Annotated in this window: 43 protein-coding genes; 12 read left to right on the plus strand and 31 right to left on the minus strand. The window is 73.4% G+C overall.

From position 1 onward, the window contains the following. Nucleotides 1-182: 182 nt before the first annotated feature. The gene (locus ACZ6O2_RS28165) at nucleotides 183-1,256 is read left to right on the plus strand and encodes a sugar phosphate isomerase/epimerase family protein (RefSeq protein WP_466024949.1); all 1,074 of its coding nucleotides are present in this window, start codon (nucleotides 183-185) and stop codon (nucleotides 1,254-1,256) included. A 108-nt stretch (nucleotides 1,257-1,364) separates the two neighbouring features. Next, on the plus strand, nucleotides 1,365-2,549 hold the full coding sequence (locus ACZ6O2_RS28170; protein WP_466024950.1) for an ROK family protein: 1,185 nt from the start codon (nucleotides 1,365-1,367) through the stop codon (nucleotides 2,547-2,549). Between the two features lie 172 nt (nucleotides 2,550-2,721). On the opposite strand, the gene ACZ6O2_RS28175 is transcribed toward ACZ6O2_RS28170, so the two are convergent. From ACZ6O2_RS28175 to ACZ6O2_RS28270, 20 genes are all read right to left on the minus strand, one after another. Then, nucleotides 2,722-3,729, minus strand: a complete 1,008-nt coding sequence (locus ACZ6O2_RS28175; RefSeq protein ID WP_350712241.1) for a sugar phosphate isomerase/epimerase family protein — start codon at nucleotides 3,727-3,729, stop codon at nucleotides 2,722-2,724. A gap of 318 nt (nucleotides 3,730-4,047) precedes the next feature. Then, nucleotides 4,048-6,156 (minus strand): ThuA domain-containing protein, encoded by a 2,109-nt coding sequence (locus ACZ6O2_RS28180; protein ID WP_466024951.1) that lies wholly within the window; start codon nucleotides 6,154-6,156, stop codon nucleotides 4,048-4,050. Nucleotides 6,157-6,230: 74 nt separating this feature from the next. Next, nucleotides 6,231-9,095, minus strand: coding sequence for an RICIN domain-containing protein (locus ACZ6O2_RS28185; RefSeq protein WP_466024952.1), 2,865 nt, complete (start codon nucleotides 9,093-9,095; stop codon nucleotides 6,231-6,233). A 307-nt stretch (nucleotides 9,096-9,402) separates the two neighbouring features. Then, nucleotides 9,403-10,470, minus strand: coding sequence for a polyprenyl synthetase family protein (locus ACZ6O2_RS28190; RefSeq protein ID WP_350712244.1), 1,068 nt, complete (start codon nucleotides 10,468-10,470; stop codon nucleotides 9,403-9,405). Continuing rightward, on the minus strand, nucleotides 10,467-11,903 hold the full coding sequence (locus ACZ6O2_RS28195) for an alkaline phosphatase family protein (RefSeq protein WP_466024953.1): 1,437 nt from the start codon (nucleotides 11,901-11,903) through the stop codon (nucleotides 10,467-10,469). Before ACZ6O2_RS28195 ends, ACZ6O2_RS28190 begins: the two co-directional genes overlap by 4 nt. A gap of 156 nt (nucleotides 11,904-12,059) precedes the next feature. Then, the gene (gene eboE, locus ACZ6O2_RS28200; protein WP_466024954.1) at nucleotides 12,060-13,262 is read right to left on the minus strand and encodes a metabolite traffic protein EboE; all 1,203 of its coding nucleotides are present in this window, start codon (nucleotides 13,260-13,262) and stop codon (nucleotides 12,060-12,062) included. Further along, the gene (locus ACZ6O2_RS28205) at nucleotides 13,262-14,128 is read right to left on the minus strand and encodes a TatD family hydrolase (protein ID WP_350712247.1); all 867 of its coding nucleotides are present in this window, start codon (nucleotides 14,126-14,128) and stop codon (nucleotides 13,262-13,264) included. Before ACZ6O2_RS28205 ends, eboE begins: the two co-directional genes overlap by 1 nt. Further along, nucleotides 14,128-14,751 (minus strand): EboA domain-containing protein, encoded by a 624-nt coding sequence (locus ACZ6O2_RS28210; protein WP_466024955.1) that lies wholly within the window; start codon nucleotides 14,749-14,751, stop codon nucleotides 14,128-14,130. Before ACZ6O2_RS28210 ends, ACZ6O2_RS28205 begins: the two co-directional genes overlap by 1 nt. 37 nt (nucleotides 14,752-14,788) lie before the next feature. Beyond that, complete coding sequence (locus ACZ6O2_RS28215; RefSeq protein ID WP_466024956.1) at nucleotides 14,789-15,709, minus strand: sugar phosphate isomerase/epimerase family protein; 921 nt, start codon at nucleotides 15,707-15,709, stop codon at nucleotides 14,789-14,791. Further along, nucleotides 15,706-16,608, minus strand: a complete 903-nt coding sequence (locus ACZ6O2_RS28220) for an SCO3242 family prenyltransferase (protein ID WP_350712250.1) — start codon at nucleotides 16,606-16,608, stop codon at nucleotides 15,706-15,708. Before ACZ6O2_RS28220 ends, ACZ6O2_RS28215 begins: the two co-directional genes overlap by 4 nt. Next, a complete protein-coding gene (locus tag ACZ6O2_RS28225) occupies nucleotides 16,592-17,752 on the minus strand; it encodes an inositol-3-phosphate synthase (RefSeq protein ID WP_350712251.1) in 1,161 nt (386 codons plus the stop codon). The genes ACZ6O2_RS28220 and ACZ6O2_RS28225 overlap by 17 nt, the downstream gene beginning before the upstream one ends. Before the next feature lie 474 nt (nucleotides 17,753-18,226). After that, complete coding sequence (locus ACZ6O2_RS28230; protein ID WP_466024974.1) at nucleotides 18,227-19,432, minus strand: Gfo/Idh/MocA family protein; 1,206 nt, start codon at nucleotides 19,430-19,432, stop codon at nucleotides 18,227-18,229. A 53-nt stretch (nucleotides 19,433-19,485) separates the two neighbouring features. Continuing rightward, a complete protein-coding gene (locus ACZ6O2_RS28235) occupies nucleotides 19,486-20,541 on the minus strand; it encodes a substrate-binding domain-containing protein (RefSeq protein WP_350712253.1) in 1,056 nt (351 codons plus the stop codon). 140 nt (nucleotides 20,542-20,681) lie between these two features. Continuing rightward, a complete protein-coding gene (locus ACZ6O2_RS28240; protein ID WP_466024957.1) occupies nucleotides 20,682-21,794 on the minus strand; it encodes an ABC transporter permease in 1,113 nt (370 codons plus the stop codon). Further along, entirely contained in the window at nucleotides 21,791-23,302 is a 1,512-nt protein-coding gene (locus tag ACZ6O2_RS28245) for a sugar ABC transporter ATP-binding protein (RefSeq protein ID WP_350712276.1), read from the minus strand. Before ACZ6O2_RS28245 ends, ACZ6O2_RS28240 begins: the two co-directional genes overlap by 4 nt. A gap of 119 nt (nucleotides 23,303-23,421) precedes the next feature. After that, nucleotides 23,422-24,600: an ROK family protein gene (locus ACZ6O2_RS28250; RefSeq protein WP_350712255.1), complete on the minus strand. Its 1,179-nt coding sequence runs from the start codon at nucleotides 24,598-24,600 to the stop codon at nucleotides 23,422-23,424. Between the two features lie 357 nt (nucleotides 24,601-24,957). Next, complete coding sequence (locus ACZ6O2_RS28255; protein ID WP_466024958.1) at nucleotides 24,958-26,073, minus strand: YihY/virulence factor BrkB family protein; 1,116 nt, start codon at nucleotides 26,071-26,073, stop codon at nucleotides 24,958-24,960. Nucleotides 26,074-26,137: 64 nt separating this feature from the next. Further along, nucleotides 26,138-26,947, minus strand: a complete 810-nt coding sequence (locus ACZ6O2_RS28260; RefSeq protein WP_393263255.1) for an ABC transporter permease — start codon at nucleotides 26,945-26,947, stop codon at nucleotides 26,138-26,140. A gap of 11 nt (nucleotides 26,948-26,958) precedes the next feature. Continuing rightward, nucleotides 26,959-27,759 carry an ABC transporter permease gene (locus tag ACZ6O2_RS28265; RefSeq protein ID WP_466024975.1) on the minus strand — a complete coding sequence of 267 codons (801 nt, stop codon included), beginning with the start codon at nucleotides 27,757-27,759 and terminating at the stop codon, nucleotides 26,959-26,961. Between the two features lie 186 nt (nucleotides 27,760-27,945). After that, nucleotides 27,946-28,917: a helix-turn-helix domain-containing protein gene (locus ACZ6O2_RS28270; protein WP_466024959.1), complete on the minus strand. Its 972-nt coding sequence runs from the start codon at nucleotides 28,915-28,917 to the stop codon at nucleotides 27,946-27,948. Between the two features lie 584 nt (nucleotides 28,918-29,501). On the opposite strand from ACZ6O2_RS28270, the gene ACZ6O2_RS28275 reads away from it, so the two are divergent. After that, nucleotides 29,502-33,785 (plus strand): S8 family serine peptidase, encoded by a 4,284-nt coding sequence (locus ACZ6O2_RS28275; protein ID WP_466024960.1) that lies wholly within the window; start codon nucleotides 29,502-29,504, stop codon nucleotides 33,783-33,785. 196 nt (nucleotides 33,786-33,981) lie between these two features. Here ACZ6O2_RS28275 and ACZ6O2_RS28280 read toward each other — a convergent pair whose 3' ends face one another. Both ACZ6O2_RS28280 and ACZ6O2_RS28285 read right to left on the minus strand, forming a co-directional pair. Further along, complete coding sequence (locus ACZ6O2_RS28280) at nucleotides 33,982-34,170, minus strand: DUF397 domain-containing protein (RefSeq protein WP_466024961.1); 189 nt, start codon at nucleotides 34,168-34,170, stop codon at nucleotides 33,982-33,984. Further along, nucleotides 34,161-34,964 (minus strand): helix-turn-helix domain-containing protein, encoded by an 804-nt coding sequence (locus ACZ6O2_RS28285; protein WP_466024962.1) that lies wholly within the window; start codon nucleotides 34,962-34,964, stop codon nucleotides 34,161-34,163. Before ACZ6O2_RS28285 ends, ACZ6O2_RS28280 begins: the two co-directional genes overlap by 10 nt. A gap of 214 nt (nucleotides 34,965-35,178) precedes the next feature. On the opposite strand from ACZ6O2_RS28285, the gene ACZ6O2_RS28290 reads away from it, so the two are divergent. After that, nucleotides 35,179-35,442, plus strand: coding sequence for a hypothetical protein (locus ACZ6O2_RS28290; protein ID WP_466024963.1), 264 nt, complete (start codon nucleotides 35,179-35,181; stop codon nucleotides 35,440-35,442). Next, entirely contained in the window at nucleotides 35,442-35,687 is a 246-nt protein-coding gene (locus ACZ6O2_RS28295) for a flavin reductase (protein ID WP_466024964.1), read from the plus strand. The genes ACZ6O2_RS28290 and ACZ6O2_RS28295 overlap by 1 nt, the downstream gene beginning before the upstream one ends. Nucleotides 35,688-35,743: 56 nt before the next feature. On the opposite strand, the gene ACZ6O2_RS28300 is transcribed toward ACZ6O2_RS28295, so the two are convergent. Both ACZ6O2_RS28300 and ACZ6O2_RS28305 read right to left on the minus strand, forming a co-directional pair. Further along, nucleotides 35,744-36,328 (minus strand): hypothetical protein, encoded by a 585-nt coding sequence (locus ACZ6O2_RS28300; RefSeq protein WP_466024965.1) that lies wholly within the window; start codon nucleotides 36,326-36,328, stop codon nucleotides 35,744-35,746. Between the two features lie 161 nt (nucleotides 36,329-36,489). Then, entirely contained in the window at nucleotides 36,490-37,422 is a 933-nt protein-coding gene (locus tag ACZ6O2_RS28305) for an ABC transporter ATP-binding protein (RefSeq protein ID WP_466024966.1), read from the minus strand. A 565-nt stretch (nucleotides 37,423-37,987) separates the two neighbouring features. Between ACZ6O2_RS28305 and ACZ6O2_RS28310 the strand changes: the two genes are divergently transcribed. The 5 genes from ACZ6O2_RS28310 to ACZ6O2_RS28330 all read left to right on the plus strand — a co-directional run bounded on the left by ACZ6O2_RS28310 (nucleotide 37,988) and on the right by ACZ6O2_RS28330 (nucleotide 44,973). Further along, nucleotides 37,988-40,123: a TRAP transporter permease gene (locus tag ACZ6O2_RS28310; RefSeq protein WP_466024967.1), complete on the plus strand. Its 2,136-nt coding sequence runs from the start codon at nucleotides 37,988-37,990 to the stop codon at nucleotides 40,121-40,123. Then, entirely contained in the window at nucleotides 40,120-41,139 is a 1,020-nt protein-coding gene (locus tag ACZ6O2_RS28315) for a TAXI family TRAP transporter solute-binding subunit (RefSeq protein ID WP_350712264.1), read from the plus strand. Before ACZ6O2_RS28310 ends, ACZ6O2_RS28315 begins: the two co-directional genes overlap by 4 nt. Nucleotides 41,140-41,210: 71 nt before the next feature. Then, nucleotides 41,211-43,619, plus strand: coding sequence for a sensor histidine kinase (locus ACZ6O2_RS28320; protein WP_466024968.1), 2,409 nt, complete (start codon nucleotides 41,211-41,213; stop codon nucleotides 43,617-43,619). Continuing rightward, entirely contained in the window at nucleotides 43,616-44,008 is a 393-nt protein-coding gene (locus tag ACZ6O2_RS28325) for a roadblock/LC7 domain-containing protein (RefSeq protein ID WP_393299209.1), read from the plus strand. The genes ACZ6O2_RS28320 and ACZ6O2_RS28325 overlap by 4 nt, the downstream gene beginning before the upstream one ends. Next, nucleotides 44,005-44,973 carry a TAXI family TRAP transporter solute-binding subunit gene (locus tag ACZ6O2_RS28330; protein WP_350712267.1) on the plus strand — a complete coding sequence of 323 codons (969 nt, stop codon included), beginning with the start codon at nucleotides 44,005-44,007 and terminating at the stop codon, nucleotides 44,971-44,973. Before ACZ6O2_RS28325 ends, ACZ6O2_RS28330 begins: the two co-directional genes overlap by 4 nt. Before the next feature lie 10 nt (nucleotides 44,974-44,983). Here ACZ6O2_RS28330 and ACZ6O2_RS28335 read toward each other — a convergent pair whose 3' ends face one another. From ACZ6O2_RS28335 to ACZ6O2_RS28360, 6 genes are all read right to left on the minus strand, one after another. Further along, nucleotides 44,984-45,520, minus strand: coding sequence for a hypothetical protein (locus ACZ6O2_RS28335; protein ID WP_466024969.1), 537 nt, complete (start codon nucleotides 45,518-45,520; stop codon nucleotides 44,984-44,986). Further along, entirely contained in the window at nucleotides 45,521-47,413 is a 1,893-nt protein-coding gene (dnaG, locus tag ACZ6O2_RS28340) for a DNA primase (protein WP_357701850.1), read from the minus strand. A 114-nt stretch (nucleotides 47,414-47,527) separates the two neighbouring features. Then, nucleotides 47,528-49,165: a BCCT family transporter gene (locus ACZ6O2_RS28345; protein WP_350712270.1), complete on the minus strand. Its 1,638-nt coding sequence runs from the start codon at nucleotides 49,163-49,165 to the stop codon at nucleotides 47,528-47,530. An 86-nt stretch (nucleotides 49,166-49,251) separates the two neighbouring features. Beyond that, the gene (locus ACZ6O2_RS28350; RefSeq protein ID WP_466024970.1) at nucleotides 49,252-50,088 is read right to left on the minus strand and encodes a siderophore-interacting protein; all 837 of its coding nucleotides are present in this window, start codon (nucleotides 50,086-50,088) and stop codon (nucleotides 49,252-49,254) included. Between the two features lie 10 nt (nucleotides 50,089-50,098). Then, on the minus strand, nucleotides 50,099-51,448 hold the full coding sequence (locus ACZ6O2_RS28355; RefSeq protein WP_466024971.1) for a deoxyguanosinetriphosphate triphosphohydrolase: 1,350 nt from the start codon (nucleotides 51,446-51,448) through the stop codon (nucleotides 50,099-50,101). After that, nucleotides 51,438-51,791, minus strand: a complete 354-nt coding sequence (locus ACZ6O2_RS28360; protein ID WP_350712273.1) for a VOC family protein — start codon at nucleotides 51,789-51,791, stop codon at nucleotides 51,438-51,440. Before ACZ6O2_RS28360 ends, ACZ6O2_RS28355 begins: the two co-directional genes overlap by 11 nt. A 194-nt stretch (nucleotides 51,792-51,985) precedes the next feature. Between ACZ6O2_RS28360 and ACZ6O2_RS28365 the strand changes: the two genes are divergently transcribed. Continuing rightward, the gene (locus ACZ6O2_RS28365) at nucleotides 51,986-52,471 is read left to right on the plus strand and encodes a roadblock/LC7 domain-containing protein (protein ID WP_466024972.1); all 486 of its coding nucleotides are present in this window, start codon (nucleotides 51,986-51,988) and stop codon (nucleotides 52,469-52,471) included. 99 nt (nucleotides 52,472-52,570) lie between these two features. Here ACZ6O2_RS28365 and ppdK read toward each other — a convergent pair whose 3' ends face one another. Then, nucleotides 52,571-55,279: a pyruvate, phosphate dikinase gene (gene ppdK, locus ACZ6O2_RS28370; protein WP_466024973.1), complete on the minus strand. Its 2,709-nt coding sequence runs from the start codon at nucleotides 55,277-55,279 to the stop codon at nucleotides 52,571-52,573. Nucleotides 55,280-55,638: 359 nt separating this feature from the next. On the opposite strand from ppdK, the gene ACZ6O2_RS28375 reads away from it, so the two are divergent. Next, a complete protein-coding gene (locus ACZ6O2_RS28375) occupies nucleotides 55,639-57,321 on the plus strand; it encodes a beta-N-acetylhexosaminidase (RefSeq protein ID WP_466024976.1) in 1,683 nt (560 codons plus the stop codon). The last annotated feature ends 350 nt before the right edge of the window (nucleotides 57,322-57,671 follow it).

Consider the following 57,671-nt stretch of genomic DNA (forward strand, 5'->3'; position numbering starts at 1 on the left):
TTCGGCGGGAGAGGATGTGGGCGTGTTAGGGTGGGGGGTTGGTGATTGGGTTTCAGCTTTGTGCTCTTCCTCTCGCCGGCTGCCGCGCGGCAGCCGGCCACGGCGACCACCGACGTGCCCGGGTCACCGCTGGTGGCCCCGGCCCGGATCCACCCTCCCCGCACCGAGAAAGGCAGCAGCACATGAACGACAGTCAGCACGGAATGAGCCGTCGCCGCATGCTCGGCGCCCTCGCCGGCGTGGCCGGCGCGGCGGCCGTCGGCGCGACCGGACTCGCCTCCGCCGCCGGCGCCAACGGCAACGGCGTCCTCGTCCCGCCCGGCAAGCGGGGCATCATCCTCTACAGCGTCCGGGACCGCATCGGCGCCGCCCCGGACACCAGCGGAGTGCCGTACGGCTTCGAGCGGGTGCTCGCGCGGCTCGCCGAGATCGGCTACAAGGAGGTGGAGTTCGCCGGCTACAACCAGCACACCTCCATCCTCGGCCGGCAGATCACCGCCGCGGAGATCCGCACGATCCTGGACGACAACGGGCTGCGCGCCAACGGCTCGCACGCCTCGATCCCCGGCACGGTCACCCCGGACACCATCGCCGCGTTCGAGCGGACGCTGGACACCGCCGAGATCCTCGGCATGACCCACATCGGCACCGGCAGCGACCCGACCGGCAGCAACTACAAGGCCGACTGGGACGCCGCCGCCGACCGGTGGAACACCTTCGGCGAGATGGCCGCCGCCCGCGGGCTGAAGCTGTACACGCACAACCACGACGCGGCGTACAACTTCCTGCTCGACAGCGGCCCGCTGGACACCCTGGGCCGGCCGACCCGCTCCTCCGGCGTGCGGAAGCTGGAGTACTTCATCGCGCGCACCAACCCGGAGTGGGTCTGGTTCGAGATGGACATCTACTGGGCGCACGTGGCCCAGCACCGGTTCCGCAGCTACACCGACCCGGACGGGGTGGTGCAGACCAGCATCTTCGACCCGCTGGCGACCGTGGCGGCCCAGCCGATCCGGTTCCCGCTGTTCCACGCGAAGGACGGCGCGTTCAACCCGGCCAGCAGCGCCGGGTACGACATGGTGCCGCTCGGCCAGGGCGACATCGACTACGGCGGGTTCTTCGCCAACATGGGTGCCAAGGGCTACCACAACCCGATGTGGGAGCAGGACAACGCACCAGGCGGCGCCACCGACCCGGGCCGGTCGCTGCGCTACGCGGAGCTCAGTTTCCAGCACATGTCGGGTCTGCGGGGCTGACGGACCCGACACGCACCTGGGGCCGCGTCCGGGACGACCGGGCGCGGCCCCGCGCGCCACACGCCGGTAACAGCGCCGTGGAAGACTTCAGGCCGGGAGGTGATGGCGATGGTCCTCGTCCGGCCTGAGAACGCGTACCAGGCACGGCTGGTCCGGCTGCTGCGCGACGACGGTCCCCGCTCGCGGGTGGAGCTCGGCGACGCGGTGGGCCTGTCCCGGTCCAAGCTGGCTGCGGAGGTGGACCGGCTGGTCGAGCGGGGCCTGGTCGAGACCGCGGGGCCGGCGGCGTCGCGCGGCGGTCGCCGGTCCTCGATGCTGCGCGTCGCCGGCGGCGTGCGCTTCGCCGGCGTCGTCGTCGGCGCGGACCGGATCACCGTCACGGTGACCGACGGCGAGTTGACCGTGCTCGCCGGGATCGCCGAGCCGATCGACGTCCGGGTGGGGCCGGAGCCGGTGCTCGGCCGGGCCGTCGAACTGGTCGGAAAGCTGCGGGCCGAGCTGGGTCTGGCCCAGCTCACCGGCGTCGGCGTCGGCCTGCCGGGGCCGGTCGACTTCCCCGAGGGCACGCCGGCCTCACCGGCGGCCATGCCGGGCTGGCACCGGTTCCCGGTGCGCGAGGCGTTCGCCGCCGAGCTGGGCTGCCCGGCCCTGGTCGACAACGACGCGAACGTGATGGCGCTCGGCGAGAAGCACGCCGGGGTCGGGCGCACCTTCGACGACTTCCTCTACGTCAAGCTCGGCACCGCGATCGGCTGCGGGCTGGTGCTCGGCGGCACGCCCTACCGGGGCGCGACGAGCAGCGCCGGGGACATCGCCCACCTGCCGCTCACCGAGGACGGACCGAGCTGCGCCTGCGGCGAGACCGGCTGCCTGGAGGCGTACTGCGGCGACCGCGGGCTGGTCGGCGCGGCGCTCGCCGCGGCCCGCGCGGGCCGGTCCACGGCGCTGGCGGCCCGGCTGGCCGAGGCGGGCACCCTCTCCGTGGCCGACGTCGTCGCGGCGGCGGGCGCGGGCGACGCGGCCGTGCAGGCCCTGGCCCGGGACGCGGCCCGCCGCCTGGGTCAGGTGCTGGTCGGCCTCGTGAGCTTCTTCAACCCGGGCATCGTCATCATCGGGGGCGCGCCGGCCGGGCTGGGTCACACGCTGCTGGCCGAGATCCGTGGGGTGGTCTACCGCCGGTCCGCGCCGCTGGCCACCGGCACCATGCCGATCGTGCTCTCCGACCTCGACGACCGCGCCGGAGCGGTGGGCGCGGCGCGGCTGGTCAGCGACCACCTCTTCTCGACCGGCTGACGGGGGCCGACCGGCGGCCGGCCCCCGAGCGCGGGCCGAGTCCCCGCTGCCGCACACGGCCGTGACCGCTGCCGGGCCCTCGGTCCGTGCCGCCGAACGCGGCGTCGACCGGCAGACGGGGGACTCGGTCCGTGCCGCCGACGGGTGCTCCGTCCTTGCTGCCGACGGGTGCTCAGTCCTTGCTGCTGAACGCGGCGTCGAAGGCCGCGGCCGGGGCGTCGAAGGCGAGCCGCCGGACGAACTGCAGGGCTTCGGGAGCGCCGACGAGGCGGTCCATGCCGGCGTCCTCCCACTCGATCGAGATCGGGCCGGCGTAGCCGATCGCGTTCAGCGCCCGGAAGCAGTCCTCCCAGGGCACGTCGCCGTGACCGGTCGAGACGAAGTCCCAGCCGCGCCGCATGTCCGCCCACGGCAGGTGCGAGGCGAGCCGGCCCCGCCGCCCGTCCCCCGTACGCACCTTCGCGTCCTTGCAGTCGACGTGGTAGATCCGGTCGGCGAAGTCGAAGATGAAGTTGACCGGGTCCAGCTCCTGCCAGACGAAGTGCGACGGGTCCCAGTTCAGCCCGAACGCGGGCCGGTGCCCGACGGCCTCCAGCGCCCGCTTCGTCGTCCAGTAGTCGTACGCGATCTCGCTCGGGTGCACCTCGTGGGCGAAGCGGACCCCGACGGAGTCGAAGACGTCGAGGATGGGGTTCCAGCGGTCGGCGAAGTCCTGGTAGCCCCGCTCGATCATCTCCGGCGGCACCGGCGGGAACATCGCCAGGGTGTGCCAGATCGACGACCCGGTGAAGCCCACGACGGTGTCGACCCCGAGCCTCGCCGCCGCCCGGGCGGTGTCCTTGATCTCCTCGGCGGCCCGTCGGCGTACGCCCTCGGGCTCGCCGTCGCCCCAGATCCGGGCCGGCAGGATGCCCTGGTGCCGCTCGTCGATGGGGTGGTCGCAGACCGCCTGGCCGACCAGGTGGTTGGAGATCGCGTACACCTTCAGGTTGTGCTTCGCGAGGGTCTCCCGCTTCCGGTCGACGTACGAGTCGTCGGCGAGGGCCCTGTCGACCTCGAAGTGGTCGCCCCAGCAGGCGATCTCCAGCCCGTCGTAGCCCCACTCGGAGGCGAGCCGGCAGACCTCGTCGAACGGAAGGTCGGCCCACTGGCCGGTGAAGAGCGTGATGGGTCGCGCCATTGTCCTTCTCCCCTGTCGTGATGGGGGATTCCGTACGGGCGGGCCGGGGCGAGGGTGACCGGCCGGTACCGGTGAACGGCGGGGCCGCGGGGCGTGCCGGTGGGTGCGGGACGCACCGAGGCCCGCCGGGTTGCGCCTCCCGCCGGGTCACCGGCCACCAGAACGGTCGCCGCCCCCACTCTAGGCACCCCGGCGGCCCGAGGAAACCCCCCGCGGCCTGCCCGCCCTCCCGCCCCGCGATCGTGCAGTCCCGGCCCGTGTTTCCCGGCGTCCGCCGGAGACGCCGGGGCACCAACTGCAAGATCGCGGGGACCCGGGTCAGGGCAGGGTCCACTTCTGGTTGGCGCCGGTGTGGCAGGTCCACAGGTGCACCGCGGTGCCGTCGGCGGGGTTGTTGCCGGAGACGTCCAGGCACTTGCCGGACTGCGGGTTGCGCAGCGTCCCGTCCGGCTGCGCCGACCAGTTCTGCGCGCCCGTGCCGTTGCACGTCCAGAGCTGGATCTTCGTGCCGTCCGCCGAACCGCCACCCGAGACGTCCAGACACTTGCCCAACGCCCGCACCGTCGAGTTCGGCGTCACCGTCCAGGTCTGCGCGGCGCTGCCGTTGCAGGTCCAGATCTGGATCTGAGTGCCGTCGGCCGTGGCGGCGTTGCGCACGTCCAGGCACTTGCCGGCCAGGCCCCGGATCGAGCCCACGCCGCCGCTGCCGCCGGGCCTGACCAGGGTGAAGTCGTCCACGTCGAAGAGCCCCGAGCCCGACCCGGTGAAGGTCAGGTAGAGGTTGTGGGTGCCGGACGGGACCCCGCCGAGGGTGGTGGTGACGTCGGCGAAGGTGGTCCAGCTTCCGGTGTTCGGCACCGCGACCGCGCCGAGCACGGTGCCGGTCGTGGATCCGGTGCGCACCTGGAGGGTGCCGCCGGGCCCGCCCGAGACGACCCGTGCCCGGAACGACGTGACGCCGGTCAGGTCCACCCCGTCGTACGCGGCCCAGTCGCCCGGGTCGATGTGGCCGAGCGTCTGGCCACCGTTCGCCCCGGCCTTGGTGAACGGGGCGACGCCGCCGGCCGAGCTGAACGCCTCCGCCTGGATGGTGGTGTCGCCGGTCGGCGGGGTGGTGCCCAACTCCTTGATCCGGATGTTGCGGAACGAGGCGTCGTCGCCGGTGCCGTGGTTCTGGAGCCCGATGTGGCCGGCGAGCGACCGGGCGGGGTCGGTGTTGGTGAAGTCGTTGATCTTCACGCCGTTGAGGAGGACCTGGAGGCGCTCGCCCTCGACGAGCAGCTCGTACGTGTTCCACTCCCCCGGCGGGTTGAGCGCCGCGTCCCGGGCGGCGAGGTCGGCGGACTTGAAGGTGTAGACCGCGCCGGTGGTGCGGTCGGCCGCGTCGGTGGCGTCGATCTGCACCTCGTAGCCGTTGTTCACCGCCGACCAGGGGTCGCTCGACGGCGGGAAGCCGATGAAGACGCCGGAGTTGTCGTCGCCGGCGAGCCGCCAGTCCAGCTTGAGCGAGTAGTTGGTGAACTGCTTCGCGCTGTACCAGTAGAGCCCCATCCCACCGACCGAGGTGAGGGTGGCGTCGGCGTTGCCGAAGCCGCCCGGCCCGGCCTGGGACCAGCCGGTGGTCGAGCCGTCGTAGAGCGTGGTGTAGCCGGTCTCGGGGCGGCAGTCGGCCCTGGTGCGGCCGGCCGCGTACCGGATGCCGCCGAGCAGGTGGGCCCGGAAGGCCGGCTCGGCGTACGACGCCTGGGTGTGCCCGCCGCCGGTGTAGAAGGCTCGGCCGCCGCTGTGGGTCTTGCACCAGGAGTGCGGGTGGTCGGCGCCCATCGAGCCGCCCGAGTACGACGACTCGTCGAGGGTGGCCAGCACGCGGGCCGTGGAGCGGGCGTTGGTCTGGTAGTTGTACCACTCGTCGGTGCGGGTCCACGTCTGCGGCAGGTGCGCGGTGGCCGCGTGCGCCCGGTTCTCCGCCTTCACGTTCGCCTGCTGGATGTGCGGGTGCGAGGCGAAGTACGCGCCGACCAGGTTGCCGTAGAACGACCAGCCGTACTCGGTGTCGGCGGCGGCGTGCACGCCGACGAAGCCGCCGCCGGAGCCGATGTACGCCTCGAAGGCACCCTGCTGGGCGGCGTCGAGCACGTCGCCGGTGGTGTTGAGGAAGACGACCGCCTCGTACCGGGCCAGGTTGGCGGTGGTGAACTGGGCGGCGTCCTCGGTGGCGGTGACGGTGAAGTTGTTGGCCGCGCCGAGGTCGCGGATGGCCTGGGTGCCGACCGCGATGGAGTCGTGCCGGAAGCCGGCTGTCTTCGAGAAGACCAGCACGTCGTACGGGGCGTCGGCGGCGCTGGCCGGGCCGGCCGGGGTGGTGCAGGCGAGGACGGCGAGGACGGCGGTGGCCGCGCCGAGGACGGTTCGCAGGAGTTTGCGCATGTCGCTCTCCCAACGGGTGTGCGGAAGGGCCCCTGCCTCTGCACCAGGCGGTGGTAGGAGCCCTTCCTCTCGGGTCAGGGCAGGGTCCACTTCTGGTTGGCGCCGGTGTGGCAGGTCCACAGGTGCACCGCCGTGCCGTCGGCGGGGTTGTTGCCCGAGACGTCCAGGCACTTGCCGGACTGCGGGTTACGCACCGTCCCGTCCGGCTGCGCCGACCAACTCTGCGCGCCCGTGCCGTTGCACGTCCAGAGCTGGATCTTCGTGCCGTCCGCCGAACCGCCACCCGAGACGTCCAGACACTTGCCCAACGCCCGCACCGTCGAGTTCGGCGTCACCGTCCAACTCTGCGCCGCCGTGCCGTTGCAGCCGTAGATCTGGACCTGGGTGCCGTCGGCCGTGGCCGCGTTGCGCACGTCCAGGCACTTGCCGCCGAGCCCGACGACCGGGCCGGTGCGGACCGTCGCGCCGGTGGTGAAGGTGAACGAGTCGACGTCGTAGAGCGCGCCGGTGCCCGCGCCGGCGAAGGTCAGGTAGAGCGTGGTGGTGCCGGCCGGCGCCCCCGACAGGCTGCCGCTGACCGTGGTGAACGTGTCCCAGGCGCCGGTGACGGGGACCGTCGCGGTGCCGAGCACGGCGCCGGTGGCCGAGCCGGCCCGCACCTGGAGGGTGCCGCCGGAGCCGGCCGAGGAGACCCGGGCGCTGAACGAGGTCGCGTCGTCGAGCTTGTACGGCTCGAACGCGATCCAGTCCCCGTTGTGGATGTCGCCGACGGTCTTGCCGCCCTCGGCCGTGGCCTTGTCGAAGGTGTTGACGCCGGAGGAGGTCCTGAAGTGCTCCGCCTGGCGCTTGCGGGGCTGGAGGGTGTGCTGCTTGTGCGTGGTCAGCCCGCCGGCGTCGGTGTACTCCGCGTCGAAGATGGCGAAGATGTTCGCCGCGTCGTCGTGCTCGCCGTCGACGGGGATGGTGATCGAGCCCGAGCAGCCGGTCCTGGAGGTGATCTGGTGGCCGTGGCTGTCGTGGCCGAGCACGTAGGTCATCCTGACCTTGGTGCAGTCGATCGCGCCGTCCTCCGGGTCGGTCACGGTGATGCTGAACGGCACGGTGTCGCCGTAGCTGAACAGTTGGCCGTTGGCCGGGCTGTTGATGGTGACCGTGGGCGCGGTGTTGCCGACCCCGATCTGCACGTTCGCCGTGCCGGTGGCGTCCTGCGGGTCGCGGACGGTCAGCGTGACCTGGTAGGTGCCGTTGGCGGTGTAGGTCTTGCTGGGGTTGGCCGTCGTCGACGTGGTGCCGTCGCCGAAGTTCCAGAAGTACGTCAGCGCGCCGCCCTCCGGGTCCGACGACCCGGCCGAGGAGAAGTTCACGGTCAACGGCGCCGTGCCGGAGGTCCTGTCGGCCGAGGCGACCGCGGTCGGCGCGCGGTTGCCGCCGGCGATGTGGTCGTAGCGGTACAGCGCCGAGTTGGCGTCGCCGTTGAAGTAGCCGGTGCCGTAGTCCAGCACGTAGAGCGCCCCCTCCGGCCCGAACGCCATGTCCATGACCTGCTTGCCGTTCCACGGGAACGTGTCGATGGTGCCCGGCGCGCCGCCGGCGTCGAGGTGGATCGGCTTGACCCAGCCCCGGCCGAGTTCCCCGGCGAGGAACTGCCCGTCGAAGGACTGCGGGAACTTGGTGGTGGAGTTCAGCGCGGCGTCGTACCGGTAGACCGGGCCGGCCATCGGCGACTCGGAGCCGCCGCCGAACTCCGGCGGACTGCCGGCGTCGCCGGCGTACCGGATCCAGGCGGGCTTCGCCCCGGGCAGGGTGGGCAGGCCGGTGTTGCGGAAGGAGTTGTTGGTCGGCCCGCCGGCGCAGTTGTACTTGGCCCCGGCGGTCCCGGTGGCGAAGTCCCACTCGGCGTACGTCTCGGCGGCGGTGTTGGTGCCCGTGCAGTACGGCCAGCCGTAGTTGCCGGGGCCGGTGACCCGGTCGAACTCGACCTGTCCGCTGGGACCCCGGGCGCTGGTGGTGCCGGCGTCCGGCCCGTAGTCGCCGACATAAACGATGCCAGTGGCCCGGTCGACGCTCATCCGGAACGGGTTGCGGAAGCCCATCGCGTAGATCTCGGGGCGCGTCCTCGGGTCCGAGTCGACGAACAGGTTCCCGGCCGGGATCGCGTACGTGCCGTCGGCGTTCACCCTGATCCGCAGGATCTTGCCGCGCAGGTCGTTGGTGTTGGCCGCGCTGCGCTGCGCGTCGTACGCGGGGTTGCGGTTGGTGCGCTCGTCGATCGGCGCGTACCCGGCCGAGTCGAACGGGTTGGTGTCGTCGCCGGTGGAGAGGTAGAGGTTGCCGGCGGCGTCGAAGTCGATGTCGCCGCCGACGTGGCAGCACATGCCCCGATCGGCGGGCACGTCGAGGATGTCGACCCTGCTGCCGGTGTTGATGGTGAAGTCGGCGTTGAGGGTGAACCGGGAGAGCCGGTTGACGCCCTGCCAGGCGGAGAAGTCGGTGCCGGTCGCCGGCGCGTCGCCGGCGGGGGTGGACAGCGGCGGGGCGTAGTAGAGGTAGATGTGCCGGTTGCTGGCGAAGTTCGGGTCGGCCCCGATGCCCTGCAACCCCTCCTCGTCGTGGGTGTAGACCGGCAGCGTACCGATCACCGAGGTGGTGCCGGCGGAGTCCGTACGCCGGACGGTGCCGTTGCGGGCGGTGTGCAGGACCGATCGGTCCGGCAGCACCGCGATCGTCATGGGCTCGCCGACCTCGGCGACGCCCTTGGCGAGGGTGACCTGCTGGAAGTCGGTGCCGACGATGGGGTGGGCCTGGGCCGGAGTGGGGCCGCCCAGCGCGGCGGGGCCGGCGCCGAGGGCGACCGTGGCGGCGGCGGCCAGCAGCAGCGCCGCGCCGGCGGCGGCGGACCGTCGACCGGTCCCGTGGGTGGAAGCGTCCTTCGTGGACATCGATGTGCCGTCCCTTCCTGACCAGTGACTGCCAGGGCGGGCGCGCGCCGTCGCGCCGGATGCCGTAGCGGGGATGGGTCGGCCGCCGGGTGGTGTCCCGGCCGGCCGTGGCCTGCGAGGGTGGGGTGTGCCACCGCTCGGAGGTCACCAGTCGATGGGTTCCCGCGCCGCCGGTTCACCTCGACGAAACATCTTCGCGATGGCCCGACCCTAAATGACACACGTCTATGTGTCCACATGTTCCGACCGATCGGTGCGAACTTTCGTCGATCCCGCGAAAAGTCCCCGAGGCGCCCGGCGGCGCCGATCAGAGCGGACGGTCGACGGCCTGGGCGGCGAGGGCGGCGAGGGCGGCACGGGCCTCGGGGGTCACGGGGGCCTCCGCCAGGGCCGCCAGGGCGGCATCGGCGCGCACCCGGATCATCCGCTCGATCCGCTCGCGCGCGCCGGTACGCTCGATGATGCCCCGCAGCTCGGCGGCCCCGTCGGCGTCCAGCGCCGGGTTGCCGAACAGCTCCCGCAGCCTGGCGGCCTGCGCCCGGTCGGCGGCGCCACGGGCCAGCGCCATCATCACCGTCGGCTTGCCCTCCCGCAGGTCGTCCAGGACCGACTTGCCCGTGACGGCCGGATCGCCGAAGACCCCCAGCACGTCGTCACGCAGCTGGAACGCGTCGCCCAGCGGGTCGCCGAACGCGGCCAGCTCGGCGACGGGCCCCGGGCCCGCCCCGGCCAGCGTCGCCCCGATCTGCAGCGGCCGGGTGACCGTGTAGCGGGCAGCCTTCATCCGGATCACGGTCAGCGCGCTGGCCACCGAGCCGTCGCCCACCCCGGAGACCAGGTCCAGGTACTCGCCCGCGATCACCTCGGTGCGCATCAGCGCGAATACCGCGCACCCCCGGTGCACCCGCGCGGCGTCCAGCCCGCACTCGTGGAACATCTGGTCGGACCAGGCGGCGCACAGGTCGCCGCAGAGCAGGGCCGTGTTGCGCCCGTACGCCTCGGGGTCGCCCCGCCAGGACGAGCGGGCGTGCAGGTCGGCGAAGAGCCGGTGCACCGACGGCTCGCCCCGGCGGCGGTCGCTGCCGTCGAGGATGTCGTCGTGGATCAGCGCGAACGCGTGGAACAGCTCCAGCGCGGCGGCGGCCACCACGATCGGGGCGCCGTCGGGGGCGCCGGCGCCCCGCCAGCCCCAGTAGCAGAAGAGCGGGCGCAGCCGCTTCCCGCCGGCCAGCACGAACCGGTGCAGCGCGGTGAAGACGCCCCGGGGCGCGCCGTCCGGCCAGTCCCGGCCCTGCCGGTCGAGGAACGCGGCCAGCTCGGCGTCGACACGGGCCCGCAGTTCGCCGGTGTCGGGGGGCGCGACGGTGACGGTCACGACGCTCCCCCCGGTCGTCCGGCCGCTCCGGGAGGCGGCGGCGCGGCCGGCGGGACCAGTCCCGCCAGCTCCAGCAGCAGGGCCTTCACCTCGGTCGCGGCGACCCGGTCCCGGGCGGCGGACGGGTCGGAGCAGAGCAGCACCGGCCCGTCGGCCGGGTCGGCGGGGAGCCGCCCGTGCGACCCGCGCACCGCCCGGGCGCCGGCGTCCAGCCCGACCACGCTCATCAGGTAGCGCAGCCCGAGCTTCTTGCGGGCCAGCGCCACGGCGGCGCGGCGCTTGGCGGCACCGGGGGCGGCGGGGTCGAAGAACAGCTCCGCGGGGTCGTAGCCGGGTTTGCGGTGGATCTCCACGAGGCGGGCGAAGTCCGGCGCGCGGGTGTCGTCGAGCCAGTAGTAGTACGTGAACCAGGCGTCCGGCTCGGCGACGAGGACGAGTTCTCCGGCGCGCGGATGGTCCAGCCCGTACGCGGCCTTGCCGTCGGCGTCGAGCACCTCGGCCACCCCGGGCAGCGCGGCGCAGAGCTTCGCCACCGCCGGCACGTCGGCCGGGTCACGGACGTAGACGTGCGCGACCTGGTGGTCGGCGACCGCGAAGGCCCGCGAGGTCCACGGGTCGAGGTACTCCATGCCGGCCTGGGTGTGCACCCGCAGCAGCCCCTCGGCGCGCAGCAGCCGGTTGACGTCCACCGGGCGGGAGGCGTCGGTGATGCCGTACTCGGAGAGCACCACCACGGTGGCGTCCCGGGCCCGGGCGGCGTCCAGCAGCGGCCCGAGCACCCCGTCCAGCTCGGCCGCCGCCGCGGCGGCCTGCGGGGAGGACGGGCCGAAGCGCTGCAGGTCGTAGTCGAGGTGCGGGACGTACACCAGGGTCAGGTCCGGGGACTGCTCGGCGAGGATCCGCTCGGCGGCCCGGCAGATCCACGCCGACGACGCCAGCCCCGCGCCCGGCCCCCAGTAGCTGAACAGCGGGAAGGTGCCGAGCCGGTCGGTGAGCGCGTCGTGCAGCTCCGGCGGGTCGGTGTAGCAGTCCGGCTCCTTGCGCCCGTCGGCGTGATAGACGGGGCGCGGGGTAGCCGTCCAGTCCACGTCCGCGCCCATCGCGTACCACCAGCAGACGTTGGCGACGGTGTAGCCGGGCTCGGCCCGGCGGGCCGCCTGCCAGAGCCGCTCCCCGCCGACCAGCGCGTGGTGCTGGCGCCAGAGCAGTACCTCGCCGAGATCCCGGAAGTACCAGCCGTTCCCGACGATCCCGTGCCCGGCCGGGGGCAGCCCGGTGAGGAAGGTGGACTGCACCGAGCAGGTCACCGCGGGCAGCACCGTGCCGAGTTCGGCGCGGAAGCCGGTGTCGGCGACCGCGCGCAGCCGGGGCATGTGCGCCAGCAGGCGCGGGGTCAGCCCCACCACGTCCAGCACCACCAGCCGCCGGCTCATGTCGGCACCTCGCTCCGCTCGGCGCCGCCATGAGGCACCCCGGCGCTGTGTCGATGATTCACTCGCAGACGCTCGCTCATGTCGGCACCTCGCTCCGCTCGGCGCCGCCACGAGGCACCCCCGCGCTGTGTCGATGACTCACTCGCAGACGCTCGCTCATGTCGGCACCTCCGCCGTCACCGGTGCCGGACGGGCCGCCGGAGCCAGGCCGAGGGCGACCAGCTCGGCGTGGGCGAAGGCCAGCTCCGCGGCGATCCCGGCGGCCAGCTCCGCGTCGGTGCCCGGCCGCCGCGCCGCCGGCAGCACCCCCCAGGTGTACGTCTCGACGTCGAGGTGGTCGCAGCCCGCCTCGGGCCCGGCGTAGAGCGCGGCCAGCGCGGCGCGCAGCACCGGCAGGGTGGAGTCGAGCGGTGGTTCGGGTGGGGCGTGCAGCGGCACGTGGTAGTGCACCCGCCACGGCCCGGGCAGCCGCGCGGCCAGGGCGACGTCCAGGTCGTCGGCGGCGTGGGCCGGGTCCGCCGGGTCCGCCGCCCCCGCGCAGCCGGCCGCGCGGGTCTGGTGCAGGAAGCGCGGCTCCACCCAGCGGTGCAACGCCGCCGTCGCCTCGGCCGGCGCCTCGATGGCGGCCGAGACCTGCACCTTCACCACCGGCAGGCCGGCGGCCCGCAGCCGGCGCAGCGCGTCGGCCGGCTCCTCCCAGGCGCAGGCGAGGTGGGCGAGATCCAGGCAGACGCCGAGGCGGTCGGTGTCCACGCCGGAGAGTGCCGCGACGGCCTGTCCGGTGCTCTCCACCACGCAGCCCGGCTCCGGCTCGAAGCCGACCCGGACCGGTCGGCCGGTGTCCCGCTCGACGGCCGCGAGACCGGCCGCGAGCTGGTCGAGCCGGCGGCGCGCGGCGTCCGCCCGGCCGGCGTCCCAGGGCCGCCGCCAGGCCAGCGGCAGGGTGGAGACCGAGCCCCGGGCCGCGTCGTCCGGCAGCAGGTCGGCGAGCATCCGGGCCAGGTCCAGGGTGTACGCGAGCCGCCCGCCCGTGGTCCAGTCCGGGTGGTAGACGTCGCCCTTGACCACCGGCGCCTGGAAGGCCGCGTACGGGAAGCCGTTGAGCGTGACCACCTCCAGCCCCCGAACGGTCAGCTCGGTACGCAGCCGGCGGCGGGCCGCCGGGTCGGCGGCCAGCTCGGCGGCGACCGGGGCGGCCAGCCACAGCCCGAGGCCGAGCAGGTCCGCGCCGACCGCCTCGCGGACGGGCACGGCGTAGGTGTCCAACTGGCGGAGGATGCCGGCGAGGTCCTCGGCGGGATGCACGTTGGTGCAGTAGCCGAGGTGGACGGTGTCGCCGCCGGCGTGCCGCAGCCGCATCAGCTGCCGCCGCGCAGGATCGAGTTGCCGGCCCAGGTGCCGGTCGGCGGGTCGACGTCGGCGCGGTCCAGGTCGGCCAGGTCCAGCCGCCCGGACTGGCCGTAGAACTCGACCGGGTTGCGCCACAGCACCCGGTCGACGTCGTCGTCGGTGAAGCCGGCCAGCAGCATCGCCTCCCCCGTGGCCCGGGTGAGCAGCGGGTCCGAGCGCCCCCAGTCGGCCGCCGAGTTGACCAGCACCCGCTCGGTCCCGTACGCCCGCAGCAGCTCCACCATGCGCGGCGGCGACATCTTGGTGTCGGGGTAGATGGAGAAGCCCAGCCAGCAGCCGGTGTCCCGGACCAGCTTCACCGTCACCTCGTTGAGGTGGTCGAGCACCACCCGGCCCGGCTCGATGCCGGACTCGGCCACGACGGCGAGGCTGCGTTCGACGCCCCGGGCCTTGTCCCGGTGCGGGGTGTGCACCAGCGCCGGCAGGTCGTGCGCCACGGCCAGGGCCAGTTGGGCGGCGAACGCGTCGTCCTCCTCCGGCGTCATCGAGTCGTAGCCGATCTCGCCCACCGCCACCACGCCGTCCTTGTCGAGGTAGCGCGGCAGCAGGTCGAGCACCGGGCGGCAGCGGGGGTCGTTGGCCTCCTTCGGGTTCAGCGCGACCGTGGCGTGGTGGCGGATCCCGAACTGCCCGGCCCGGAACGGCTCCCAGCCGATCAGCGAGTCGAAGTAGTCGGCGAAGGAGGCGGCGCTGGTGCGGGGCTGGCCGAGCCAGAACGCCGGCTCCACCACCGCCCGGACGCCGGCCGCGGCCATCCGCTCGTAGTCGTCGGTGGTCCGCGAGGTCATGTGGATGTGCGGGTCGAAGATGCGCATCACGCCTCCCTGGCGGTGATCGGGACGGGGCCGGTGGTGAGGCGGCCGAGCAGCGCGGTGGCGTCGGCGGGCATCGTGCGGCCGGCGGCCTGCCGCTCGGCGGCCAGCCCGGCGAGCATCGCGGCGAGTTCCGTGTCGGCGCGGGCGTCGAGGTCGTGCACCACGGCCAGCGGCACGCCCGTGAACACGCACTTGAGCACCGCCTGCCGCCAGGCGGCCGGGTCGAGGTGCCGGGCGTACGGGCCGAGGGCGGCGGCGACCAGCCGGGTGTCGTTGGTGCGGATCGCGTCGTGCAGCAGCGGCACCCCGGCCGCGCCGATCGGCAGCAGCGGCAGGGCCTTGAGCACGGCCCGCTTCTCGGCGGCGTCGCCGTGGCGGTAGAGCGACTCGGCGTGCGGGGCGTGGTCGGTGGGCAGTGCGGTCAGCAGCAGCGCCCGGGCCGCCTCGTCGGCGCTCCAGCCGGCCGGCTCCGTCAGCGGGGCCCGGCCGCAGCGCCGGCCGGCAGCCGCGAAGAGCCCGCCGATCGCCGCCGGTTCCGCCGCCACCCGCCGCACCGCCGCGTCGAGCCAGTCAGGCTCGGGGGATACCCCCCGCAGCGCGGCCCGCAGTGAATCCGGTGTCATCCCGTCTCCTCTCTCGTGCTGCCCTGCGCGTGCCCCGTCACCGATCCCGTTGCGCGGCTTCCTTCGTGGCGTTCCGCAGGAAGTCGAGCGAGCGGGCGGCGACGGCGGGTGCCGCGTGCGAATGCCGGGGCAGCTCCACGGCGACCAGCCCCCGGTAGCCGGCGTCGGCCAGGGCCCGCAGCACCGGCGGGAAGTCGATCTCGCCGGCACCGAACTCCAGGTGCTCGTGCACGCCCCGGCGCATGTCGTCGATCTGCACGTTGACCAGGTGCTCGGCCACCTCGTGCACGCACGCCGGGACCGACCGCGGCTCCAGGCAGCGGCAGTGTCCGATGTCGAGCGTGATGCCGAAGTGGGCCGGGTCGCCGAGCGTGCCGCGCAGCCGGCGCCAGCCGGCGATGTCCTCGACCAGCATTCCCGGCTCCGGTTCGAAGCCGAGGGTCACCCCGGCCACGTCGGCGGCGTCGACCACCGTCGCGCAGCCGGTGACCAGCCGGTCCCAGGCCGTCGGCGGCGGGACGGCGTCGGGGCGTACGCCGGCCCAGAAGGAGACGGCCTCCGCGCCCAGGTCGGCGCCGATCCGCACGGCCCGGCGCAGGAACTCGACGCGCCGCGTCGGGTCGTCGTGCAGCAGCGTCGGGGCGTGCTTGTGCCACGGGTCGAGCAGGTACCGCGCGCCGGTCTCGACGACCACGGCGAGGCCGAGCGCCGCCAGCCGGCGGGCGACGGCGGCCACCCGCCGCGCCAACGCGGGCGCGAACGGGTCGAGGTGGTCGTGGTCCAGGGTGAGCGCGACGCCCTGGTAGCCCAGGTCGGCGATGACCGCCAGCGCGTCGGCCAGCCGGTGGTTGGCGAACCCGTTGGTCCCGTAGCCGAACCGCAGCCCGCCGTCGCCGCTGCCGGCCGCCCCGGCGCTCCCGGGTTCCCGGGCCGCGTGTCGGGGGCGCGGGGCGGTCATGTCGGGGAGACCTTCCGGGCCAGCCGGCGGCCCAGGGGCGCGGCCGCCGCCACCGCCAGTCCGAGCAGCCCGGCCCCGGCGCGCGCGGCCAGGGCGCCCTGCAACGCGGGCAGCCCGGTGATCCCGGCCCCCACCGCCGCACGCACCCGGGCGGCGGAGGGATCGGCCACCACCCGGGCCTGGGCCGCGCCGTAGCGGGCCGCGTACGAGCCGGCCAGCAGGGCCGGCAGCACCTCGACGCCGGCCGGGCCACGCCGCCGGCGGGGCATCGCGCGACCGGCGGGCCGGGCACGACCCGTCGGGACGGTGGCGGCGGCGGCGACCAGGGCGGTGCCGGCGAGGGTACGCAGCGGCAGCGCCGCGTCGGCGCCGGTGACCTCCCGGCGGGAGAGGGCCGTGACCGTCCACGTGTGGGCGGCCACGGTGACCGCCGCCGGCACCGCCCGCAGCACCCGTCCACCCGTGGCGCCGAGCAGCACGTCCAGCCCCCGGCACGCGGCCATCACGGCCGGTCCGGCGGGGGTGTCCTTCGCCGCCAGGTCGTACCCCCAGACGGCGGCGGCGAGCGGGACGGCGACGCTCGCGGCGCGCCGGCCCCCGGCGGTGGCGGCCAGCGCGACCCCGGCGGCGGTGAGCCCGGCGGCGAGGCCGAGCGCGGTCCCGGGGGCGACCCGGCCGCTGGGGATGGGCCGCTCGGGGCGTTCGACGGCGTCCAGCCGCCGGTCGGCCCAGTCGTTGGCGGCCATTCCCGCCCAGTAGAGCAGCACGGACGCGGCGGCCAGGGCGGGCGTACGCCGGTCGAGCGCGCCGGCCGCGGCCGCGCCGGCGACGACGTCGCCGGGCACCGAGAGCGCGGCCGGGGCCCGGACCAGCTCGACGAGGTCAGTCGCGCGGGGCATCGGCACCTCCCGCGTGCAACCGGCGGGCGAAGCCGCACAGCCGGGTCCACTGGTCGGCCAGCGAGTGGGTGGACGCGCCGAGCGGATCCTTGAAGAAGAAGGCCAGGTCGTGCAGGGGGCCGGTGTGGCCGGCGGCGTGCGCGGCGGCGACGAGCCGGGCCAGGTCGAGCACCAGGGGCGCGGCCAGCGCGGAGTCGCAGCCGTGCCAGGTGAACTCCATCCGCATCCCGGTGCCGAGGAAGCCCGCGAAGGTGACCAGGTCCCACGCGGTCTTGAAGTCGCCCAGCTCCTCGACGTACTCGATCCTGGTGCCGCCCTGCGGGAGGTAACCGAGCGTCTCGCCGAGCACCCGTTGCTTGCTCTCCACCTTGGCGGCGTTGGCGGCCGGGTCGGCGAGGGTGGCGCCGTCGCCGCCGCCGAGCAGGTTCATCCCGGACCAGGAGCGCACCGCCAGGTGCCGCATCGCGAACATCGGCGCGAGCACCGACTTGACCAGGGTCTCCCCCGTCTTGCCGTCGTGCCCGGCGTACGGGATCCCGCGTTGCGCCGCCAGCGTGGCCAGGGCCGGCAGCCGCAGCCCGGTGGACGGGGTGAAGTCGACGTACGAACAGCCCGCATGCACCGCCGCGTACGCGTAGAGCGAACTGGGCGGCAGCACCTCGTCGGGACCGGCGAGCGCGGCCCGCAGCGTGTCCGGGTCGGCGTGCGCCGGGTGCGGTCGGGCGACCGGTTCGGTGGCCGAGACGTTGACCACGACCACCCGGTCCAGCTCGTGCCGGTCCCGGAAGTCGGTGAGGTCGCGTACGGTCGCGGCGGCCCGGTCCGCCTGGGTGCCGGCGGTGGGGGCCGCGCGCAGCTCGCGCTCGACGGCGGCCAGTTCGTCGGGGAGGGCGGCGACCAGCCGGCCGGGCAGCACGCCGGCGGCGGCGAGGGCCTCGGCGCGTTTGGCCAGCGGGACGGTGGCGACGTCGTGCCCGCCGAAGACCAGGTCGGTGAAGGCCGGCAGGGCGGGCCCACGCACGTCGGGCAGCTCGGTGACGCAGCCGGTCGGGCCGGTGAGCCCGGCTCGCAGGGCGAGCGCCCCGACGATGCTGGTGGTCGCGACCGAGCCGCGCGCCCCCACCAGCCAGACACCCGTACGCATGGTGCTCCTTCCCGTCAGGAGGAACCAGCCGTGCATTGGCTTACATGGATATCAGAAGTTTGTTCGGAAAGATATGGATCTGTGCGGATGGGCCCCGTCCGCCGGCCGCACCGGGGGAGCCGACCGGCCCGGTGTCGACGTCGGCGGCGACGACGCCGGACCGGCTCCCGGTGCGGGCGCGGACGGACGGGGCTGGCAGGCAGGGTCGGTCGGCGTCTCGCCCCTGCCTCCCCCGCATCCGCCGGTCGGGACGACGGCGCGCCCCGACCGGACGTCGTGGGCCCGGCGGGATCGCCGGGTGGTGGCGGTCCTCCGGTGCGACTGGGGAATCCCGGTCCGGCCGCACCGGACGACCGTCCTGCTCGTGCGCCACCGGGCCGTGGCGGCCCGGCTGCACGTCCTCCGGTGCCGACCTCGTCCCGGCCGCGGGGCGCAACCGCGGCCGGTCCCTCGCCGGTCGGCGCCGGAGGTGGCTCAGACGGCCACCGAGGCCAGCGCGGGCTCCACCTCCGTCCACGAGGAGCCCAGTTCCGCCGACCGGGCGACCGCGTCCAGCACGAGCTGGACCTGGAGCCCGTCGGCGAAGGAGGGGGCCGGGTCGACGCCGGTGGCGACCGCCTCGACGAAGTCCCGCATCTGGTGCGTGAAGGAGTGCTCGTAGCCGATGATGTGGCCGGGCGGCCACCACGCCGACATGTACGGGTGCTCCCCCTCGGTCACCAGGATGCGGCTGAAGCCCTGCTCGGCGGCCGGTCGCGTCGCGTCGAAGAACTCCAGCTCGTTGAGGCGTTCCAGGTCGAAGGCCACGGTCCCGAGGGAGCCGTTGATCTCCACCCGGAGCGCGTTCTTGCGGCCGGTGGCGAACCGGCTCGCCTCGTACGTGGCCAGCGCGCCACCGTCGAGCCGGGCCACGAAGACCGCGGCGTCGTCGACGGTGACCGTGCCGGTGGCCGGGCGGTGCCCGTCGGCGCCGGTGCCGTCGACCGCGCCCCCGTCCACCGTGGCCGCCAGCCCGCTCGACCCGCCCGGCAGGGGGCGCTCCTTGACGAAGGTCTCCGTCACGGCGCTGACCCCGCTGATCCGCTGCCCGGTGACGTACTGGGTCAGGTCGATGATGTGCGCGCCGATGTCGCCGAGCGCGCCGGAGCCCGCCCGGTCCCGCTGCAACCGCCAGACCAGGGGGAACTGCGGGTCCACGATCCAGTCCTGCAGGTACGTCGCCCGGACGTGCCGGATCACCCCGAGCCGCCCGTCGGCGACGAGCTGGCGCATCATCGTGACCGCGGGCACCCGGCGGTAGTTGAACCCGCACATCGACCGCACGCCGGACGCCCGCGCCGTGGCCGCCGCGGCGGCCATCGCCCGGGCCTCGGCGACCGTGTTCGCCAGCGGCTTCTCGCACAGCACGTGCTTGCCGGCGGCCAGCGCGGCGAGGGCGATCTCGGCGTGGCTGTCCCCGGGTGTGCAGACGTCGACCACGTCGATGTCGTCCCGGGCGACGAGGTCGCGCCAGTCGGTCGTGTACGCCTCCCAGCCGAGCCGGTCGGCGGCGTCGGCCACCTTCCCGGCGTCCCGGCCGCAGATGAGCGCCATCCGGGCCCGTGTCGGCAGGTCGTACACCCGGTTCACGGTGCGCCACGCCTGCGAGTGCGCGGCGCCCATGAACGCGTAGCCGACCATGCCGACCCGCAGTTGCCTGTCTGTCGTGGACAAGGTGGGTCTCCCCCCGTGTGTCAGAACCCGAGCTTCAGGTAGTTGCCCGCGTTCTCCTTGGTGATCGTCTCGGAGGCGAGGACGATCTCCTTGGGCACCTGGAGTTCCACCAGGTCGGACATGCCCCGGCCCTGGGCGATCAGCCGGGCCAGGGAGATCGCCGAGGAGGCCATCGACGGGCTGTAGGTCACGGTCGCCTTGAGCACCGTGTTGTCGGCCTGGATGTCCTCCATCGCCTTCTTCGAGCCGGCGCCGCCGACCATGAAGAACTCCTTGCGGTTGGCCTGGTTGATCGCGGCCAGCACGCCGATGCCCTGGTCGTCGTCGTGGTTCCAGAGGGCGTCCATCTTCGGCAGGGCCTGGAGCAGCTGCGCCGCCTCCTGCTGCCCGGAGTCGGCCGTGAAGCGGGCCGCGCGCCGGTTGGCGATCTTCAGGCCGTTCGCCGTCAGGGTGTCGACGAAGCCCTTCGACCGCTCCTGCGTCAGCTCCAGCTCGTCCATGCCGGCGATCTCGCCGATGACCGGGTTGCTGACGCCCTTGGCCTTGAACTGCTCGACCATGTAGGTGGCGGCGGCCACGCCCATGCCGTAGTTGTCGCCCTTGATCTGGAGCCGGTAGGCGCGCGCGTCGGGGAACGCGCGGTCCAGGTTGACCACCGGGATGCCGGCCTTCATCGCCTCCAGGCCGAAGGCGTTGAGCTCCTTGCCGTCGTGCGGCAGCAGCACGATCACGTCGGGCTTCTGCGAGATGAGGGTGGACAGCGCCGCCCGCTGGGCCGCGGCGTCGGCGCCGGCCTCGACCGTCTTGAACTCCACGTCGGAGTACGTGCCGGCCTGCGCCTTGGCGTTGTTGGTGATGGCGGCGATCCAACCGTGGTCCGCGGCCGGCGCGGAGAAGCCGATCGTCACCCGCTTGCCGGGCTCGCTGTTGCCGCCGGGGGCGCCCGCCGCCTTGGTCTGCGCCTCGGTGGGCTGGGTCTCGTTGCTGGTGCAGCCGGCGAGCAGCACGCCGGCGCCGACGGCGGCCCCGCCGAAGAGCATCCGGCGGCGCGACACGTCGCGACTGTGCTGGGTCATGACGACCTCCTGGGTTCGCGGTGGTGGAGGAAACTCGCGGATCTGGACGGGACGAGGGCGTGCGGGGCCCGGCCACCGTCGCTTCGGGTGGCCCGGACACTGCGCGGATCGGGTGCGGTTGCCGGTGGTGCGGGTACGGGTCAGGTGGTGGTGAGCCGGTTACGGCCGAGGAACTGGGTGAGGCTGCGGAACTGGACCTGCTGGACCAGGACGGCCGCGACGATGATGCCGCCCTTGACCATGTTCTGGGCCTCGGTGGAGAGACCGTTGATGGCGAAGAGGTTGGTGATGGTGGCGAAGATGACCACCCCGAGCAGGGAACCGATGATGGTGCCCCGCCCGCCGCTGAGCAGCGTGCCGCCGATGATCGCGGCGGCGATCGCGTCCAGCTCGTAGAGGTTCGCCATCGCCGCCTGGGCCGAGTTGGCCTGGGCGGTGAGCATGATGGCGGCGATGCCGCAGCAGAGGCCGGAGAGCGCGTAGAGCAGCAGGGTGTGCCGCTTGACGTTGATGCCGGCGAGCCGGGCCGCCTCCGGGTTGCCGCCGACGGCGACCGTACGCCGGCCGAAGGTGGTGCGGTTGAGCAGCACCCAGCCGGCGGCCACCACGGCGGCGAGGATGTAGACCAGCAGCGGGATGCCGAGCAGGTCGTTGCTGGCGAGGCCGTTGATGAAACCGTTCTCCGAGACCTGGGTCTGCTTGTCGGAGATCTCGGCGGCCAGGCCCCGGGCGGCCACCAGCATGGCCAGGGTCGCGATGAACGGCACCAGCCGGCCGTACGAGATGAGCAGCCCGTTGACGAGGCCGACCGCCATCCCGACGGTGAGCGCGCTGAAGATCATGCCGCCGGCGCCGTAGCTCTGGGTCGCCACCGTCGTGCACCAGACCCCGGCCAGCGCGACGATCGCGCCGACGGAGAGGTCGATGCCGCCGCCGATGATCACGAAGGTCATCCCGACGGTGACCACGCCGACCACGGCGGCCAGCTTGAGGATGCTGAGGATGTTGTCCCACACCCAGTCCGGATTCGAGTACAGGTCGGATCGGGTGAGGGCGCCGATGACGACGAGCACCGCCAGCACGCCGAGCAGGGCGAGGTTGCGCCGGGCGCCCTCGCCGCCGTCGCCCCGCCACCAGGAGAGGCGCCCGGCGGTGGAGACCTTGTCGACGGCCGCCGGGTCCACCGGCGGGGACTGCGCCGGCAACTGCGCCGCCCGCTCCGGCGCTTCGGTGGAAGTAGGACCATCGGTCATGCCGGTGCGCCTTCCATCAGGGACCCCGCCATGACGAGGTCGAGCACGGTGTTCTCGTCGAGTTCGCCGGCCGGGGCCTCGCGGACGACCCGCCCCTCCCGCATCACCAGCACCCGGTCGGCCAGGCCGAGCACCTCGGGGACCTCGCTGGAGACCAGCAGCACCCCGACGCCGCGGGCGGCCAGCCCCCGGACGACCTGGTATAGCTCGGCCCGGGCGCCGACGTCGACGCCCCGGGTGGGCTCGTCGAGCAGCAGCAGCCGGGTGTCGCCGAGCAGCCAGCGCCCGACCACCACCTTCTGCTGGTTGCCGCCGGAGAGGGTGCGCACCGGTCGGCGTACGTCGCGGGGGCGCAACTCCAGGCTCTCGGCGATCCGGTTCGCCTCGGCCCGCTCCCGCCCGGCGTCGGTGAAGCCGGCGCGGGCGTAGCGGGCGAAGGTGGCCAGGGTGACGTTGCGGTAGACGGGCTCGCCCAGCAGCAGCGCCTGGCTCTTGCGCTCCTCGGGGGCCATCCCCATGCCGGCCCGCACCGCCGCGCCGACGCTGCCCGGGCGCAGCGGCCGGCCGGCCATCCGCACCGTGCCGGCGTCGGGACGGCGCGCGCCGTAGATCGTCTCCAGCAGTTCCGACCGGCCGGAGCCGACCAGCCCGGCGATGCCGACGATCTCGCCGGCCCGGACGCCGAGCGAGACGTCGGCGAACTCGCCGGCCCGGGTCAGCCCCTCGACCGTGAGCAGGTCCGCCCCGCCGGCCGGGTCCGCCGGGCGGTCCGGGAAGACGTACTCGATGGTGCGGCCGGTCATCCGGCTGACCAGGTCGCGGGTCGGGGTGCCGCGGGCCGGCAGGTTCGCCGCGGTGGTCCGGCCGTCCTTGAGTACGGTCACCCGGTCGCCGATCTCGCGGATCTCCTCCAGGCGGTGCGAGATGTAGATGACGGCGATGCCCTGCGCGGTCAACTCCCGGATGATCCGGAACAGGTTGCCCACCTCGTCGTGGGCCAGCACGGCGCTCGGCTCGTCCATGATGATCAGCCGGGCCTCGTGGGAGAGCGCGCGGGCCATGCTGACCACCTGCTTGCCGGCGGCGGGCAGCGCGCGGACCATCCGTCCGGGCGGGATCTCGGCGTGCCCCAGCCGCCCGAGGATCTGCCGCGTACGCCGGGCCATGTGTCCCCGGCGGACGAAGCCGAACCGGCGCGGCTCGTGGCCGAGGAACGCGTTCTCCGCGACCGAGAGGTCCTCGACCAGGTCGAGTTCCTGGTAGATCGTGGCGATGCCGGCGCGCATGGCGGCCTGCGGGTTGGCGAAGCCGACCGGCTGGCCGCGCCACTCGACCTGCCCCGAGTCGGGGCGGTGCACCCCGGCCAGCACCTTGATCAGGGTGGACTTGCCGGCGCCGTTCTGCCCGAGCAGGCAGTGCACCTCGCCGGCGCGCACCTCCAACTGCACCCCGTCCAGCGCGCGTACGCCCGGGAAGGTCTTGACCACGTCGGTGAGGCGCAGGACCACCTCGCCCGCGACGGCGTCGGCGGGCGGCTCGACCAGCGGAGCGTCGGCGGGGACGACATCCGCCGGCGCGGCGGAGGCCGTCCTCTCGGGCTGGGCCACGTTCTCCTCCTCGCGCTCGTTCACGACGCCTCCGCGAAGGCCACGTCGCTGGCCAGGACGGCGGCGCCGGCCACGCCGGCGCGGGGCCCCAGCTCGGACAGGACGACCGGGAGATTGCCGGTGGCCAGGGGCAGCGACCGGCGGTAGACCACGCTGCGGATCTCGGCCAGCAGGATGTGCCCGAGCTGGGCGAGCCCGCCGCCGATCACGATCATCGACGGGTTGGTGAAGCTGACCAGCCCGGCCAGGACCCCACCGACCCGCCGACCCCCGTCGCGGATGAGCTGGATGCAGGTGACGTCGCCCTCGCCGGCGCCCTCCGCGACGTCCCGGGCCGTCACCGCGCCCCGCGCGGCGAGCCGCTCGGCCAGCGCGGGCGAGGCGCCGGCGCGCGCCGCAGCGGTCGCGTCCTTGGCCAGCGCGGCGCCGCTGAACAGGGCCTCCAGGCAGCCGAGGTTGCCGCAGGAGCACATCGGGCCGTGCGAGTCGACCTGGATGTGGCCGATGTCGCCGGCGCAGCCGTCGGTGCCCCGGTAGACCTCGCCGCTGAGGTAGATGCCGCACCCGATTCCGGTGCCGATCTTCACGAAGAGGAAGTCGTCCACGGAGTGGGCGACCCCGCCGTGCCGCTCCCCGATCGCCATGATGTTGACGTCGTTGTCGACCACCGCCGGGCAGCCGTGCTCGCGGGTGAGCAGCTCCCGGACCGGGAACCGGTCCCAGCCCGGCATGATCGGCGGGGAGACCGGCACGCCGTCGCGGAAGCTGACCGGGCCGGGCACGCCGATGCCGACGGCGTCGAGCCGCTCGTACGCGCCGTCCACCCGGGCCTTGTGCAGCAGCTCGTTGACGCGCTGGAGGGTCACCTTCGGACCGTTGCGGATGTCGGCCGGCTCGGCGTACGCGGCGACCGGCTCCAGCCGGCCGTTCACCACCTCGACGTCGATCGAGCTGGCACCCAGGTCGACGGCGGCGAACCGCAGGTGGGGGCTCAGCTCGACGAGGGTGGAGCGCCGGCCGCCCCGGGAGGCCGCGAGCCCCGCCTCGGCGACGTAGCCGAGCCCGACGAGCCGTTCCAGCTCGGCCAGCAGCCGGGGGCGGGGCATCTGCAACCGGTCGCCCAGCTCGGCCCGGGACACCGCCCCCTCGTCGCGGAGCAACCGCAGCAGCCGGACGTGCAGGGGGTCGACCGTCCGCACCGGACTCACCTCTTCCCGCGCCTCGTTCACATCGACGTACCACCGATGTGTTGTGTCCGACACAGTAGGAGCCTTCTGCGCTGGCTGTCCATACCTTCAGCACATCCAACGCCAACTTTTGTCAGATCGAGCAAAAGTCCCCCCGCGACTCCGCACGCCCCGCACCCGCCCGCACACCCTCGGCGATCTGGCAGTTCGCGCCCGGCGAAATGCGACGCACCGGGGCGAGATCCGGGTCGAAAGTGCAAGATCGCGGGGTGTGCGGGCGCGGGGGTGCCGGTGGGGGCAGAGGGGCGCCCCGCCGCCCGGGGTGGGCGGCGGGGCGTGGTGGGGCTGGGGATGGGGATGGGGGTCGGGTCAGCGGCGGTTGGCGGCGTTCCGCTTCTTCCTGAGCTTGCGGTCGTCGCGCAGCTCGACGTAGGGCTCCTCGTCGGGCGAGTGGCCCGCCTCGATGGCGCGGCTACGCTCCAGCTCGGCGTCGAACTCCGCGCCGAGGAGGATCGCGATGTTGCTCAGCCACAGCCAGACCAGGAAGATGATCACACCCGCGAGCGCCCCGTACGTCTTGTTGTACGAGCCGAAGTTGCTGACGTAGAGGGCGAACAGCCCGGAGATCACCAGCCAGATCACCACAGCCAGCACGCCGCCCGGGCTCACCCAGCGGAACCCGCCGTGCCTCGCGTTCGGGGAGGCCCAGTAGAGGATCGCGAACATCAGGCTGACCAGGAGCAGCAGCACGGGCCACTTCACGATGTTCCACACGGTCACCGCGGTGGAGCCCAGCCCGATCGCCTCGCCGACCTGCGCGGCGAAGCCGCCCGTGAAGACCACGATCACCGCGCTGGCCAGCAGCATCACGCCGATCACCGCAGTCACCCCGATCCGGATCGGCAGCGTCTTCCAGATCGGCCGCCCCTCCGGAACGTCGTAGATCGTGTTGGAGGCGCGCATGAAGGCGGCGATGTAGCCGGAGGCCGACCAGAAGGCGGCCAGCAGACCGAGGACCGCGGCGAGCCCGGCGAAGCCCCCGCTCTGCTGCGCCTGGTTGATCGCCCCCTCGACGATCTGCCGGATGTTCTCCTGCGGGACGGCCTGGTTGACGGTGTCCTTGACGCCCTGCGTCGCGCGCGGGCCGAGCAGACCCAGGATCGAGACCAGCACCAGCAGGCCGGGGAAGATCGAGAGCACCCCGTAGTAGGTCAGGGCCGCCGCCCAGTCGGTGAGGCTGTCGTCCTGGAACTCCCGCAGCGTGCGCCGCAGCGCCGCCTTCCACCCGGTGCCCGGCAGCGCCGTCGGGCTTTCGGGGCCCTCGTCGGGCCCGACCGGGCCGCGCCCGGGGCGGTGCCGCCGCGCCGGATCCGGGCTGTGGTCGGCGCGGCCCGTCCGGCGGTCACCGCCCGCCCCGCCGGCGGCCACGGCGCCGGAATCGTCGCGGTCGCGCCCGCCGCGGGCGGAAGACTCGTCGGAGGCCATCGCCCCTCCCTCTGCTCGGCTCATGTCCCCCCGACATGCCCCGGCAGCGGCGACGATTAACCACCTACCGGTAGAGCAACCTGCCCATCCGGCGCGAAGCGACCAGCAGGCCGACAACCAGCACCGCGAGCAGGTAGAGCACGTCGAGCACCCACGCCCAGCCGGCCGTGCCCACGGTGACGCCGCGGATCAGGTGCACCGCGCGGTAGAGCGGGGTCACCTCGACCACCCAGCGCAGCAGGGACGGGTACGCCTCGGCGGGGACGAACGTGCCGGAGAAGAGGAAGAGGGTGAACTGGGCCGAGCCCATCAGGTCGAAGTCCTGCCAACTGCGCATGAAGGTGGAGATCGTCATGCCGAGGGCGCCGAAGGCGAAGCCGACCAGCACCGCCGCCGGGAAGGCGACCAGGGCCCGGGCCACGGTGGTCAGGTCCATCCCCACCATCACCACGAGGAACGCGGCCGAGTAGGACCCGCCCCGCAGCATCGCCCAGCCCAACTCCCCGAGGGCGATCTCGAACGGCTGCACCGGGGTGGCGATCACCCCGTCGTACAGCTTCATGTACTTCATCTTGCCGAAGAAGTTGAACGTCGTCTCCGACAGCGCTCCGGTCATCGCCGACGAGGCGAGCATGGCGGGCGCGACGAACGCCGCGTACGTGACGACCTGGCCGCCGGGCAGCGTGAGGTCGCCGACCAGCGCGCCCACCCCGACGCCGATGGAGAGCAGGTAGAGCAGCGGCTCCACGAAGCCGGAGACGAGCAGCAGCCAGTAGACGGACTTCAGGGCCGCGACGTTGCGCTCGGCCACCGACGTCGACCGGCGGGTCGCGGCGGCGACGTCGACCAGCCGGGGCAGGACGAGACTGACCACAACACCCCCTCCTAGACGACGAGCCGGCGACGGAACGCGCGGCGGGCCAGCAACCAGCCGGCGACCGCCCAGGCCGCGAGGTAGAGCAGGTGGCCGGCGACCGACCACTGCGGAGCGACGCCGAGCGTCGCCGCCCGGCACAGGTCGACGCCGTGCCACAGCGGCGTCGCGTACGCCAGCCAGCGCAGCGCCGTGGGCAGCGACTCGACGGGGAAGAACACCCCGGCGAACAGCGTCATCGGGATCACCGCGAAGCGGAGCAGCATCGCCAGCCAACTGTCGGTGGACACCACCGACGCGTACGCGAAGGTCGGCGCGGCGACGGCGAGGCCGAGCAGCGCCACCACCGGCAGCGTGGCCACCGCCCACGGCGAGCGCAGCGCCCCGAACAGCGTCGTCACCAGCAGGAACGCCGCGATGGTGGTGACCACCCGGAACAGCACGAACGCCAGGTGCCCGCTGAGGATGTCGCCCACCCGCAGCGGCGCGGCGCTCTGCGCGAAGTAGGTCTTGATCCACTGGAAGTTGCTGAACACCGGCCACGTCGACTCGCCGATCGCCGTCTGGAGGGCGGTCGACGCGATCAGGCCGGGCACGATCCACTCGAGATAACGCACCCCGCCGACGCCCTGGTCGATGTAGGCCCCGACGCCGACCCCGAACCCCAGCACGGTCAGCACCGGCAGCAGGAATGACGAGAAGACGCCGGCCCGCCAGGTGCGCCGGTAGCCGACCAAGTAGTGCGCCAGCACCGCCAGCGCCGGCACGCGTGGCAGCGACGACCGCGCCCGCTCCCGCGCCTGTTGCGCCACGCTCACGCGACCACCCCCGTTCACCACGGCCTTCCTACCCCGGGGGTACGACAGGCCGCAGCCACCCTACGACCGGCGTACGCACCTGTCGTGGCGATTTCCGGCCGGCAAGCTGGCCCATCGTTTGCTGAACACGCGCGCTCGCGTCGCACCCGCGTGCCGGCGGACGGTAAGGCCGTCGCCCGGTCACAGCCAGCCGCGCTTGCCGGCCTGCCAGCCGAACTGGAAGCGGGTGGCGGCGCCTGCGGTGCTGCTCAACGTCTGGATGCGCCGGGTGACGGTGCGAAGGCTGACGCCCAGTTCGCGGGCCACCGCCGTGTCGGACAGGCCGGCCCCGAGCAGTGTCAGCAGCCGCTCCTGGTCGGGGACGAGCGCGTCGCGGGCTCGGGGGCCGGATGCCGCGAGCCTCGGCCGGATCGGCACCGCCCGGGCCCACAGGGTCTCGAAAAGCATGATGAGGGCGTCGAGCAGAGCGCATGGGTGGACGAGGACCGCCGTTTCTACCGCGGGCGTGGTTGCGGCGAGCGGAATGAGGGCGAGCTTGCGGTCGGCGATCGCGAGTTTCATCGGAAGCTCGGGCAGGGACCGCGCCTCCTCCCCGGCCGCGACCAGCTTCTCTATCGCCCTTATCCCCATTCCCTCGCCGAACTCCAGGGCTCGGTGATCGTACATCGTCCGAAATCGAATGCCTTTCTGGAGAAGCTCAACCTCGGCCTCGACCTGCGGCCCGTTGAGGTACGGAGGGCAGTCGAAAAACATCATCTCGTCCTTGGCGGTGTACTGCATGTGTTCGAAGCGCTGTGTGATCGTCTCCCGTCCTCGCAGGATCTCAATGAGCCGATCCACGTCGCTGGTGTCCGTGCTCGCGCGATAGACGTCCATAAGCTCGAACATGCGCAGCCGTAGCTTCTCCAGCTCCTGCTGCTGATGAAGGACGAGAATCTCCATTCCGATGTCGGGTGGGGTCGGAAGAAAGCGGGACGGGCTGCCGGGGAGCCGGCTCGCCAGACCCTTTGCCTCCAGCGCGGCGAGGGACCCTCGGACCCACCGCGAGTCGATGCCGGATGCTTCAGCGAGGCTGCACTCGTCGCTGCCCGGCCGTTCGAGCAACGCCCTGTAGATCCGCTCATCCAGCGGGTTGATCCCGATCGCATCCAATGCGCAACCTCCTCGCAACTGTCCCCACGGAGGGCGTTCGTCGTCCCGCCTGTCCAGATAGGGACATTGGCGCACATCCGCCACCCTAGAGGCGCTATGGAGTGTGGGCAAGACCGATCAACCCTGGCTCCCGCCCTGGATGGCTCGCACTAGCCACTGTCCTCGATCAGCCATGGATGGCCGTAGGTGACTCGTGGGTAGCGTGCTAACTTGCCCGACAAGCATCGACGGCCAGCGATCATTTCTCCCTGCAAACGGGCCACCCGCCGGAAGGAGTGCGAATGTGTGCTGCCTGGCGCGCGACCGGGCAGCGCATCAGGAGAGTGCGATGGCCGTCAATTCGATCCTCGCCCAGAAAACGTGGTCCGCGCCAATCACAAGGACGATCACCAGAGGTCCCAGGAAAGATGAAGAGGATGAGTGAGATGAGAAAGTGGTCACCAAGAGGCCGCCCACACCGTTTCCTCGCGACAGTCGCATTGACACTGTCGTGGCTGCTCGTCAGCACGACCGCGGGGACATCCGCGTGGGCGAGCCCATTGTCGAAGCCTGACGCACCGGACCGGGCGCCTATTGATGCTGCCGTGAAGCAGCAGACACAGGCCGGCGGCAAGGCGACCTTCTGGGTCGTGATGGACAGCCAGGCCCAGCTGAGCCAGGCGCCCAAGATCAAGGACTGGTCCGGGCGCGGGAACCATGTCCACTCGACCCTGCGGGACAAGGCGAAGTCCAGCCAGGCCGGCATCGCGTCGATGCTGAAGTCCAAGGGCGCCCACTACACCTCGTTCTGGATCAACAACTCGATCCAGGTCAAGGGCGACGCCTCGCTTGTCCACGAGCTCGCCGCCCAGCCCGGCGTCAAGCGTATCGAGCAGGACGACACCATCATGCTGCCCGAGCCGATCAAGGGCGAGGATCAGCCGGAGGTCGAGTCGGTCGAGTGGAACATCGACCGCGTCCGCGCCCCGGAGGTATGGCAGCAGTTCGGTGACCGCGGCGAGGGCATCGTCGTCGGAAACATCGACAGCGGCGTGCAGTACGACCACGCCGCGCTGGTGAACAAGTACCGCGGCCACCGGACCGACGGCTCGTTCGACCACAACTACAACTGGTTCGACCCGACCCACAACTGCGCGGGCAACATCCCCTGCGACGACCACGGTCACGGCACCCACACGATGGGGACGATGGTCGGCGACGGCGGCCAGGGCAACCAGATCGGGGTGGCCCCCGGGGCGACGTGGATCTCGGCCAAGGGTTGCGAGAACCGTGGCTGCACCCGGGCCGCCCTGCTCTCCTCCGGCCAGTGGATGCTCGCGCCGACCGACCTGAACGGTCAGAACCCGCGGCCCGAACTGCGCCCGGATGTGATCAACAACTCCTGGGGCGGCAACATCGGAGGCGGCGACGACTGGTATCGCGACGTGGTACGCGCGTGGGTCGCGGCCGGGATCTTCCCCGTGTTCTCCAACGGTAACGCGGGTCCGAGCTGTGACACCCCCGGCGACCCGGCCGACTACCCCGAGAGCTACGCTGTCGGCGCGTCCGACATCAACAACGCCATCGCGCCGTTCTCCTCCCGTGGACCCGGCGCCTACGGCGTCATCAAGCCCGACATCTCCGCTCCGGGTGCCAACGTGCGAAGCAGTGTGCCCGGCGGCGGGTACGGCTCTATGAGCGGCACGTCGATGGCGGCGCCGCACCTGGCGGCGACCATCGCGCTGATCTGGTCGGCGGCGCCGAGCCTGCGCGGTGACGTCGCCGGGACGCGGGCCATGCTCGACGGCACCGCCATCGACGTCGACGACACGAGCTGCGGCGGCACGGCGGGCGACAACAACGTGTGGGGAGAAGGCCGCCTCGACGCGTTCGCGGCGGTCGACGCCTCCCCGCGCGGTCCGTGGGGCACCCTCACCGGCACGGTGACTGACGCGGGCACCGGCAGCCCCATCGTGGGTGCCACCGTCGAGGCGAGAGGCCTCCAGGGGCGCACGGCCTCGACCGGCGCGGGCGGGACCTTCAGCCTGCGGCTGCCGATCGGTGACCACCACATGAGCGCGGCTGCCTTCGGGTGGGTCCAGAGCGAGGCCGACATCACGATCACCGAGGGCCAGGAGACGGCGCAGAGCTTCGCCCTCGCGGCGGCTCCCACGCACCCCGTCCGCGGCACCGTGACCGACGACGGCGGCAAACCCGTCGCCGGGGCCACGGTCACCATCGTCGGCACATCGGCCCAGCCCGTGACCACCGATGACTCAGGCCGGTACGCCTTCGCCCGCGTTCCGGCGGGCTCCTACCAACTGTCGTTCGAGGCGGGCGGCTGTGTCAACTCGGCGATGAAGGAGCTGGCCGTCGACGGTGAGGAGACTCTCGACGCCGTGTTGGCACGCCACGCCGACTCCTTCGGCTACACGTGCTCGACCATGAGCGCCAAGTACGTCGACGCGAAAACGGTCCTGGCCCTCGCTGGAGACGAGGGGACCAAAACGGTGAACCTGCCGTTCGCGTTCCCGCTCTATGGCGCGTCCTACGCCAAGGCGACCGTCTCCATCAATGGCTTCATTGAGTTCACGGGGACCGATCAGTACAACCGGTTCTACAACACGGCGATCCCGAACCGGGAGCCGCCGAACGCGGCCGTCTACGCGTTCTGGGACGACCTGCTCGTCGACAGCTTTGCCAGCGTGCGGACCCAGGTCGTCGGGGACGCTCCGCACCGCAGGTTCGTGATCGAGTGGCGCAACGTGCAGCGGCGCGATACGCCGGCCACGCGCGTCAACGCGGAGATCGTGCTCACCGAGACCGGACACGTCGTGATCCAGTACGGCGAGCTCAAAGGCGACCAGTTCGGCCACGGCGGCTCCGCCACCGTCGGCGTCGAGAACGCCGAAGGCACCGTGGCGCTGCAGTACAGCTACAACGAGCCGATCCTGCGGACCGGCCTCGCAATCGAGTACAAGGCGCCGAACTTCGCCTATGTCCGTGGCACCGTGACGGACGCCAACGACGGCAAGGCCCTCGCCGGCGCGACCGTCTCTGTCATGAGGGGTGACACGGAGGTCCGGAAGGCGACCACTCGCTCCGACGGCGGCTACCTGCTGCAGCTCCCGTTCGGCGACTACACCGTCAAGGTTGGGGCGAGGAACTACGTGGGGAAGACGGCCGACGTCAGCCTCGAGGAAGAGGAGCAGTTCGTCACGGCGGACCTCTCCCTCGCGACCGCGGTCGCCGAGGCCAGCCCGGGCAAGCTGACCATCGTCGCGCCGCCGGGCCAGCAGCGAACGCAGACGGTCACCTTGAAGAACCCGGGCGGCGCCCCGCTGACCTGGGAGGCCAAGGAGATCGGCGGCGCCCGGACGGCCGAGAAGCAAGCCGTGCTGGCGCAGACCCCGGAGAAGAGTTCCACCTACGACCCGAACGCCCGCACCACGGAGGGCATGTACGTCAACGGGGCCACGCTGCCGAGCGTCGCGAACATGGCGCCGCAGGGAACCGGCAACGTCATCCGGTCGTGGGCCCCGGCGGGCCCCAGGCGCGGCTGGGGCGTCGGCTACACCGGCAATGTGTGGATCTCCGACGTGTATGGCAAGAGCAACTTCGAGTACACCAGCGACGGGACCCCGGATCGTCACTGGCCCGCAAGTTGGGCCGCCGGGTGGCCGGGCGACATGACCTACGTCCCGGGCACCGGCATGTGCCAGGTTCACGTTGGCGGCGACAACGGGATCTACTGCTGGGACCTGGCCACAGGGGAGCTCGCGACCAAGATCACTGGCTCCTTTCCGTGGACCCGCTGGTCCCAGCGTGGCCTCGCCTACCGGGCCGACGACGACACCTTCTACATCGGAGGGTGGGACGACAACGTCCTCTACCACATCAAGGGTCTTTCCTCCGACAAGCCCGGCGAGGTCATTAGCCAGTGCCGGCCGGCCGGTGACGCCGGGTCGATCTCCGGCCTCGCGTGGAACGCCGCGTTCGGTGTGCTCTGGGCTGCGACCAACAGCCGGACTAGCACCATCTACAAGCTCGACCCCGGCACATGCGGAATCCTCGGGTCGCTCCCGCACCCCGACCCCGACCCCAACTTGGCCGGCGCCGGTCTGGAGATGGACGACACCGGCAATCTGTGGACGGTCGGCCAGAAGACGAACAAGGTGTACCTCATCGACAGCGGCCTGTCGTCGTTCACCGACGTCCCGTGGCTCTCGGAGCAGCCGGCGAGCGGCACCATCGCGCCGGGTGAGTCCCAGGACGTCAAGGTCACCGTGGACACCACCGGGCTGGAGCCGGGAATCCACACGGCCACGGTGCAGCTCATCACCAACGCCGGGCGGCAGCCGACAGTCCAGCTGCCGGTCACCGTGGTCGTGTCCGCGTACCAGCAGAGTGTGAATGCTGGCAGCGACGGTGGCTACACCGACCGTACTGGTGCTGTCTGGTCTGCCGACCAGGCATATGCGCCGGGCGGCTGGGGCTACGTCTACAAGACCAAGGCCGAAAGCACGCGGGCACCCATCGCCGGCACCGAGGACGGCCAGATCTACCAGACCCAGCGCGTCGCCCAGGACAACACGATGGAGTACCGCTTCGACGGGCTGCCGGACGGAACGTACACGGTCGAGATGGAGTTCGCGGAGCTCCAGAAGGTGAAGCCCAACGAGCGACTGTACGACGTCGTCCTGAACGGCCAGACCGTACTCACCGCGCACGACATCGCCGCCGAGGTCGGTCTGAACACGGCCGACAACCACACCTACACCGTGCAGGTGAGCGGCGGCTCGGCGACGATCCGGTTCATCGCCCGGCAGGGTTCCAAGGCTCCGGTCGTCAACGCGCTCCGCATCACCGAGCGACCCGACCTGAGCTGACGGCCTGAGAAAGGAGGCGTGAAGCGCCATCCCCGCGGCCCCGCCGATCCGGCGGGGCCGCGGTCGTGGGGGCGTAGCCTGCCTCCCGCAGAGCGCGACACCGCTGTCGATGAGCAGGTGCGGTGGTGGTCAGGACAGCGAAAGCGCCCGCTCCCGATTGCGGTCGAGGGCGGGCACTCTCGTACGGGTCCGGCTGCTACCGCGCGGCGACCCGCGCGACGAACGCGCGCCAGGCGCCGGGGCCGAAGGCCAGCACGGGACCGCTCGGGTCCTTGGAATCGCGTACGGCCACCACACCGGGCAGGTTGTCGGCCACCTCCACGCAGTTGCCGCCCTGGCCGCTGCTGCGGGTGCTCTTGCGCCACCGGGCGCCGGTCAGGTCCATGTCTCCGCCACTTCCGCCATCAACTCGAGGGACTGCTGCTGGGATAGTGCCTCACCACGGATCGACTCCCACACCTCGACCATCTCCTGCACGAACTCGGCCCGGTCGATCGCCTGCCCGTGGCGCTGCCCCTCCAGGTAGACGATGTCCTCCCCGCTGGTCAAGGTGGCGATCACGAAGGGTCCGGCGAGCCCAGCGTACGCCCCGGCCGACATTGGCACGACGTGGATTCGGACCCGGGGCAGGGTCGAGCCGAGCTTCACCAGGTGCTGCAACTGCTCGCGCATCACCTCCGGCCCACCGATGCGACGGCGCAGCACGTACTCGTCGACGACTGCCGTGAGCAGCGGCGGCCGGTCGCGGGTGAGTACGCCCTGACGGTCCAGCCGGGTCGTCACCTGCTGCTCGATTTCGTCCGGCGCGAACAGCCCGCCGCCGGCATGGATGGCGCGCGCGTAACCCTCGGTCTGCAACAGACCAGGCACACACAGCGGCTCGAAGGTACGCAGCGCCTTGGCCTCCTGCTCGATGCCGGCCCAGTCGCGGAACCACGGCACCACGGTATCCCGGCTGATCCGCCGCTGGATGCGCTCGAACCGCCCGTCCGCCCCGAACACCCTGTCGCATCGGCGCGCGAAGTCGAGGCTCGGCCGGCGCTCGCACGTCTCCACCTTGGCGACCAGGGCACCCGAATAGCTCAACACCTCGGCCAGCGCGGTCTGGGACATGCCGCTGGTGGCCCGGGCCAGCCGCAGCTCCTCGGCGAAGTGGTCCAGCATGGACGAGCTTTCCACGGACAGCCTCCGTACATCTTCGTACCGCCTGGGGTCAGCCGCCGTACGCGCTGGTCGTCGGCGCGCGGAACCTCCCACCGTAGTCGCGCCCTCAGCAGACTGTCACGCAGCGGAACCGCTCACGGGATCGGACGGCGGGCGGAACCAGGCCGGGGCGCCCGGCGGACAACGAGGTCCCGGGCGCCCCCATCCACCAGCAACGGAGGCTCACCTCATGCGACTCAGGTTCTGGCGCTGCCGGCGCCGGGCGCTGCCCGCCCTGCTCCCCCGGCGTACCCCGAACGAGCGCCCGGCGCTGCCCGCCCCGCTCCCGCAGCGTGTGTCGAACGAGCGGCCGGCGTGGGCGACCGCCCCGACCGAGGCGTTCCCGATCGACGGCCCGGGACGCCCGGGGTGGCTGACCCGCGCGCAGGAGTGGCGGGCGAACGGGGGCCGCTGGCTGCCGTCGCCGCGTGGGCCCGAGGAGGACCGGCACTGATGCCCCGCTACCGCCCGCACGTCGCGGCGCGCCCGTGCTGGCGCTGCCGGGTGTGCGGCGCCGCGTGGCCCTGCTCCCCGGCCCGGCTGGCACTGCTCGGCGAGTACCGCGAGAACCGGACCGCCCTGCTGATCTACCTCTGCACGCTCATGTACGAAGCCACGGCCGACCTCGCCGACCTCAACGGCAAGGCTCCACCGGAGGGGCTGGCCGACCGCTTCCTGATCTGGGCCAGAGCGCGATGACCCGCACGGCCGATCGGCTCAGCTCGGATGGCACCGCAAGGCCGGGTGTGGGCCGGTCAGCCGCGCACCGCCCGCAGCAGCGACAGCACCGCGGAGCCGAGCAGCAGCAGCCCGGCGCCGGTGCCGACGACCAGGCCCGCCGACACCCCCGAGGTGAGCGCGGTGACCAGCCCGGCCATCGCGACGGCGCACATGGCGACGCCGAGGGGCCGCAGCAGCGGGTCGCGCAGCACCGGCACGAGGGGGAAGAAGTGCAGCCCCACCACGGCGCAGACCAGCACCGGGATGAACTCCGACCAGCCGGCGAGACCGAGCACGGCGGCACCCAGCCCGGCGGCGGCGAACTCGGCGACGACGATCAGCAGGTAACGGCGGTCGGCGGCACGGTCCCGGGCGACGGCGGCGGCCGCCCTCCGGCTCCGGGCCACCACGACCGCTCCGGCCACCGCCGTGAGCAGCGCCGCGCCGCTGCCGACGACGAGCAGGGTCCGCAACGGTTGGTCGGCGGCCGGCACGCTGAACCAGATGGTGGCGAAGACCCCCAGATAGAGCGCGCCCAGCCCGGCCTGGTGGCGGGACTGAAACTCCAACCTCGACATGTGGTGACCCCCGTGCTCGTCGCCCGGCAAGCCGTGTGCCACCGGGCCGCCGATGCTACGGAACGATCTCACCACCGCATCCCGCTGGGCGGGCCCGGCCGGGACGGCGGGCGGGATCACCAGCCGCGCAGCAGACGCAGGCCGAGCAGCGGTGCGCTCCGTCCCGCCGGACGCGCCCACTGTGGACGAGGCGCCGAGGCTGCTCAGTCGACCAGGGTGCGGCCGGTGAGGTGGAGGAAGACGTCCTCCAGGCTGCTGCGCCGGACCAGCACGTTGGCTGGGTGCAGACCCAACGCGCCGACCTCGGCCACGGCCGCGTCGCCGTCGGGGACGTAGAGCAGGATCCGGTCGGGCAGCACCTCGACCCGCTCCCCCAGGCCGTCGAGCTTGCCGGCGAACGCCTCCTGCGACTCGGCGGCGAACCGCAGCTCCACCACCTCCCGGGTGGAGTGCCGCTCGATCAGCGCGCGAGGCGAGCCCTCGGCGACGATCCGGCCGCCGTCCATCACGACCAGGCGGTCGCAGAGCTGCTCCGCCTCGTCCATGTAGTGCGTGGTGAGCACCAGCGTGACGCCCTGCTGCTTGAGCCGGAACAGCCGCTCCCACACCAGGTGCCGGGCCTGCGGGTCGAGGCCGGTCGTCGGCTCGTCCAGCAGCACGATCTCGGGCTCGTTGACCAGCGCGCGGGCAATGGTCAACCGCCGCTTCATGCCCCCGGAGAGCGGCTCGACCTTGCTGTCGGCCCGCTCGGTGAGCTGGACGAAGTCGAGCAGCTCGGCGGCACGGGCCCGGGCCACCCGGCGGGGGATGCCGAAGTAGCGCGCGTAGGTCGTGAGATTTTCCCGGACGGTCAGCTCCGGGTCGAGGTTGTCGAGCTGGGGGCAGACGCCGAGCCGAGCCCGGATGGCCGGACCGTCGCGGACGGGATCCATGTCGAGGATGCGCAGCTCGCCGCCGCTGGGCGGGGAGATGCACCCGATCATCCGCATGGTGGAGGACTTGCCGGCGCCGTTGGGCCCGAGGAAGCCGAAGGCCTCACCGGCGCGCACCTCGACGTCGATGCCGTCGACGGCGGTGAAGTCGCCGAACCGCTTCACCAGCCCCCGCGCCCGGATGAGTGGCTGAGGCATGGTCACCGCCCGACCCTAACCGCCCGGTCCGACACGTCCCACCGGTTTGTCGGGCGGAACGCCGACCCCGCCGCCGCGACGCGCCGCCGGCCGACCGGGGCATGCCCCCGCCGCACCGCGGCCCGATAGGGGGCGGCGGCCGGTAGGGGCGGTGACCAGGTAGGGGACCCCTCGGCGGCCGGGACCGGCCGACCGGCCGCACGGAGAGCGACGACATTACTCACCGTCACGACACTGCGGGTGATGGTGTGCCCACGCGGGCCGATGGGCGGGCGGAGGTTCCGGAGGGCGTTGTCGGGAGCATAGTGGACAAGATGGATTCAATCGCCGCCCGGCATTCCGCATTGCCACCAGTTCCGGTTCACATTCCGATCAAAAGGCGACCACAGCTCCGGTATCTCTGCGTAATTGTCTACCCGCCACCATTACCGGCTGCAATCATGACCGGCAATATTCCCTAGTGTATGCAATTCGCGTATCGTGCCCCCTCGTGTCACCAGTGCGCTCTTCCGGCGATCCCGCCCCACAGCCACCTTCTGTCGGCCCGGAATCCACTGTGGACGAAGACCCGATGCCGCTGCCGCCGGAACCGCTCGACAAGACGGATTCCGCCGGCGCCGATCCGCGCGACCTCGCCGCCCAGTTCGAGGACGAGAAGCCGGGACGGGTCATCTCCGGGCCGGTCGGCGTCCTGATCACCGGCACCACGCTCGCGATCGCGCTGCTCGCTCTCTGGCAGGTGTTCAGCCCGCTTTCGCAGGGCAGCAAGTTCTACCTCGTCATCTTCCTGGCCGGCGTCCTGCCGGTCGTCTTCCTGGCGTACCCGGCGGACCTGCGGCTGCCCGAGCGGCTGCGGCGCGGGGCCCGGCGAGCGGACGGGGAGAGCCGGCCCGACACCGGCGACCGCGACGAGGGCGGGGGCCCGACCGTGGTCGACTGGGTGCTGGCCGCCGCGGCGCTGGTGAGCTGCCTCTACCCGGTGCTGCCGGTCCCCCTCGGCGACGGCGGCGGCGGGTACGACGCCTTCCTCGACCGGCAGGGCCTGCTGGTCGGGGTCGACGTGGCCATGGGCACCGTGTTGCTGCTCCTGCTGCTGGAGGCGTGCCGGCGCACCACCGGGTGGATCCTGCCGGCCGTCTGCCTGGTCTTCCTCGGCTACGGCTACTACGGCGGGCTGCTGCCCCAGTCCTGGCCGGTGGCCCACGCCGGCCTCGACTTCGGGCAGCTCGTCGACGCCTTCTACAACTCCGACAGCGGCTTCTACGGCACCCCGCTCGACGTCGCGGCGACGTACATCGTGCTGTTCACCATCTACGGCGCGGTGCTGGACCTCTCCGGAGCCGGGCGGTTCTTCGTGGAGCTCTCCGCCGCCGCCTTCCGGCGCTCCCGGACGGCGGCCGGCCGCACGGCCGTCGCCTCGGGCTTCCTGCTCGGCACCGTCTCCGGCTCGGGCGCGGCGACGACGGTCAGCATCGGCGCGGTCACCTGGCCCGTCCTGCGCCGGGCCGGCTACCCGCCGGAGCGCGCGGGCGGCATGCTCGCCGCGGCCGGCGTCGGGGCGATCCTGTCCCCGCCCACCCTCGGCGCGGCGGCCTTCATCATCGCCGAGTACCTGGGCGTGTCGTACCTCCAGGTGCTCGGCTGGGCCACCGTCCCGACGGTGCTGTACTACCTCGGCATCCTGCTCGCGGTCGAGATCGACGCCCGGCGCTCGGGGGTGCGCCCGGTGGTGCTCGACACCGCCTCCCCGTGGCGGCTGCTGGGCCGGTTCGGCTACCACTTCCTGTCGCTGCTCGCGATCGTCGTGCTGCTGGCCGTGGGCTTCTCCGCGACCCGGGCCGTCGTGGTGGCCACCGTCCTGGCCGCGGTGCTGTCCTTCCTGGACCGTCGGCACCGGCTCACCCCGGCCCGGCTGCTGGCCGCGCTGAGCGCCGGCGTACGCGGGGTGCTCGCGGTGAGCGCGGTCTGCGCCGCGGCGGGCATCATCACCGCCACCACCACCAAGACCGGCCTCGGTCCGCAGGCCGCGGCGCTGCTGGTCAGCGGGGCCAAGGCCGTCAGCTCGGATCCGGCCGTGGTGCTGGCGCTCACCGCGCTGCTCGCCGCCGTCGCCCTCACCCTGCTCGGGCTGGCCGTGCCGGTCACCGCGTCCTTCGTGATCGGCTGGGTGATCATCGGTCCGGCCCTGCTGGACCTGGGCGTCACCGCGCCGGCCGCGGCGATGTTCGTCTTCTACTTCGCGGTCCTCTCCGAGGCCTCCCCGCCGACCGCGCTCGCCGCCGTGGCCGCCGCCGCCGTGACCGGCGGCCGGCTGGTGCCGACCATGTGGCAGACCCTGCGGTACGCCCTGCCGGCCTACCTCATCCCGCTCGCCTTCGTGGTCACGCCGACGGGCCTCGGGCTGCTCGGCATCGGGGGCGCGCAGCGGATCGCCGTGGCGGGGGTGGTGGCCGCCCTCAGCGTCGCCGTGCTGGCGGTGGCGGCGGGCGGCTGGCTGCCCGGCGTCGGCCCGGCCGGCACGCCGGAGCGGGTCCTCGGCGCGCTCGCCGGGCTGACGCTGCTCTGGCTCGAACCCGTACCCGTCGCCGTCGGCGCCGCCCTGGCTGCCGTCATGGTGGCGGGTGTGCTCGTCAGACGCGGCACCGCCGGCCCGACCGGCGTGCCGTCAGCAGGTGCAACGGTCATCCATGGGGAGGAGAAACAGTGAGACGGATCAACGTGCGGATCGCCGCGGGGGTGGGCACGCTGGCGCTCGTCGCGGCGGGCGCCGCCGGTTGCGGGGGGCGTCAGGACGGCGCCACCAAGGACGACGCCGCCAGCGAGATCACCTGCAAGGTCACCGAGAGCACCCGCGTCGGCATCGCCACCGGCAACGCCACCGGCGTCTACTACGTGGTCGGCAACGCCCTCGCCGGCCAGCTCTCCGGGGCGACCGACGGCAAGCTGAGCGGCACCGCCGCCGAGACCGGCGCGTCGGTGCAGAACATCGAGCAGCTCGTCGGCGGCCAGTACGACGTCGCCTTCTCGCTGTTCGACACGGCGGTCAACGCGGTGCAGGGCAAGGGCAGCTTCACCGCCCCGCAGCCGGTCGAGGCGCTCGCCCGCATCTACGACAACTACACGCAGGTCGTCGTCCGGGCCGACGCGGGGATCAACTCGGTCGCCGACATGAAGGGCAAGAAGATCTCGACGGGCTCCCCCAAGTCCGGCACCGAGGTCATCGCCAACCGCCTGCTGGAGGCCGCCGGCCTCGACCCGGCCAAGGACATCCAGGCGCAGCGGCTCGACCTGACCAAGACCGTCGAGGGCGTCAAGGACGGCAGCATCGACGGCTTCTTCTGGTCGGGCGGGGTGCCCACGGGCGGCGTGACCGACCTGTTCACCACGGCCGGCGACAAGGTGAAGTTCCTCGACATCACCCCGCTGCTGCCCAAGATGGCCGAGCTCAACCCGGCGTACCAGGCGGGGACCATCAAGGCGGACGTGTACAAGACGTCGGCGGACACCCCGACCATCGTGGTGCCGAACGTGCTGCTGGTCCGCAAGGACCTCAACGCGAACGTGGCCTGCGCGATCGCCCGGACGGTGTTCGACAGGAAGGACGCGCTGGCCCAGGCCAACCCGGCGGCCAAGGGCATCAGCCTCGACACCGCCCGCAAGACCGACCCCGTGCCGCTGCACCGCGGCGCGGCCAAGGCGTTGCAGGACCTCGGCGCGAGCTGACCCGTCGGTGCCGGGTCCGGGGCGTACCGCCCGGGGCCCGGCACCCTCCCGACCCACCCCGGAGAGCCCGCGTGTCGCTTCCCGACCCCGCCCGCGTGCGCCGGCACCACCGGCCCACCGACCACACCGACCGGCTGTGGTCGGTACGCACCCAGTTGCTCGCGCCGATCCTGGTGGCCACGGTCGGTCTGGTGGTGCTGGGGACCGCCCAGACCGCCACCGCGCTGGACGCCTCCGCCGACGCGGACCGCGCCCGGGTACTCGCCGGCACCGCGACGGCCACCGTGCGCCTGGTGCACGAGCTGGAGCGGGAACTCGGCGAGACGGCGGCCCTGCGCCAACGGGGCGGCTCGACCGGCCGTCCCCTCGTCGAGGCGCAGCGGCGGCGGGTCGACACCTCCGTGGAGCGTTACCGCGGTGCCAGCCGGGACGCCCGCCGGGCCGCCCCGGACCTCGGCCAGGTGCTCGACGGCGCCGACGCGCAGCTCGGCCAGCTCGCCCCGGCCCGCCAGGCCGCGCTCAACGCCACCACCGCCGACCCGACCTACCTGGCGCTGGTCGAGTCGCTGCTCGCCGTCGCCGACGCGCTGCCGGCCCAGGTCCGCGACCGGGACCTGGCCAACGGGGCCCGGGAGGTGGCGGCGGTGGCCGCCCAGGAACACCTCGCCGCCCTGGAACGCGACCTGCTCCGCACCGTCTTCGTGCGGGGCGCGCTGGCGGACGGGGAACTGGTCCGCCTCGGCCAGTTGCGCGGCGCGCAGGAGCAGCGCCAGGCCGAGTTCTCCCGGATCGCCGGCGGGCGGTCGACGGCCGCGTACGCCCGGCTGGTGACCGGCACCGACGTCTCCACGGCGCGGCGGATGCGGGACAGCGCGCTCAACGCGGAGACCGAACCGGGCGGGCTGCGGACCGACGGCGACGCCTGGTACGTGGCCCAGAGCGGCGCCATCCGCCGGTACAACCTGCTCGGCCGGGAGCTGTCCGAGGAACTCGACCGCCAGGCCGCCGGCCTGGCCCGGGACGCGCGGCGGCGGGCCCTGGTCACCGGCGGCGCGACCACCGCCGTCGCGCTGGCGTCGCTGACCGCCGCCGCGCTGCTCGCCGTGCGCACCAGCCGCCGGCTGCGCCGGCTGCGGGTCGCGGCGCTCACCATGGCCCACCGGGAGCTGCCGGAGCGGATCACCGCGATCGCGGCCGGCGACGGTACGCAGACCGAGGGCGCGGCCACCCGGCTCACGGCCGGCATCCGGCAGGGCCGGGACGAGGTCGCCCAGGTCGCCCAGGCGTTCGACACGGTGAACCGGGCCGCGCTGCGGCTGGCCGGCGAGCAGGCCGAGCTGCGGATGGACGTGACCCGGATGGTCGAGGCACTGGCCCGGCGGATCCGCACCCTGATCACCCGGCAGCTGCGCCTGCTCGACGAGTTCGAACGCGAGGAGACCGATCCCGACGCCCTGGCCCGGCTCTTCGCGCTGGACCACCTCGCCGCCCGGATGCGGCGCAACGGGGAGAACCTGCTGGTCCTCGCCGGCGGCGAGCCCGGCCGCGCGCACGAGGGCGCCCACCTGCTGGCCGACGTGATCCGGGCGGCGGCCTCGGAGATCGAGGAGTATCCCCGGGTCGAGGTCGACGTGCCCACCGTCGCGGTGCACGGCGACGCCGTCGGCAACCTCGTCCACCTCCTCGCCGAACTGCTGGAGAACGCCACCGTCTACTCGCCGCCGGACGCGCCGGTGCACGTCGACGGCCGACGCACCATCGACGGGCTCACGCTGCGCGTGCACGACCGGGGCATCGGGATCAGCGACAGCCGGCTCGCCGCGATCAACGAGCGGCTGCGCGTCCCCGCGATGCTCTCCAGCGCCGCCGCCGGCAGCATGGGCCTGCACGTGGTGTCCCACCTGGCGGCCCGGCACGGCGTGCGGGTGCACCTGTACGCCACCGGCGCGGGCACCGTCGCGCAGGTGGACATCCCGGAGTCGGCGCTGACCCGGGTCGAGTCGGTCGCCCCGCGGCCCGCCCCGCAACGGCGTACGCCGGAGCCCGCCGCCGCGGCCCCCTGGTTCCGGCCACCGTCCACCCGGGCCGTCCCGCCCGTGTCGACCGGCGCCCGCCCGGGCGAGCCGGGTGACCCGGCCGCCCTGCCCGACGTGGCCGGCCTCCACGGCGCGCCGACGGTCACGCTCCCGGTGTTCAGGGCGGGGCCGGCCGGCCCCGCCACCGCGCCGCCCCCGCCGTTCTCCGTTCCCGCGCCGCCCCCGCCGGGCCCGGCGCCGGCCTCCACCACCGGGGTCGGGCTGCCCCGCCGCACCCGGGGCGGCCAACTCCCGGCCGCGCTGCACGACGCCCCCGCGCCGCCGCCGAAGGACGACCTGCTCGACCCCGAGCTGGTGCGCTCCCGGCTGTCCGCGCTCGCCGAGGGCGTCGCCGCCGCGACGCGACGTACCCAGCAGACGACACCCCCCAGGAGAACCCCATGACCCCATCCGCGAGCGCCGGCCTCGACTGGCTGCTGGCCAACTTCGCCGAGCAGGTGCCGGACGTGTCGCATGCCCTCGCCGTCTCCGGCGACGGGCTGCGGCTGGCGGCCTCCCCCGACCTCGCGCCGGACCAGGTGGACCAGCTCGCCGCCGTGATCAGCGGCCTGGCCAGCCTGACCGTCGGCGCCGCGCGGCTGATGTCCGCCGGCCGGGTACGCCAGCAGATCGTCGACATGGACGGCGGGGTGATGCTGGTGATGGCGGTGGGCGAGCGCGCGCTCGTCGGGGTGCTGGCCGCGCCCGGCTGTGACCTGGGCCAGATCGGCTACGAGACCGCCATGCTGGTCCAGCGGGTGGCGGAGGCGCTGGAGCCGGCGGTCCGGGCGTGACCGGACGGCCCCGACGGCTGCTGGCGGCCCTGCTGGCGGCCCTGCTCGCCGCCGGCTGCGGCACGTCCGAGGCCGGGCCGCAGCCCTGGCACGGCGGTCGCATCTTCCTCGCCACCGGCAACACCACCGGCGTCTACTACCAGCTCGGCGGCGGCTACGCGGACGTGATCAGCCGCCACCTGCCCGGCTACGAGGCCCGGGCCGAGCCGACCGGGGCGTCGGTGGAGAACATCAACCGGCTGGCCAGCGGCGACATGGAGATCGCGTTCAGCCTCGCCGACACGGCCGCGGACGCGGTGCAGGGGCGCGGGGCCTTCGAGGGCCAGCCCCAGCCCGTCCGGGCGCTGGCCCGGGTCTACAGCAACTACACCCACGTGATCGTCCGGGCCGACGCGAAGATCACCGCCCTGTCGGGGCTGCGCGGCAAGCGGGTGTCCACCGGCTCCCCGAAGTCCGGCACCGACATCATCGCCGGGCGCCTGCTGACGGCGGCCGGCCTCGACCCGGACCGCGACGTCCGCCGGGCCACGCTGTCGCTGCCGGAGACGGTCAAGCGGATGCGGGCCGGCACGCTCGACGCGATGTTCTTCTCCGGCGGCCTGCCCACGCCGGGCATCGCCGACCTGCTCTCCAGCGCCCCGGGGACGTTCGCGCTGCTGCCGATCGCCGACCTCATCGAGCCGCTCGGCGCCCGGCACGGCTCGGTCTACACCACCGCCGAGCTGCCGAAGGAGGTCTACGGCACGACGAGCGCCACGCCGACCGTCACGGTGGCGAACGTGATCCTGGTCGGCGCCGACATGCCCGACCAGTTGGCGTACGACCTGACCCGGCTGCTCTTCACCTACCAGGCCGACCTGGTCGACGTGCACCCGGAGGGCGGCAACTTCACCCGGCGCAGCGCCGCCGGCACCGACCCGATCCCGCTGCACCCCGGGGCGGCCCGCTTCTACCGGGGCGGGTGACCGGCGTCGGTCAGGCGTCCGCCGGGGTGGTGGCGGCGCGGGCGGCGGCGACGAGGCGGTCGGTCTCGGCGAGCACGTCGGGGTCGTCCGCCGAGGTGCCGGGGTCGAGGCGGACCGTCCAGGTGAGGCCGTCCACGCCCGGCGCCCGCCGCGCGGCGACCCGGCCGGCGCCGCCGGGCACCGGGTGGTGCCGGGTGTACGCCACCGAGCGGGTGACCCGCTCCCGCACCTGGTGCGGCAGCTCACCCGGGTCGAGCAGCAGGTAGGTCTCGGCCGGGCAGTCGGCCACCACCAGGTAGCCGTCGCGCTCGGCGACCCGCTCGGCCGGCGTGACGGTGAGTTCCCGGCCGGACCAGACCGCCTTGAGGATGTCGTGCCAGCCCAGCCGGTGCGGCCGGCCGGGCAGCCAGAGCCCGAGGTTGCTGGCCACCACCACGCCGTCGCCCTCGCCGTTGCCGGCCGCGGCCCAGGCGAGCACCCGCTCGTCGGGGGCCAGCGGCGGCCGGGCGGCCGTCGGCAGCTTCGGCCTGCGGCGGAACAGTCCCATCTACAGTCCTCCCGCGGCCTGCTCGCGCAATGCCCGGGCGTGCTGCTCCAGCGAGAGCAGCTCGCCGAAGGCGGCGAAGTACTCGTCCTTGTTGTTGACCGGGTTGATCCGCTGGATCCGGGACTTCAGGTCCCTGATCCGGCCGGTCACCGAGCCCCACTGCAGCCGGGCGATCGTGACCGAGACGTAGCGCGGGTCGGGGTCGCCGTCGATGCGCAGCGGCTCCACGGCCAGCTCGCCGACGAGCGCCCGGGCCGCGAGGTCCTCGCAGGCGTCGCGGACGGACTCGATCCAGACCGCGCCGCCGGTCGCCGTGGCGGCCCCGCCGACGGCCGCGACGGCCGCCCGCACCGCCACGTGCACGGGGTGGCGGTACTCCGACGCCTCGACCGCGTCGAACATCGGCCCGGCCAGCACCGGCTCCTGGAGCGCGAGCTTCAGCGCCTCCCGCTCGACCATCGACTGCGGGTTGTCGACGACCGGCTCGGCCGGGGCGGGGCGGGCCGGCGGCGGGGTGTCCCGACCGGGCGGGGCGGACGCGGCGGCCAGCACGGCCCGCTGCACCGGCTCGATCTCCATGCCGAGGTCGCCGGCGAGCTTGCGGACGTACTCCGGGCGCTTCTCCCGGTCCTTGATCTTGGCCACCAGCGGCGCGGCCCGGCGCATCGCCTCCACCCGGCCGTCGACGGTGTCGAGGTCGTACCGGCTGATGACGTGCCGCAGCGCGAAGTCGACCAGCGGCTCGCGGCGGGCGACCAGGTCGCGGACCGCCATGTCGCCCTTGGCCAGACGCAGGTCGCACGGGTCCATGTTGTCGGGGCTGACCGCGATGAAGGTGCGCCCGACGAAACGCTGGTCGTCCTCGAAGGCCCGCAGCGCGGCCTTCTGGCCGGCGGCGTCCCCGTCGAAGGTGAAGATGACCTCGCCGGCTCGTTCGTCGCTGTCGAAGAGCACCCGGCGCAGCACGCCGATGTGATCCGCGCCGAACGCCGTGCCGCAGGTCGCCACCGCTGTCGGGACGTCCGCCAGGTGGCACGCCATCACGTCGGTGTAGCCCTCGACCACGACCACCTTGCCCTGCTTGGCGATCTCCCGCTTGGCCTGGTCGATGCCGTAGAGGACGTGCGACTTCTTGTAGATCGGCGTCTCGGGGGTGTTCAGGTATTTCGGGCCGTCGTCGTCCTCGAAGAGCTTGCGGGCGCCGAAGCCGATGACGTCGCCGGTGATGTCGCGGATCGGCCACATCAGCCGCCGCCGGAACCGGTCGATCAGCGTGCCGGAGCGCGACGGCCGGGACAGCCCGCCGGTGACCAGCTCGTCGTGGGTGAAGCCCTGCTGGCGCAGGTGCTTGGTGAGCAGGTCCCAGGCGTCCGGGGCGAACCCGCAGCCGTAGCGCTCGGCGGCGGCCCGGTCGAAGCCGCGGCGGGCCAGGAACTCCCGGGCCGGGCGCGCGCCGGCCGTGGTGAGCTGGGCGCGGTAGAACTCCACGGCGGCGGCGTGCGCGGCGACGAGGCGCTGCCGCTGCCCCTGCTGGGGGCGGGGCCGCGGCGCGGCGGAGTCACCCTCGACGTAACGCAGCTGGATCCCGGCCCGGGCGGCCAGCCGCTCCACCGACTCGACGAAGCTGAGGTGCTCGGCGTCCATCAGGAACTTGATCGCGTCGCCGCCGGCGCCGCAGCCGAAGCAGTACCAGACGTTGCGGGCGGGCGAGACGTTGAACGAGGGGCTCTTCTCGTCGTGGAACGGGCACAGCCCCTTGAGGTTGCCGCCGCCGGCCGACTTCAGGGTCACCGTCTCCGAGATGACGTCGGCGATCGAGCTGCGCTCCCGGACCAGCGCGATGTCCTCGTCCCGGATCCGCCCAGCCATGTCCGCCACCCCCTCGCCGTACATCCTGCCCTGCCCGGCCGGCGTCGCGCCGCCGGGGGACGCCGGTTGTGGCGACCACCGCCGCCACCTCGGCGGTTCCGCCGGCGCGACCGGGTCACCCCCGGCGGGCCGCGCCGGTCACCGCGGCCGGCGCCGCAGGTAGCGCCGCACCGGCGGCGGGTCCTCCTCCTCGTACGACCGGGCGGCGCGGATCGCCGCGGCCAGGCCGTAGCGGCGGGCCCGGGGCGGCGGGTTGACCGCCGGGTCCCCGGCCATGTCCCGGACCAGCGCGACGGCCAGGCCGAGCATGACCACCACGAACGGCAGCGCGACCAGGATGGTCGCCTGTTGCAGCGCGTCCAGCCCGCCGACCAGCAGCAGCACCGCGGCCACCGCGCCGATCAGGACGCCCCAGACCACGACCAGCGCGCGGTGCGGGCGCAGCGCGCCCCGGGAGGTCAGCGAGCCGAGCACCAGCGCGGCGGAGTCGGCGCCGGTGACGAAGAAGAGCGCGACCAGCACCATCGCCAGCAGGGTGGTCAGGCCCGCCAGGGGCAGGGCCTCGAGCAGGCCGAAGAGCGCCCGCTCGGTGCCCGCGCCGACGTCGGCGACCAGGTCCCGGGTGCCGGTGGCCTGCACCCGCAGGGCGCTGCCGCCCATCACCGCGAACCAGACCACGCTGGCCCCGCTGGGCACCAGCAGCACGCCGACGACGAACTGCCGGACGGTGCGGCCCCGGGAGATCCGGGCGATGAAGATGCCGACGAACGGGGCCCAGGAGATCCACCACGCCCAGTAGAAGATCGTCCAGGAGCCCAGCCAGGCCGGGTCGGAGAACGCGCCGGTACGGGTGGACATGGTGATCAGGTGGCTGAGGTAGTCGCCGACCGACGCGGGCAGCACCTCCAGCGCGTAGATGGTCGGGCCGGCCACGAACACGAAGACCATCAGCGCGACGGCGAGCACCACGTTGGTGGTGGACAGCCACTTGATGCCCTTGTGCAGGCCGGAGAAGGCGGAGACGACGAAGGCCAGGGTGAGGGCGGCGATCACCACCAGCTCGACGGCCGTGCTGTCCGGCACGGGGGTGACCAGGTCCAGCCCGGCGGCGACCTGGAGGGCGCCGAGGCCGAGGCTGGTGGCCGAGCCGAAGACGGTGGCGAAGACGGCCAGCAGGTCGATCGCCCGGCCCACCGGGCCGTCCACCCGCGCGCCGAGCAGCGGCTGGAAGGCCGCCGAGATGCGGTTCTCCCGCCCCTTGCGGAACGTCGAGTACGCCAGCGCGAGCGCCACCACCGCGTAGATCGCCCACGGGTGCAGCGTCCAGTGGAAGAGCGTGTACTGCATCGCCACCGACCCGGCCGCCCCGGTGTTCGGCGCGACGCCGCTGGCCGGGGGCGGCGCGGCGTAGTGCTCGATCGGCTCGGCGACGGCGTAGAAGACCAGGCCGATCCCCATGCCGGTGCTGAACATCATCGAGACCCAGGCGAGGGTGCTGAACTCCGGTTCGTCGTCGTCGGCGCCGAGCCGGATCCGGCCGAACTTCGTCGCGGCGATGACCACCGAGAGCACCAGGAAGGCGTCGGCGGCCACCACGAAGAACCAGCCGAAGGTGCTGATCACCCAGCCCAGGCCGGACTCGCCGAAGCCGGCCAGGGACCCCCGGCCCAGCACGCCCCAGGCCACCACGGCAAGCACGCCGCCGACGCTGAGCGCCAGCACCACCGGGTCGACCCGGCCCACGGCCTGCGGCCGGTCCCGCACCTGCTCGCTCATGGTCACCCCCCGCCCATCCTGCTGGGCACGGGGGCGACACACGGCGATATCGGGCGAACGCCCGCTCCCGGGTGCCCGGGAGGGCCTCAGGCGGGGACGGCGGCGGACTCCTCGGCCTCGACCTGGCGGTTCCAGTCGGTCTTGCTGGCGCGCCAGCCCTCGTCGTCCATGCCCCGGCGCCAGTAGCCGGAGATGGAGAGCCGGTCGCGGGGGACGGCACGCTCCACGCGGAGCAGACGGCGCAGCTCCTTCACGAAGGTCGCCTCGCCGTGCACGAAGGCGTGCACGTCGCCGGGCGGGAACTCCAGGTCGCGGACCGCCGCGACCAGGGCCTCCCCGACCGGGCGCCCGCCCCGGTGCAGCCAGGTCAGGCGCACCGCGCCCGGGCTGGCCAGCCGCTGCTCCTCGGCCGGGTCGGCGACCTCGACGAACGCGACGGCCGGGGCGCCTGCCGGCAGCCGCTCCAGGGCGGCGGCGATCGCCGGCAGCGCGCTCTCGTCGCCGACCAGCAGGTGCCAGTCGGCGTCCGGGCTCGGGGCGTACGCGCCGCCGGGGCCGACGAAGTGCACCGGGTCGCCGGGGCGCAGCGCGGCCGCCCACGGCCCGGCGAGCCCCTCGTCGCCGTGGTGCACGACGTCGACGGTCAGCTCTCCGGCCAGCGCGTCCCAGGCCCGCACCGTGTACGCGCGCAGCCGGGGCCACTGCTCCCGGGGCAGGTCACGGCGGATCGCGGCGAGGTCCATCGGGCTCGGGTGGTCGACCCCCGGCACCGGGAACACGATCTTGATGTAGTGGTCGGTGAACTCGCCCACCGGCAGGCCGGTCAACTCCTCCCCGCCGAGCACGAGCCGGATCAGGTGGGGGGTGGGCCGCTCGGTGCGCAGTACCCGGGCGGACGTGACCTTCTTCGGGCGCTCCGTCATGCTGGTTAGGCTAACCTAAGTACGTCGGGTCGCCCATTCCCGCCCCTCCGCCGGCCGCACCCCGGGCACGTCCGGGGCCGGACGCCAGCCGCGCGTGCCAGGCCACGGCCGCCGGATCGGTCAGCGAGGCGACCTGGTCGATCACCACCCGGAGCCGGGCGGCGTCGTCCGGCGCGGCCCGCCAGAGCGGGGCGAAGACCGGGTCCAGCGCGTCCGGCGCCCGGCCGGCCAGGGCGTGCACCAGGTCGGCCAGCACCTCCCGCTGCCGCCGGTAGCGGCCCTCGGCGCCGGGGCGGCGCATCACGTACCGCAGGGCGATGCCCTTGAGCAGCGCGCACCGCGCCCGGATCCGCCGGGGCACCACCAGGTCGGCCGCGTACCGGCGGTGCGGGCCGGGGCCGTACCGCTCCTCGGTGGCCGCCACGACGGTCGAGACGAACCGGCCGGTCAGCACGCTGGTGGTCGCCTTGAGCGCGGCCAGCGCGCGGTGGCTGCCGTCGTAGCCGGCCAGCGGGGCGAGCACCGGGTCGTCGAGCAGTTCCCGCAGCACCTCGTCGAGGTCGGCCGGGGACTCGCCGGAGTAGGTGGCCGCGACGTCGGCGCAGAGCGCGGCCCGCTCGTCGGGGTCGTCCAGCAGCGGGCGCAGCGTCACGTACCCGCCGTGGATGCCGTCCTCGACGTCGTGCACCGAGTACGCGACGTCGTCGGCCCAGTCCATCACCTGCGCCTCCAGGCAACGCCGCGCGTCGGCCGCCGCGGCGCCGCCGCCGGACGCGGGCGGGCCGGGCGGGGCGCCGGCCCGCAGCCAGGCGAAGACGGGCAGGTCGTCGGCGTACGCCCCGAACTTCCGCCGGCCCGGGCGGCGGGGCCACGGGTACTTGCTGACCGCGTCGAGCGAGGCGCGGGTCAGGTTCAGGCCGGCGGACGTGCCGTCCGGGGCGACCACCTTCGCCTCCAGCCGGGTCAGCACCCGCAGCGTCTGCGCGTTGCCCTCGAAGCCGCCGCACCCGGCGGCCAGCACGTCCAGCGCGTCCTCGCCGTTGTGCCCGAACGGCGGGTGCCCCAGGTCGTGGGCGAGCCCGGCGGTGTCCACCACGTCCGGGTCGCAGCCCAGCCGGGCGCCCATCTCCCGGGCGATCTGCGCGACCTCCAGCGAGTGGGTCAGCCGGGTCCGCAGGAAGTCGTCGGTGCCGGCCGTGTGCACCTGGGTCTTCGCGGCGAGCCGCCGGAACGCCGCCGAGTGCAGCACCCGGGCCCGGTCCCGCTCGTACGCCGACCGCCCGTACCCGGTGTCCTTCGGCGGCTCGCCGACCCAGCGGGCCGCGTCCGGGTCGTCCGGCCCGGGACGCTCAGTCCGCACGCTGCCGCAGCACGCAGAACTCGTTGCCCTCCGGGTCGGCGAGCACGGTCCACCCGACGTCGCCCTGCCCGACGTCGACGTGCCGGGCGCCCATGTCGACCAGCCGCTCGACCTCGGCCTCCTGGTCGTCGGGGCGCAGGTCGAGGTGCAGCCGGTTCTTGGTCTCCTTCTCGTCGGCGGCCGGCACGAAGACGATGCCGGGCAGCCGGTCGGCGGACCGGCGGATCTCCACCTCGTCCGGCTTCTCGGCGACCACCTGGTAGCCGAGTGCCTCGGCCCACCAGCGGGCGAGCCGGGCCGGGTCCCGGGCGTCGACGGTCAGGCTCTCCCAGGCGCTGCTCATGCCGATCAGGTTACGCCCGGGCGGCCCGAACGGCTCGCCGCCGGCGCGCGCCGGACGGGCCCGCAACCTCCGTTCAGACGAGAGTTGTCGGCCGATCGCCGACCGTTACGGGACCCCGGTCCGGCATGGCCGGCGGTAGCGTGCCCGGAGCGGAACGTGACCAGACTGAGGGCCCGACGGTGGGAGTGACACCCGTGGACGCGGACACGATGATGGGAACGGAGTTGCAGGGGTTGCGCCTACGCCGCCCCGAGGTGGCGGGCACGGTGCTGGCGGGCACCGACGGCCTGCTGATCTCCAGCGACCTGCCGCCGACGGACGCCACACACCTGGCGGCGCTCGCGGCGGCGAGTTTCGGCCTCGGCCACCGGGTGGCCGACACCGTGCGGCAGGGCGAGTTCCGGGAATCGGTGCTCCGCACCGCGTCCGGCGCGGTGGTCACCTACCCGGCCGGGCGCAACGCCCTGCTGACGCTGGTCGCCGACGGCGCCGCCGACCTGGAGGCGCTGCACGCCGACGCCCGGGCGGTGGCCCGGCGCACCGGCTCGATGCTCGACACCCGCCGGCCGGTCGCGGTGCCGCCGATGCCGGAAGCGCCCGCCCCGCTCGCGGCCCGCACCTCCAGGGGCGGCCTGCCCCGGCGCGTCACCCACCACACCTGGCGCCGCCCGCCGATCTGAGCCATGCGGGAGTCGACCGACGATGCGGTCGCGCCCGCACGGCAGCGGCGGCGGATCCGCTCCCCCGGTTCCGCCGCCGGTCTGCCGAACGTCCCCACGTCAGCGGCTGTCGGAGCCGTCCGTCTCCACCGCGGCGCGGCCGGCCTCCAGCCGGGCGACGGGCACCCGGAAGGGCGAGCAGGACACGTAGTCCAGGCCCACCTCGTGGAAGAAGTGCACCGAGTCCGGGTCGCCGCCGTGCTCGCCGCAGACGCCGAGCTTCAGCTCCGGCCGGGCCGCCCGGCCCTCCTCCGCGGCGATCCGGACCAGCCGGCCCACGCCGTCCCGGTCGATCGACTCGAACGGCGAGATGCCGAAGATGCCCAGCTCCAGGTAGCGCCAGAAGAACGCGCCCTCCACGTCGTCCCGGGAGAAGCCCCAGCCCATCTGGGTCAGGTCGTTGGTGCCGAAGGAGAAGAACTGCGCCGCCTCGGCGATCTGGCCGGCGGTCAGCGCCGCCCGGGGCACCTCGATCATCGTGCCGATCAGCACCTCGACCGGCTGCTCCCGGGTCACCTCGGCGATGATCCGCTCGGCCTCGGCGCGGACGGTCTCCAGCTCCTGCACCGCCCCGACCAGCGGCACCATGATCTCCGGGCGCGGCGTCACGCCGCTCTTCGCGCACTCGACCGCGGCCTCCACGATCGCCCGGACCTGCATCGCGAACAGGCCGGGGATGACCAGCCCGAGGCGTACGCCGCGCAGGCCCAGCATCGGGTTCTGCTCGTGCATGCGGCGAACGGCGGCGAGCAGTGCCTCCTCCTGGGCCACGTCCTCGCCGCGCTCCTGAGCGACCGCCACGTTGACCGCGAGCTGCTCCAGCGGGGGCAGGAACTCGTGCAGCGGCGGGTCGATCAGCCGGACGGTGACCGGCAGCCCGTCCATCTCCCGGAAGATCTCCACGAAGTCGGCCCGCTGCAACGGCAGCAGCGCGCCCAGCGCGGCTTCCCGCTCCTTCTCGTCGCGGGCCAGGATCAGTCGCTCGACCAGCTCGCGCCGGTCGCCGAGGAACATGTGCTCCGTGCGGCAGAGCCCGATGCCCTGCGCACCGAAGCGCCGGGCCCGGGCGGCGTCCGCGGCGGTGTCGGCGTTCGTCCGGACGGCCAGCCGGCGCGCGGCGTCGGCGTGCGACATGATCCGGTGGACGGCCTTGACCAGCGCGTCGTCGGTCTGTTCCGGGTCGAGCTCGCCCTCGAAGTACTGCACCACCTCGGAGGGCATGACCGGCACCTCGCCGAGGTAGACCTTGCCGGTGGTGCCGTCGATGCTGACGACGTCGCCCTCGGTGACGGTCTGCCCGGCGACCGTGAACTTCCGCTGCGGGATGTTGATGTCCAGCTCGTCGGCGCCGGAGACGCAGGTCTTGCCCATGCCCCGGGCCACCACGGCGGCGTGGCTGGTCTTGCCGCCCCGCGAGGTGAGGATGCCCTTGGCGGCGATCATGCCGTTCAGGTCGTCCGGGTTGGTCTCCCGGCGGACCAGGATCACGTCCGCTCCCTCGGCGGCCAGCTCGACCGCACGGGCGGAGGTGAAGACGACCTTGCCCACCGCCGCGCCCGGGGAGGCGCCGATGCCCTTGGCGACCGGCTGGAACTCGTGGTCGAGCTGGAAGCGCGGGAACATCAGCTGGGCGAGCTGCGCGCCGTTGACCCGGTGCAGCGCCTCGTCGAGGTCGATCAGGCCCTCGTCGACCAGTTGTCCGGCGATGACGAAGGCGGCCGCGGCGGTGCGCTTGCCGACCCGGGTCTGGAGCATCCAGAGCTTGCCGCGCTCGATGGTGAACTCGATGTCGCAGAGGTCCTTGTAGTGGCCCTCCAGCCGGGCCATGATGTCGAGCAGCTCGTCGTAGGACTTCTTGTCGAGCTTCTCCAGCTCCTGCAACGGCACGGTGTTGCGGATGCCGGCGACCACGTCCTCGCCCTGGGCGTTGGCCAGGTAGTCGCCGTAGATGCCCTGGGCGCCGCTGGCGGGGTCGCGGGTGAACGCGACGCCGGTGCCGGAGTCCGGGCCGAGGTTGCCGAAGACCATCGCCACCACGTTGACCGCGGTGCCGAGGTCGGCCGGGATCCGCTCCTGGCGGCGGTAGAGCACCGCGCGCTCGGCGTTCCACGACTCGAAGACCGCGCGGATGGCCAGGTCGAGCTGCTCGCGCGGCTCCTGCGGGAACTCCCGGCCGGTGTGCTTGAGGAAGATCCTCTTGTACGCGTCGACCAGCCCGCGCAGGTCGTCCGCGTCGAGGTCGAGGTCGTTCCGGGTGCCCTTGGCACGCTTGGCGTCGTCCAGCGCGTGCTCGAACTCCTCGCCCGGCACCTCGCAGACGGTCTTGCCGAACATCTGGATCAGTCGGCGGTACGAGTCCCAGGCGAACCGGTCGTTCCCGTCCGCCTGGGCGCTCAGCCCGACCACGCTGCGGTCGTTGAGGCCGACGTTGAGGACGGTCTCCATCATGCCCGGCATGGAGAACTTGGCCCCGGAGCGGACGGAGACGAGCAGCGGGTCCTGCGGGTCGCCGAGGCGCTTGCCCATCGCCTGCTCCAGCGACGCCAGGTGCGCGGCGATCTGGTCGGCCAGCCCGTCGGGCTCCTCACCGGTGGCGAGGTACGCCTTGCAGGCCTCGGTGGTGATGGTGAAGCCCGGCGGGACCGGCAGGCCGAGGTTGGTCATCTCGGCCAGGTTGGCCCCCTTGCCGCCGAGCAGGTCCTTCAGGTCCTTGTTGCCCTCGGCGAAGTCGTAGACGTACTTGTGTTCCACCGTCTCTTGCGCTGCCACCAGAGCCTCCCACGCGCGCCGGTCCGACACTTAACGAAGGTTCAGTTGCTCCATACCCCGGTGCGGACCACCGGTAATCCCGATGCCATGCCGGCTGGTGGGCGAAGGCTAAGCGAACATCGCGTGGCCCGGGGCCGTTCGGTGACAATAGGCACAGCCATCACGACTATCCGCGTTCGTACCGGTTTTTGGGAACGCTTCCACGTGCACGATCACGCAACTCCGGCCTCCCCCTCGTACTCTTGACGGCACGCATTTCGGTGAACCTCACCTTTGCCATAACAGCCGCGAATACACCCCCGGGAGCCATCGCCGTGCCATCCGTTCCCACCGCCTCGGAGCCGCTCGACCCGTCCGCCATCGGGCCGGACGACCGGGCGCCCGGGCACCTCGACCTGCCGGCCCACGCGCCCGCCGCCGCCGAGCTGGCCCGGGCGGCGGCCCGGACCGCCGGCGACCTGCTCGCCCCGCCCACCCCGGTCCGGCTGGGCGACGTGGTGCCCGCCCCCGAGCTGGTCGCGCCCGACCCGGCCGCCGACTTCGTCCTCACCGCCGAATCGGCCGTCCGGGTGAGCGCCGACGACGCCGTCCGGGCCGTCGGCGAGCAGCTCGCCGCCCTGCTCCGGCCGGCCACCGGCTTCCCGCTGCCGGTCGCCGACGCCACCCGGCCGGAGCCGGCCGGCGGCATCGCGCTGGCGCTGGTCGACGCCGCCGACCTCGGCGCGGAGGGCTACCGGCTCGACGTGGCACCCGACGGGGTACGCATCGAGGCCGCCACCCCGGCCGGGCTCTTCTTCGGCGCGCAGACGCTGCGGCAGCTCCTGCCGGCGGCGATCGAGAGCCCCACGCCGGTCGCCGAGCGCTGGACGCTGCCGGGCGGCTCGATCACCGACCGCCCCCGGTTCGCCTACCGGGGAGCAATGCTCGACGTGGCCCGGCACTTCTTCGGCGTGCCGGACGTGCTCCGGGTGATCGACCACCTGGCCCGCTACAAGCTCAACCACCTGCACCTGCACCTCACCGACGACCAGGGCTGGCGGATCGCGGTCGACTCGTGGCCCCGACTGGCCACGGTCGGCGGGGCGTTCGAGGTGGGCGACGGCCCCGGCGGGCACTACACGCGCGACGACTACCGCCGGATCGTGGCCTACGCGGCGCAGCGGCACATCACCGTGGTGCCGGAGATCGACCTGCCGGGGCACACCCACGCGGCACTGACCGCGTACGGGGAACTGGCGCCGGACCGGGTCGCGCCGGCGCCGTACACCGGCACCGAGGTCGGCTTCAGCTACGTCGACCCGGCCAGCGAGCGGACGTACGAGTTCGTCGCCGACGTGCTCGGCGAGATCGCCGCGCTCACCCCCGGGCCGTGGCTGCACATCGGCGGCGACGAGGCGTTCAAGGTGCTCCCCGACGCGTACGCCGCGTTCGTCGAGCGCGTCCAGCGGATCGTCGCCGACACCGGCAAGACGGTGGTCGGCTGGCACCAGATCGCGCCCGCCGGGCACGCCGACGGGCGGGTGCTCCAGTGGTGGGGGACGACGGGCGAGGACCCGGTCACCGCGGACGCCGTCCGCCGGGGCGCCCGGCTGATCCTCTCCCCCGGCAACCACGCCTACCTCGACATGAAGTACGCCCCCGACACCCCCATCGGGCACGACTGGGCGGGCCTGATCGACGTCCGCCGGGCGTACGACTGGGACCCCGCCGCCCACGTGGCCGGCGTTCCCGCCGACGCGGTGCTCGGGGTGGAGGCGCCGCTGTGGACCGAGTCGGTCACCTCGCGGGCCGAGGTCGAGTTCATGTTCTTCCCCCGGCTGCCCGCGATCGCCGAGCTGGGCTGGTCCCCGCGGGCGGCGCACGACTGGGCCGGGTTCCGCGACCGGCTGGCTGGGCACGGCCCGCGCTGGTCCACCGCCGGCATCGCCTTCCACCCCGCCCCGGAGGTGCCCTGGCCGGCGGAGCAGCCGGCTCCGGCCGCGTCCCCGGCGACGATCCCCACCCAGCGCGGCCCCGAAGGGGCGTCCGCCCCGTCCGCCTGACGTCGCACGCCCGGCGGGCCCGCCAACCGGATCGGTGGCGGACCCGCCGGCGCGGCGGCCCAGACTGCGCCCCACGTCCTGCCGGGCGGCTGTCGACGACCGTTCGGCGACTCCGACGACCTGCGCCGCGTGTGCCGTATGTCCGGTTCACGCCGACCCATATGCCCCGGATGTCGCCGTCGCGTGCGGCCCCGTCCCGTGGCCGGCGCCACCCCGGCGGCGGAATCGTCGGCCGGCCGGGGTCGTTGAACATGGCATACCCGCGGCACTCCCCCGCGCCGCGGCGGCCCGAACGACCGGCGGAATGCGTCGCCGGCCCGGGTCGTTGAGACACCCCGGACGCCCGAGCA

It is taken from the genome of Micromonospora sp. NPDC048040, from assembly GCF_055587185.1.

Coding starts and splice junctions, on each gene's coding strand:
- dnaG (WP_357701850.1), bottom strand. CDS start 47,413: ATGTACGGCGAGGGGGTGGCGGACATGGCTGGGCGGATCCGGGACGAG.
- ACZ6O2_RS28310 (WP_466024967.1), top strand. CDS start 37,988: ATGCCGCTGCCGCCGGAACCGCTCGACAAGACGGATTCCGCCGGCGCC.
- ACZ6O2_RS28290 (WP_466024963.1), top strand. CDS start 35,179: ATGCGACTCAGGTTCTGGCGCTGCCGGCGCCGGGCGCTGCCCGCCCTG.
- ACZ6O2_RS28235 (WP_350712253.1), bottom strand. CDS start 20,541: ATGACCCAGCACAGTCGCGACGTGTCGCGCCGCCGGATGCTCTTCGGC.
- ACZ6O2_RS28295 (WP_466024964.1), top strand. CDS start 35,442: ATGCCCCGCTACCGCCCGCACGTCGCGGCGCGCCCGTGCTGGCGCTGC.
- ACZ6O2_RS28175 (WP_350712241.1), bottom strand. CDS start 3,729: ATGGCGCGACCCATCACGCTCTTCACCGGCCAGTGGGCCGACCTTCCG.
- ACZ6O2_RS28280 (WP_466024961.1), bottom strand. CDS start 34,170: ATGGACCTGACCGGCGCCCGGTGGCGCAAGAGCACCCGCAGCAGCGGC.
- ACZ6O2_RS28240 (WP_466024957.1), bottom strand. CDS start 21,794: ATGACCGATGGTCCTACTTCCACCGAAGCGCCGGAGCGGGCGGCGCAG.
- ACZ6O2_RS28180 (WP_466024951.1), bottom strand. CDS start 6,156: ATGCGCAAACTCCTGCGAACCGTCCTCGGCGCGGCCACCGCCGTCCTC.
- ACZ6O2_RS28360 (WP_350712273.1), bottom strand. CDS start 51,791: ATGAGCAGCGCCTGGGAGAGCCTGACCGTCGACGCCCGGGACCCGGCC.
- ACZ6O2_RS28345 (WP_350712270.1), bottom strand. CDS start 49,165: ATGAGCGAGCAGGTGCGGGACCGGCCGCAGGCCGTGGGCCGGGTCGAC.
- ACZ6O2_RS28335 (WP_466024969.1), bottom strand. CDS start 45,520: ATGGGACTGTTCCGCCGCAGGCCGAAGCTGCCGACGGCCGCCCGGCCG.
- eboE (WP_466024954.1), bottom strand. CDS start 13,262: ATGCGGCTGCGGCACGCCGGCGGCGACACCGTCCACCTCGGCTACTGC.
- ACZ6O2_RS28205 (WP_350712247.1), bottom strand. CDS start 14,128: ATGCGCATCTTCGACCCGCACATCCACATGACCTCGCGGACCACCGAC.
- ACZ6O2_RS28215 (WP_466024956.1), bottom strand. CDS start 15,709: ATGACCGCCCCGCGCCCCCGACACGCGGCCCGGGAACCCGGGAGCGCC.
- ACZ6O2_RS28165 (WP_466024949.1), top strand. CDS start 183: ATGAACGACAGTCAGCACGGAATGAGCCGTCGCCGCATGCTCGGCGCC.
- ACZ6O2_RS28210 (WP_466024955.1), bottom strand. CDS start 14,751: ATGACACCGGATTCACTGCGGGCCGCGCTGCGGGGGGTATCCCCCGAG.
- ACZ6O2_RS28225 (WP_350712251.1), bottom strand. CDS start 17,752: ATGCGTACGGGTGTCTGGCTGGTGGGGGCGCGCGGCTCGGTCGCGACC.
- ACZ6O2_RS28220 (WP_350712250.1), bottom strand. CDS start 16,608: ATGCCCCGCGCGACTGACCTCGTCGAGCTGGTCCGGGCCCCGGCCGCG.
- ACZ6O2_RS28195 (WP_466024953.1), bottom strand. CDS start 11,903: ATGAGCCGGCGGCTGGTGGTGCTGGACGTGGTGGGGCTGACCCCGCGC.
- ACZ6O2_RS28325 (WP_393299209.1), top strand. CDS start 43,616: ATGACCCCATCCGCGAGCGCCGGCCTCGACTGGCTGCTGGCCAACTTC.
- ACZ6O2_RS28185 (WP_466024952.1), bottom strand. CDS start 9,095: ATGTCCACGAAGGACGCTTCCACCCACGGGACCGGTCGACGGTCCGCC.
- ACZ6O2_RS28350 (WP_466024970.1), bottom strand. CDS start 50,088: ATGACGGAGCGCCCGAAGAAGGTCACGTCCGCCCGGGTACTGCGCACC.
- ACZ6O2_RS28230 (WP_466024974.1), bottom strand. CDS start 19,432: ATGGTCGGCTACGCGTTCATGGGCGCCGCGCACTCGCAGGCGTGGCGC.
- ACZ6O2_RS28170 (WP_466024950.1), top strand. CDS start 1,365: ATGGTCCTCGTCCGGCCTGAGAACGCGTACCAGGCACGGCTGGTCCGG.
- ACZ6O2_RS28255 (WP_466024958.1), bottom strand. CDS start 26,073: ATGGCCTCCGACGAGTCTTCCGCCCGCGGCGGGCGCGACCGCGACGAT.